This is a genomic window from Caballeronia novacaledonica (genome assembly GCF_900258035.1).
GTDB classification, from domain to species: domain Bacteria; phylum Pseudomonadota; class Gammaproteobacteria; order Burkholderiales; family Burkholderiaceae; genus Caballeronia; species Caballeronia novacaledonica.
In genome coordinates this window covers 55530-112607 of record NZ_OGTP01000020.1, presented here as the reverse complement: position 1 = coordinate 112607, position 57078 = coordinate 55530, and the positions used below count along the sequence as shown (strand labels likewise).

Here is a 57078-nt window from a genome sequence, read left to right as displayed (position 1 = left end):
GGCAACGTGAAGGTCACCGTGCTCGATGAAGACCTCCAGTTGACGGCGGACTACAAGCAACTCGTGTCGACGGCGGATACGTTCAAGGGTTTGATCGGCGAAGGCGCGTTGATCAAGCGCGGCGAGCGGTCGATGGCCGTGACGGACTTCAAGACCGCGATGAAGTGGCTGATCGCGGACGCGGAACGCAATGTTTCGAAGCAGCGCTACAAGGGTCTCGGCGAGATGAACCCCGAGCAGCTTTGGGAAACGACGATGGATCCGAACGTGCGGCGTCTGTTGCGCGTGCAGATCGAAGACGCGATTGCCGCCGATGGCATCTTCACCACGCTCATGGGCGATGATGTCGAACCGCGTAGGGCGTTTATCGAGAGTAATGCGTTGCGGGCGGGGAATATTGATGTTTGAGGTCTGACCCGGCCCGGCTTCTTACAAGCCCGCGATAATCGGCGCTAGACGCGCTGGTCATCGCGGGCTTTTTCTTACCCATCCGCTTCGTCGTTCGCATGACGTCTTCCGACATTCTTCACCGATTCGCCAATCTCAAAGTCTGGCAAAGCGGCGATCTACGCGCGCCACACAAGCCGTTGCTCGTCCTGCTCGCGCTTGGGCTGTACAGTCGCGGCATTCGCGTCGTCTCGTTCAGCGATTACGAAGCGAAACTGTCCGAGTTGTTGCGCGAATTCGCTCCGCAGCGTCGAACGCTTTATCCGGAAATGCCTTTCGTGCGCCTGCGCAACGACAATGTGTGGCAACTTTCTACGAATGCAGGCGATGCCCCGGACATCAGAAACGATTCGACAAAAACAGAATTGAGAAAACGGGGCGCGACAGGACAATTCTCGGATGAAGTCCGGAATCTCTTCGAACGCGACCCGAACTCGTTAAGCGAAGTCGCACGGCTTTTGTTATCGGCGCACTTTCCCGAGAGCATCCACGGCGACATTCTCGATGCCGTCGGCCTCGCTCTCGACGACAGCGCGCAACGGACCGGCCGCCGTCGCGATCCGAACTTCCGTAGCGAAGTGCTCATGGCGTATCAATACCGATGCGCCCTATGCAATCTCGATCTGCGCATTGCCAACATGACGATCGGGCTGGAGGCGGCGCATATCAAATGGCATCAATTCGAAGGCCCGGATGTAGTCGCGAATGGCGTGGCATTGTGCTGCATGCATCACAAGCTGTTCGATATCGGCGCGTTCACGCTGAGTGATGATCGACGTGTGCTCGTGTCGGACAAAGCGCACGGCACGCAGCAGTTCGAAGAAATCCTGCTTCGGCATCACGGAGGACAGATGAATTCGCCGGTGCGAACGGAGCACCATCCCGCACGGGATTTCGTCGCCTGGCATCGCGCGGAAGTGTTCAAGGGCCACGCGCGACCGGTCTAGAGCCAGAGCCCCTTCCGGAAACACGCGCGATGTGGATTCGCGCAGCGCATTACCTCAATTTCAGACACATCTGCTGGCGCACATCGATCGCCCCTCGTTTAATTCGCTCTCTTAAACATCGCTGTGCGCGTTCTTCGCAGGCGAATCCTTGAGGCGTCGATGAAAAAACTAAGTATTGAGATTGGCTTCGCGTGGGTCGTTGCCATGTGTTTGAGCGGCTGTGCCTCCACGGCATCCGATGGGCCGGCTAAAGTCACGGCGCCGGTCCGCGCGCAGGCGCCGTCGTTTTACCCGCCTGCGCCCGTTCCCGCCGCCATCATGCCACCACCCATGGTGAGCCAGAAGCTGGTGCTGCCAGAGGAAAGCCCTCAATATCGACATTACGGCGACAATCCCGTTCAGCAAGTGTCCGCGCATCCACTCACTACGTTCAGTCTGGACATGGATACGGGCAGCTACGCCAACGTAAGGCGTTTCTTGAATCGCGGCGAGTTGCCGCCTGTGGACGGCATTCGTGTCGAGGAGCTGATCAACTATTTTCCGTCCGACGAGACACCGGAAAAACGGCTTGGGCGCTCTCCTTTCGCCGTTGACTACGAGCTTGCGCCTAGTCCGTGGAATCACGACAAAACGCTGCTCCGCGTGAACGTACAGGCGATGAACGAGACAAAAACCTCCATGCCGCCATCGAATCTGGTGTTTCTCGTCGATGTCTCAGGTTCGATGGATCCGCCCGAGCGACTTCCACTCATCAAGTCGTCGTTGAAATTGTTGACTCAACAACTACGCCCGCAAGACGCGGTTTCGCTCGTCACCTACGCGAGCGGCACGGAAGTCGTCCTGCCGCCTACGTCCGCCGCGAATAGAGACATCATCGACGCCGCGATCGACCGGCTGGTGGCGGGAGGGACGACAGCGGGTGCATCGGGTCTGCAACTCGCGTACAAGATGGCGCGACAAGGGTTCATCGCGAATGGCGTCAACCGGGTATTGCTGGCCACGGATGGCGACTTCAACGTCGGCGTGACGAGCACTCAGGCGCTCGTCGACATGATCAAGCACGAACGCGATTCTGGCGTAACGCTTTCGACGCTGGGCGTGGGCGATAGCGACTACAAAGACGCCATGATGGTTCAGATCGCCGATGCCGGTAACGGAAACTACAGCTATATCGACACGTTGTCAGAAGCGGATAAGGTGCTTCGGGACGAAATGCGGTCGACGCTGGTCACTGTCGCGAAGGATGTGAAGGCGCAGATCGAATTCAACCCTTCTGAGGTGCTCGAATATCGGCAGATCGGTTATGAGAAGCGGCAACTGAACAACGAAGATTTCAACAACGATCAGGTCGATGCCGGCGATATCGGTGCGGGCAAGCGAGTCACCGTGCTCTATGAATTGACACTCAAGGGACAGAAGCCAAGCGTCGATCAGTCGCGGTATCAAGCGGTCAAGGAGGATTCCAACCCAACTTCGATTCCGAAGTTTTCGGAGCTTGCTTTCATCAAGCTTCGTTGGAAGGCGCCGGGAGGCAAGATTAGCGAATTGGCGTCCACGCCCATCGGCAAGTCCGCTCTCCGTTCGTCGTTCGACAGCGCTTCCAGCGAGACACGCTTTCTTGCGGCAGTGGCTGCGTACGGTCAGAAGCTGCGCGGCAATCCTGCACTCGCGTCCACCACGTGGCCTGCCATCGCCGCATGGGCCAATGATGCCAAAGGACGTGACAACTTCGGTTATCGCGCGGAATTCGTGCGCCTGGTGCGGCTTGCCGGATCGCTTTCGAAGGACGAGCAAGCGGCACGATGACCACGCGATTCAAGTCATGAGCGGCGCGTAGCGAATCGACGTGAATCGCCCGAGCGTCCCAACAAGTTCAACGCTCGGGCGAGCCGGCCGCCTTCAACGGCAACCAAATCTCCGTCACCAGATCCGCTGGCGCCGTTTCCCTCGGATCATTGACGTAAATCTCGAACACCGGCGACTCGCCCGTTTCCCGACCGGAAGCAGGCAGCCATTCGCCGTACAACCACTGATACGCAAAACAAAGCTGCGCATACGGCCCGACATGCGTCAGCACGGCAAACTCGCCGCCCGCGACTTCCACGCGCGAAACCGGCGCTTCGAACTTCACGGCGTCCGGTTCGAACAACTCGCAGCACGCCATCGAACGCAAATCGTCTTCTGCGACGGCGGCGGGATCGTCGAAATAAATGCCGAGCGAGCGCGCGCGAGGATCCACCAACTCGCGCACCGCGAGCCAATGAAACAGCATTTCGAACGCCCGCCCGATGTTCATATACGACCCGCGATGCTCCATCGCGGCGACCGTGAAACCATTCTGGGTGCGAATATCGACTTGATGCATCGCCGTATCTCCTGATCGAACTTCATCGAAAGGAACAAACATCGAAGCGCCGCCTTCGTTGCGAAACTGCCCCGGCGCCATCCGGTAACTCGCCTGAAACGCCCTCGAAAATGCCTGCACGCTGCCATATCCGGCGCGCTCGGCGATGGAATCGATGGGTACCGCGCCATGCACGAGCTCATTCGCCGCCCGATGCAGCCGCAAGCGCCGCACGGTCGCCGCCGCCGTTTCCCCATAAAACGCGTGATAAATCCGGTGCCAGTGATACGGCGACAAACAAGCCACCTCCGCAAGCCGATTCAGATCGAGCGCATCGTCGAGATGATCGTGGATATACGCGACCACGCGCGCGAGCCGCGTTTCATAAGGCTTCTCGCTCATCGCCAGCTCCGGAAGGAAAGAAAACTCGATGAAATAAAAGTAGCACGACCCGCTTTAGCATTTCTTGCGGACTTGCGCGGACCGCGTCGACACGAGACACGCGTACACTTTCGCCTTTGAGCGCACGAACGCGCCACGAACCAGAGAAATACGAACATGTTCACCTGTCGAAACCAGTCCTGCGGCGCAGAGTGGGAATTATCGGATGTCGTCATCAAAAATGAAGGCCAAGGCCTGCTGTTCCGCTGTCCGATGTGCGGCGCGCGCAACTACGTGAAGCGCACCGACGCCGACGACGGCACGGCCACCTACGACCAGATCACGGAAATCCCGCCGCCCGGAACACGCTGAAATCATGACCACCGAAACTTCATTCAGCAGCCTGCCGCTCTCGCCGGCGATGCAGTCGAATCTGCAGCAACTCGGCTATCTGTCGATGACGCCGATCCAGGCCGCGAGCCTGCCGCCCGCGCTCGCGGGCCACGATCTCATCGCGCAGGCGAAAACGGGCAGCGGCAAGACCGCCGCGTTCACGCTCCCGCTGCTCGACCGGCTCGACGCGAAACAGTTCGCGGTGCAGGCGCTCGTTCTCTGCCCGACGCGCGAACTCGCGGATCAGGTCACGCAGGAAATCCGCCGCCTCGCGCGCGCGGAAGAGAACGTGAAAGTGCTGACGCTGTGCGGCGGCACGCCGATGCGCCCGCAGATCGCGAGCCTGGAACACGGCGCGCATATCGTCGTGGGAACGCCTGGCCGCATCATGGATCATCTCGACCGCGCCACGCTCTCGCTCGACGCCGTGCGCACGCTCGTCCTCGACGAAGCCGACCGCATGCTCGACATGGGCTTCTTCGACGACATCGCGTCAGTCGCGCGCAAGTGTCCGAAGGATCGGCAGACCTTGCTGTTCTCGGCGACTTATCCCGAGGGCATCGCGAAACTGAGCCAGCAATTTCTGCGCAATCCGCGCGAGATCAAGCTCACCGAGCAGCATAGCAACGCGAAAATCAAGCAGCGCTTCTATCAGGTCGAGGATCACGAGCGGCTGCACGCGGTCGGCCTGCTGCTCGATCACTATCGGCCGGTGAGCACGCTCGCGTTCTGCAACACGAAGCAGCAATGCCGCGATCTGCTCGACGTGCTGCTCGCACAAGGCTTCGAAGCGCTGACGCTGCACGGCGAGCTGGAGCAACGCGAACGCGATCAGGTGCTCGTGCAGTTCGCCAATCGCAGTTGCTCGGTGCTCGTCGCAACCGATGTCGCCGCGCGCGGTCTCGACATCGCGCAACTGGAAGCGGTCATCAACGTCGATGTGACGCCGGATCCGGAAGTGCATGTGCATCGCATCGGCCGCACGGGACGCGGCGAGGAGGAAGGCTGGGCGCTGTCGCTCGCGAGCATGGACGAGATGGGGCGCGTCGGCTCGATCGAACAGGCGCAGCGCGCGGAAGTGGAATGGCATCCGCTGGACGAGCTGACTTCGGCGGAACCGGGTCATCTGAAGCCGCCGATGGCGACGCTGCAAATTCTCGGCGGCCGCAAGGACAAGATCCGTCCCGGCGACGTGCTCGGCGCGCTCACCGGCGAAGCGGGCTTCGACGGCAAGCAGATCGGCAAGATCAACGTGATGGACATGGTCACGTACGTGGCCGTCGAGCGAAACGTCGCGGACGACGCGGTGCGCAAGCTCGGCGCGGGAAAGCTCAAGGGCCGCAAGGTGAAAGTGCGGCGGATGTGAGCGCGCTCACGCCTCGCGCGACGGCCCTCCGACCACCCGCTCGGACGACGGCTTGCGCGTCACCAGCCGCAATCCGCTCGCGATACTGCCCGCGCCCGCGAACGCCGCGCCCAGCGACAACGCGAGCGCCGGGCCATGCTTTCCGGCGATGCTGAAACACAACGCGACGAGCGCCGCGCCCGTCGCCTGTCCGATCAAGCGCGACGTCGCGATCACGCCGCTCGCGCCACCGCTCCGTTCGCGCGGGGCGCTCGACATGAACGCCTTCAGATTCGGCGACTGAAAGAAGCCGAAGCCCGCGCCGCAGATCGCCATGCGGATGCAGATTTCCAGCGCATGGGGCTGCGCCGGCAGCATCGCAAGCGAGACCATCCCGACGCATAGAATCGCCAGCCCGACGCCGCCCAGAAGGCCGGGCGCGTGACGATCGGAGAGGCGTCCGGCGATCGGCGCCATCAACGCGACGAGCGCGGACCACGGCGTCATCAGAAATCCCGTTTCGACCTGGCTGCGGCCCAGCACGCTTTCGAAGAAAAATGGCAGCGATACGAACGCGAGTCCTTGCGCGGCGAACGAGCAGATGGCGGTCATCGTCGAGAGCGCGAACATCGGACGGCGAAAGAGATCGACGGGCAGCATCGGCGCGGGATGGCCGCGTTCGCGTCGCAGCAGAAGAACGCCGGCGACGAGCGTGACGCCGAACGCCGTCAGCACCGTATGAGCCGGAGCGCGCTGGGCGGCTTCGCCGAGCGCGAAGATCAGCGACGCGAAGGTGACGACGTTGAGCAGGGCCGCGACGCGATCGAAGCCGTGTTCGGCGCGCTTTGTCTGCGGCAGCGACGGCCACGCGATCATCAGCGCGAACACGCCGACGGGCAGGTTGACCGCGAAGAGCCACGGCCAGGTGCCGAGCGAGAGCACGATCGACGCGACCGTCGGCCCGACTGCGAATGCAATGCCGACGACGAGCGCATTCAGCCCGACGCCGCGGCCCAGCCGGTGCGGCGGAAAGATCGCGCTGATGAGCGCCGCGTTGACGCTCATGATCGCGCTCGCGCCGAGCCCTTGCAGCAGACGCGCGGCGACGAGCGTCGGCAACGACCACGAGAAGGCGCACACCGCCGACGCGACGAGAAACACGACGAGCCCGCCGAGATACACGCGCCGATGCCCGAGAATGCCGCCGAGCGCGGCCAGGGGAAGCAGCGTCGCGACCATCGCGAGCTGATAGGCGTTGATGATCCAGACGGAAGCGGCGGGCGTGGTATGCAGATCGGCGGCGATGGCGGGCAGCGCGGTGTTGGCGATCGCGGTATCGAGCGTCGCGAGCGCGACCGAGAGCAGGATCGCGGCCATGCCGCGGCGCTCGAGCGGGGTCATCGGGGCGTCGGGGTCGCGCGGTGCGTTCTGGGGGCGTTCTTCGGTAGGCACGGCGGAGATTCGGATGTAAGCGGACGGAGAATAATCCGAAACGATACGGGAAGATGACGGATTTCGCTGCGAGGACGCGCGGGAGCTTTCAAAGTGTTGTCGGCGGTTATGCTTTTGTGGACAAGGAGAAAGTTGATGGCGATTCGAATCGTGAGACTTGGCACCCCGCGCGCGGAAAACGAGGGATTGCGCATCGGCACGGTGCGACGGCCGCCGCGCGGGGTGCCGAAGGCTGATTTCGCGAAGCGCGATTTTTATGACGTGTGGTATCCGGTGCTTTCGCCGACGCAGGATTTGGTCGCGGAAGCGCTTCACGCCGAGGACGACAAGGCGTGGCGCGCGTTCGTGAAGAAATTCAAGGCGCAGATGGCGCAGCCGGATGCGAGCAAGACGCTTGACCTGCTCGCGGCGCTATCGCATCGGACGAATATGTCGGTGGGGTGTTATTGCGAGGATGAAGCGCGGTGTCATCGCTCGGTGCTGCGGGAGTTGCTGGCGGCGCGGGGGGCGGAGGTGATTTGACGCGGAAATGAAAAAGGGCTGCGCGGTTGCGCAGCCCTTTGAATCTGGTGGTGGGGCGTGAGTGACTCGAACACTCGACCTACGGATTAAGAGTCCGCTGCTCTACCAACTGAGCTAACGCCCCAACAGAAGCGAAATTATAGCGGGTTCTTTTGCAGAAGCACAAGCCCCCGCGCGAAAAAATTCGTAGATTTCCGACGAATCCTTCCAGTCGGCGCATCCGCGCGTCACTTCCGGCCCGGTATCATGACGCATCCCCAGGAAACGCAACCATGGACGAAACCGCCATCAGCGCCTTGCTCGACAGCATCCTCGCCCCGTGGGTCAAGGAGTTGCGACTCGTGCCCGAAACGATCGCCGAGAATGCCGTCACGCTGCGTTTGCCGTATTCGGATCACTTGCGTCACGCGGGCGGCGTCATCTGTGGGCAGGTTTTCATGGCCGCCGCCGATACCGCGATGGTCGTCGCCGTCTCGCACGTCATGGGCGGCTTCTCGCCGATGACCACCGTGTCGCTCAACACGACCTTCATGCGCCCCGTAAAAACCGGCGACGTGCTGATCACCGCCTGCATCCAGCGTCGCGGCCGCAACCTCGTCTTCGGCGAAATCGACATGCACGACGACCAGGGCGAACTCGCCGCTCACGCGACAACCACCTACGCGCTCATCAACAAGTAAATGTTCGACCAAGTCGTATTCGCTGGCGGCGGCAACCGATGTTGGTGGCAAGCCGGTTTCTGGGACGTCATCCGGCCGGAACTGAATCTCACGCCGCGCATCATCACGGGGATATCGGCGGGGGCGGCCACCGCCTGCATGCTCTACACGAACGAGTCGCGCTGGGTCATGGACTACTACGCCCACGCGCTGCGCGACAACACGCGAAACGCCTACTGGGGCAACCTGCTGCGCGGACAATCCGTGTTTCCGCATTACCGCATCTATCGGCGAGCGCTGCTCGACATCTTCGCGGATCGTTTCCACGAACTTACGAAGGCGCCCGAAATTCGCATCGGCGTGTCGCATCTGCCGCGCTGGCTCGGCGCGCGCAGCGCGGTCGCGGCGGGGCTGATCGCGTACAACATCGAGAAATATGTCCGCAAGACGCTGCATCCGACGCTCGGGCAGGCGCTCGGTTTTCATCCCGAGTTCGTGAAAGCGCAGGAATGCGCGACGGTCGAAGATCTCGCCGATCTCATTCTGCAATCGTCGAGCACGCCGCCGTTCACGCCGATCCTGCGACGCAACGGCCGTCCCGTCCTCGACGGCGGCATGGTCGACAACGTCCCGGTCGCCGCGCTCGATGCCTCGCCGGGTCTCGTCCTCGTGATGGTCACGCGTCTCTACCCGCGCGAGCGCATGTTCGTCGTGCCGCACGGCGAGCAGAGGCGCATCTATATCCAGCCATCGCGCAAGGTGCCGATTTCGAGCTGGGACTATACGAGCCCGTCCCAGATGCAACATGCTTATGATCTGGGCCGCGCGGACGGCGAGGATTTTCTCGAACGCCTTCCGCGTCTGATGGAAACCGCTTCGCATCCCGCTTGAGGAGCAGACCGTGACGAAGAAGCACACATACGAACTGACCGTCGACTGGACGGGCAATCTCGGTTCCGGCACTTCGGCTTACGACGCGTACTCGCGAGATCATCTCGTGCGCATCGGCGCGAAGACCGCGATCGAGGCGTCGAGCGATCCGGCATTTCGTGGCGATCCGGCGCGCCACAATCCGGAGGAGTTGTTCGTGGCGTCGGTGTCGTCGTGCCACATGCTCTGGTATTTGCACCTGTGCGCGACGAACGAGGTCGTCGTGACGGGTTATGTCGATGAAGCCATCGGCACGATGCAGGAAGAGTCGAAGGGCGACGGGCGCTTCGTCGATGTGCTGCTGCGCCCGCGCGTGACTATCGGCGCGGGCGGCGACGCCGATCTCGCCGCGCGTCTGCACGAGGACGCGCACCGTTTCTGTTTCATCGCCAACTCGGTGAATTTTCCGGTGCGCTGCGAGCCATCGATCGAGATATCGACCGTCTGAATCTGGCGCCGAAGCTCAACGCCGGCGCACGTGCTGAAGCGCTTCTTTATTGAAAACGCTCGACGTGTCGCCCGCATTGAACGCGAGGATGTTCCTGAACGCCGCGCCGAAATACAGTTCGTAGCTCTCGCGCTCCACATAGCCGATGTGCGGCGTGCAGATCACGTTCTCGAGACGCAGCAGGCCGTAGCCTTGCAGAATCGGCTCGCTCTCGAAGACATCGACGGCAACCATGCCCGGCCGGTTGTGATGCAGCGAATTGAGCAGCGCGTTCTCTTCGAGCAGTTCTGCGCGGCTCGTGTTGACGAAAAGCGCGGTCGGCTTCATGCGCATCAGATCGTCCTGTTTGACGATGCCGAGCGTTTCATCGGTCAGACGCAGATGCAGCGTCAGCACGTCGCTTTGCTCGAACAGTGCCTCGCGGCTTTCGGCGACAGCGAAGCCATCTTCGCGCGCCGCGCTTTGCGAATGCTCGCGGCCGTAGACGAGCACGTTCATGCCGAACGCCTTGCCGTAACCTGCCACCAGTTTGCCGATCTTGCCGTAGCCCCAGATGCCGAGCGTTTGTCCGCGCAGCACCTGACCGAGACCGAAATTCGGCGGCAGCGCGGACGTCTTCAGCCCCGACTGCTGCCACGCGCCTTGCTTCAGGTTCGCGACGTATTGCGGAATGCGCCGCTGCGCCGACATGATGAGCGCCCACGTCAGTTCCGCAGGCGCGACCGGCGAGCCCGTGCCCTCCAGCACCGCAATGCCGCGTTCCGTACAGGCATCGACATCGATATGACCGCCGCCTGCGCGCCCTGTCTGGCTGATCATGCGCAGTTTCGGGCATTTATCGAGCAATTGAGAGCTGATGCGCGTGCGTTCGCGAATCAGCACGAGCGCATCCACCTCCGCCAGCCTGCTGGCCAACTGCCCGAGACCACGCACCGTGTTGTTGAAGACCTTGACCTCATGGTCATCGAGCAAATGGAAACAATCGAGCTTCCGTACGGCATCCTGGTAGTCGTCGAGAATGGCGATTTTCATGGGCATTGATTGGCTTTTGTTAGGCATCAAACGTGCTGCTTTTTTTTGGAGGGCGAGAATGGAGTACTTAAATTCGGGTAAATACCGATAAATTGCGCTCTATTCCGCTTTATCGCGCCGCATCACATCGTTCACGCACGGCGGTGTTATGCTTGACTCCCCATTTTTCGGGAGCATCATACGTCCGCGCCAATAAAGAAGGATATTCAGCGCAAGTAGCGGAAAACACGATGATCCGCGAAGAGACAGGCCACTTAGTATCTCTTTTTAACAGTTTGTTCCTTTGTGACGCAAGCCGCGAACGTTATGGTTTGCATGTAAAGAATTCAGGCCCGTTGACGTCGCATTGGCTCGCGAACCGCATTTCGTGCGATGAAAGCGCGTTAAAGAAGCGCACGAAAGCGCCCGGCGGTTCGAGTCGCAAACGCCTCTCGCATGCAGCGTCAGTTGGGCGACCGGTTTTCATTGCAAGAACGGAGACAGCTCGATGAACCAGCCCGCAGTAGTCGAAGACAACAATAAAAGTGCCGTCGATATCGAAGCGCCGGCCTATGTCCGGCACCGAAGACTCGTCGAATGGGTTCAGCAGGTCGCGGCCCTGACAAAGCCGGATCGCATCGAATGGTGCGACGGTTCGCAGGAAGAATACGACCGGCTCTGCCAGCAGATGGTCGAAGCCGGCACGATGAAGAAGCTCAACCCCGAGAAGCGCCCGAATTCCTTCCTCGCATGCTCCGATCCCTCGGACGTGGCGCGCGTCGAAGACCGCACGTTCATCTGCTCGCAGCGCCGCGAGGATGCCGGCCCGACGAACAACTGGATCGATCCGCAGGATATGCGCGTCACGCTCGACGGCCTCTTCGACGGCTCGATGCGCGGCCGCACGATGTACGTCGTGCCGTTTTCGATGGGTCCGCTCGGCTCGCCGATCGCGCATATCGGCGTCGAATTGTCGGACAGCCCGTACGTCGTGACGAACATGCGCATCATGACGCGCATGGGCCGCGCCGTGTACGACGTGCTCGGCACGGACGGCGAGTTCGTGCCGTGCGTGCATTCGGTCGGCGCGCCGCTCGCCGATGGCCGCAAGGACGTGCCCTGGCCGTGCAACGACACGAAGTACATCGTTCATTTTCCGGAATCGCGTGAAATCTGGAGCTTCGGCTCCGGCTATGGCGGCAACGCGCTGCTCGGCAAGAAGTGTTTCGCGCTGCGCATCGCGTCGACCATGGGCCGCGACGAAGGCTGGCTCGCCGAGCACATGCTGATTCTCGGCGTGACATCGCCGCAAGGGCGCAAATATCACGTCGCGGCGGCGTTTCCGTCGGCGTGCGGCAAGACCAATTTCGCGATGCTGATCCCGCCGAGCGATCTCGACGGCTGGAAAGTGACGACGATCGGCGACGACATCGCGTGGATCAAACCGGGCCACGACGGCCGTCTCTACGCGATCAATCCGGAAGCTGGTTATTTCGGCGTGGCGCCCGGCACCAGCGAAAAGACCAACTTCAATGCCATGGCGACGCTGAAGGAGAACGTGATTTTCACCAACGTCGCACTGACCGACGACGGCGATGTCTGGTGGGAAGGCATGAGCGACGCGCCGCCCGCGCATCTGATCGACTGGCAGGGCCGCGACTGGACGCCGGAAATCGCGAAGGAGACGGGCGCGAAAGCCGCGCATCCGAACGCGCGCTTCACGGCGCCGGCGTCGCAGTGTCCGTCGATCGATCCGGACTGGGAAAACCCGGCCGGCGTGCCGATCGACGCGTTCATCTTCGGCGGACGCCGCTCGAACACCGTGCCGCTCGTCACCGAAGCGCGCGACTGGAACGAAGGCGTCTACATGGCCGCCACCATGGGCTCCGAAACCACGGCCGCCGCCGCGGGGCAGCAGGGCGTCGTGCGCCGCGACCCGTTTGCGATGTTGCCGTTCTGCGGCTACAACATGGCCGATTATTTCGGCCATTGGCTGAAAATGGGCGAGCGTCTCGAAGCGATGGACGCGACCGTGCCGAAGTTCTTCTGCGTCAACTGGTTCCGCAAGGGCGACGACGGCAAGTTCGTGTGGCCGGGCTTCGGCGAGAACATGCGCGTGCTGAACTGGATGATCGGCCGCATCGAGGGCACGGCGAAGGGCGAAGAGCACGCGTTCGGCATTTCGCCGGGTTACGAGGACATCGACTGGGGCGCGCTCGGTTTCACGCGGGAGCAGTTCGAGCAGGTCATATCGGTCAACGACGCCGCCTGGCGCGACGAACTCGCCCTGCACGACGAGCTTTTCACGAAACTCAAGCACGGTTTGCCGGAAGCGCTGACCAAAGCCAAGGCCGGAATGGAGAAACGCCTGGCTGCATGAGCGAGTCGCCCGCGACATTCCGCGCGGGCTTTGTCTCATAAACTGAATCAATCCCCAAATTTCGGGCCCGCATCGTCGGGCCCGATTTTTTGATCGCCTACGCCGTCAAAATTAGCGTGGCCAGTATTTTCAGTGTTCCGTGAATCGGAATTTTCCTGATTGCCTGTTGTGCGAATGGCAACAGTCGGCGATCTTTCATCCGCGTAACGCGTCTAACTACCAGATTTTTTTCGACTTTTTCGTGCTTCCCGGCAACTTCTGCACAAAAGCGCTGGTCCTAGGATAATCCTGAATTGCTTTGCAGCAGAATTCGAGCCGTCCTAGCGGCAGGAGTTGTCTTTATGGATCATTTGCAGTCGATGAGGGTGTTCGTCCGCGTCGCCGATCTCGGGAGTTTCGCCCGGGCCGCGAGCGCGATGGACATCTCCAATGCGGTGGCTACGCGCCACGTCGCGGACCTGGAAGGCCGCCTCGGCACGCGCCTGCTCAACCGCACGACGCGCAGCCTCTCGCTCACCGAGTCCGGCCAGGTTTATCTGGAGCGGGCGCGGCAAATTCTCGACGAGCTGGAAGATGTCGAACAGATGGTGGTGGCGCGCAATCACGAACCGCTCGGTTCGCTCAGGATCGTCGCGCCCGTCGTGTTCGGTCTGCATAATCTCGCGCCCGTGTTACAGACGTATGCACAGCGCTATCCGAAGGTCGTGCCGGACGTGACGCTCGTGGACCGTCAGGTCGATCTGGTCGAGGAAGGTTTCGATGTCGGCATCGTCATCGCGCGGCAGGTGAAGAGCGCGAGTGTCGTCACGCGGCGGCTGACGACCGGCTGCATGACCGTCTGCGCGACGCCTGCGTATCTGGAAACGCACGGCACGCCGACGCGTCCCGAGCATCTGCTCGAGCATCCGTGTTTGAGCCTGCCGTCGGAATACTGGGGCGACGAGCGCGTGTTCACCGGTCCGGAAGGCGAAGTACGCGTGCGGCCGCAGAACGTGATCATCGCGAACAACACCGAAATGCTGCGGCAGTTCGCGCTGCTCGGCATGGGCATCGCGATTTTGCCGAGCTATCTGATCGGCAACGACACGACGCGCGGCCAGCTCGTGCGCCTGCTCGGCGATTATCAATTGCCGCAGGTCGAGATCAACGTCGCGTATCCGAGCCGACGTCATTTGCCGGCGAAGGTGCGCACGTTCATCGATCATCTCGTCGAGCATTTCAGCCAGACGCCGAATCATCAGCTCGGCGAGCAATGGATTCGCGATGGCCGCGGCAGACCGGGCGCGCATCAGCACTACGATCACGCCGACGAAGCCGCGACGCCCGCGCCGCGCGCGCGCCCGATCGACGGTGAACTGGCGCCGAAGCTGTCGAAGCCTTCGCGGTCGCGCGGGCGCCTGCCGGCGGCTTCGCCCTTCTGAAAGGCTCGCGCGAAGCGCAAATGAAAAACCCCGCGAAGCGATTCGCGGGGTTTTTCTCTTCAGCGGCCAGGAAGCGCGATCAGCTCGCTTTCTTCGCCGCGGTCTTCTTCGCGGCCGCTTTCTTCGCGGGCGCTTTCTTCGCCGCAGTCTTCGCGGACGTGGTCTTGGCGGCTACGGCGACATCGCTATCGCCGCTTTCATCGCCGCTGTCGGCCTGGGCTTCCGCCGCCGCGCCGCGTTTCGCCGCCGTCTTCGCCGCCGGCTTGCCTTCCTTCTTCTCGAACTCGAAGCCGATTTTCCCGTCCGGCTGCTTCACGAGATACGCCTTGAAGTTGCGTCCGGTGCGCGACGACTTGAAGTTCGTCAGCAGATCCGTGCGGCCTTCGTTCAGCAGCTTTTCCATCTGCTCGCGGCCGATTTCCTGCTGGAGAATCACCTTGCCGGAGCGGAAGTCGCACGTCTTCGGGTTCGACACCGAGTTCTCGCACACGTAGCTCATGCCGTGCTCGAACACGCGCGACTGGCACTTCGGACATGCGCCGACCGGCGTTTGCTCGGAGAAATCGGGCGGTTCGCCGTCTTCGCCGCCGGAATCCTGACCGAAGTCGAATTCGAGCTTGTAATTCTTGATTTCGTCGTCGAGCGAGAGTTTGAGAATGGCCGAGAACGGACGGCCCATCTTGCTGCGAAAGCCCGACAGCGGTCCGATGGTTTTCTCGCGCAGCAATTCCTCGACTTCCGGGATTTCGAACTGCCGGCCGCCGGGAATCTTCGAGATCGAGAACTCGCACTTCGTGCACGCGAAACGGCGATAGTTTTCCTTCACTTGCGCGCCGCAGTTCGGGCACGGCGTTTCGAGCGTCGCGTAATCGCCGGGGATCGTGTCGGAGTCGTACTCCTTCGCCCGCTTGACGATGGTTTGCGTCATGCGCGCGATTTCCTGCATGAACGCGTCGCGATGCAGGTTGCCGCGCTCCATCTGCGACAGCTTGTGTTCCCACTGACCGGTCAATTCCGGCGCGGTGAGTTCCTCGACGCCGAGTCCGCGCAGCAACGTCATCAACTGGAACGCCTTGGCTGTCGGAATGAGTTCGCGGCCTTCGCGCACCATGTACTTCTCGCCGAGCAGACCTTCGATGATCGCCGCGCGCGTGGCCGGCGTGCCGAGGCCCTTCGCGGCCATCGCGTCGCGCAGTTCTTCGTCTTCGACGAGCTTGCCCGCGCCTTCCATCGCCGAAAGCAGTGACGCTTCGTTGTAGCGCGCGGGCGGCTTGGTCACGAGGCCATGCGCCTGGACCTTTTCGACATCGACCTTTTCGTCCTTCTGCACCGGCACGAGATTGCCGTCTTCGCCCGCGGCTTCGCGGCCGTAGATCTGCAGCCAGCCCGGCTCGACGAGCACCTTGCCTTCCGTCTTGAAGTGATGCCCCGAGACTTCGGTGATGCGCGTGGTCACGAGATATTCCGCCGCCGGGAAGAACACCGACAGGAAACGCTTCACGACGAGGTCGTACAGCTTCTGCTCGGGCTCCGACAGCGATTTCGGCGCCTGCAGCGTCGGGATGATGGCGAAGTGATCGCTGATCTTCGAATTATCGAAGATGCGCTTGTTCGGTTTCACCCAGCCCTTGTCGAGCACCTGCTTTGCGAACGGCAGATAGTTGTTGCTCTCCTTGAGCATGGTCATCGTGTCCTTGACCGTGCTCATGTAGTCCTCGGGGAGCGCGCGCGAATCGGTACGCGGATAAGTCAGGACCTTGTGCTTTTCGTACAGCGCTTGCGCGAGGCCGAGCGTGTTCTTCGCCGAAAAGCCGAAGCGGCCGTTGGCTTCGCGCTGCAAGCTGGTCAGATCGAAGAGCAGCGGCGACATTTGCGTCGACGGCTTCGATTCCTCCGTCACGATGCCCGTCTTGCCGCGGCACGCCGCGACGACGGTTTCCGCCGCCGCGAGACTCCACAGGCGCGAGTCGCGCTGTTCGGGATCGTTTTCGACGCGCTTGAACTTCGGGTCGAACCAGCGGCCTTCGTACAGACCCTTCGCGGCGATGAATTCGGCGCGCACTTCCCAGTAGTCGCGCGGAACGAATCGGCGGATTTTCTCCTCACGTTCGACGACGATAGACAACGTTGGTGTCTGAACGCGGCCGACGGTCGTCAGGAAGAAGCCGCCGCCCTTGCTGTTGAACGCGGTCATCGCGCGCGTGCCGTTGATGCCGACGAGCCAGTCCGCTTCCGAACGGCAGCGGGCCGCGTCGGCGAGCGGCTGCATGTCGGCGTCGCTGCGCAGGTTCGCGAAGCCTTCGCGGATCGCGGCGGGCGTCATCGATTGCAGCCACAGCCGTTGCACCGGCTGTTTCGCTTTCGCGTGCTGCGCGATCAGGCGGAAAATCAGCTCGCCTTCGCGCCCCGCGTCGCATGCGTTGATGAGGCGCTCGATATCCTTGCGCTTCATCAGCTTCGTCAGCACCTTCAGGCGCGACTCGCTCTTCGCGATCGGATTCAGGTCGAAATGCGGCGGAATGACCGGCAGATTGGCGAAGCTCCATTTGCCGCGCTTGACGTCGTACTCTTCCGGTGCGGCGATCTCGAGCAGGTGGCCGACCGCGGACGAGAGCACGTAGTCGTCGCTCTCGTAGTACTCGTCATGCTTGGTGAAGCCGCCCAGCGCACGCGCGATGTCGTTCGCGACGGAGGGCTTCTCAGCGATGATCAGGGCTTTGGACATGACAAAAAGTGGGTAACTGGCAGCAGCCCGGTTTGGACTGCTTTAACGACCGCTTTATAGCACACGCTTTGCGCGGCGGGCGTCGAAGCTGGAAACGGGGCGATTCAATATCCGGTTCGCGGAGCGCACGGCGAGAAGCGCAAGATGCGCGTTTCGCGTGCGTCGCAATCAGGCCGTAGCAAGTGCCGGGCGCAGTTTCGGTGCGCCGACCATGCCCGGCAGCGCGGTCAGATCAGTCAGCATCCGCTCGACGATCGACACCTGCGGCAGCACCGTGCCGAAGAAACGCGTCGTCACCGAGTCCTCGATCAGGATGGTAGGAAAATTTTCCACGTCGAGGTCGTCGAAGCGGTCGGCGTGGTTCTCGATATCGATCCAGGCGAAGCAGATATCCGGATGCGCGGCCGCCAGCTTGTCGAATCCTTCGCGATATTCGCGACACGTTCCGCACCATTCCGCGCACAGGCAGGCGACGAATAGCGTGCCGGGAACGGCGACGCGCTCCGCGATGCGATCGGCATCGGTATCGAGATTCAGCGCGGACATGGCGGGTGCGAAATCCTTATTGGTATCGACTGCGGGATTGCTCATTTTTCCGCGAATGTAGCACGACGCGGCGTCACGAGCGCTCCACCGCCGTGTAGCGGCCGCCCGCAAGCGCGGCCACGCGGCCCGACAGTTCGAGCTGCAGCAGCGCGCTCTGGAGCACCGCGCCATCCAGATCAGTGCGCATCGCGAGGATTTCAAGCGTCGCGGGCGCGTGGCCGAGCGCGCCGAGAACGCGCTCGGCGTCGCCGTTCATCGCGAATTCGGCTTCGGAAAGCCGCGCCGACGCCCACGACGCGCTGACCGGACGCGACCTGGCGCGTTGCGCCGCCGCGCTTGCCGTCGCTGTCGGGATGCCGAACTCTTCGAGCACGTCTTCCGGCGTCTCGACGAGCTTCGCCCCCTGCTTGATCAGCCGATGACAACCTTGCGAAAGCGGCGCGTGAATCGAGCCGGGAATCGCGAAGACATCGCGCCCCATTTCGTTGGCGAGCCGGGCGGTGATGAGCGAGCCGGAACGCATCGCAGCCTCGACGATCAGCACGCCGCCCGACATGCCCGCGATCAGTCTGTTTCGCTGCGGGAAATTGGCGGAGCGCGCGGGCGTGCCGAGCGGCCATTCGGAAAGAATCGCGCCGTCGCGGGCAAGTTCATGCGCAAGCGTGTGATGCGCCGCCGGATAGACCAGATCCGCGCCCGTGCCGATCACCGAAACCGTGCCCGTGGCGCCTTCCAGCGCACCGCGATGCGCGGAGGCATCGATGCCGAGCGCCAGACCGGAGACCACAGCAAGCCCCGCATCCGACAGCGCGCGAGCAAAGCGGCGCGCGTCTTCGAGTCCTTGCGGCGAGGCGTTCCGGCTTCCGACGATCGCCACCGCGCGCGCCTGAAGCAGATCGAGCCGGCCTTTCGCATAGAGCAGCGGCGGCGGGTCCGGCATCGTGAGCAGCGCCTGCGGATAGGTCGCGTCCGCGAGCGTCAGAATGTGGTTGCACGGTTCGGACGCCCACGCCAGAACCGCTTCAATATAGTCGTCGAAGGGAACGCCTTCGACATCTTCCGGCGGCGCGAGCGCGGCTTCGGCGGCGCGGGCGTCGGCGGTTTCGGCGAGCGACGCAAAGCTCTCCGACAAAACTTCGCGCGGACCGCCGAAAGCGGCGAGCAACGCGCGCAGCGCGAGCGGCCGCAATCCCTTCGCGTGCGCGAGGCGCAGCCACGCGCGCAGTTCGTCGGCATCGAGTGTCGGGGCGGCTTCCCCGGTCGGCAGGTCGGCGGTCGTCATGTTAAGATTTTTGATCCGGAACAGAAAAGAAAGGTCGCGCAGGCGAGGTCCACAGCCCGACGCGACGCCCATTGGCCGCTTGCCGGCGGCGTTGAATCAACGAGATTCACCCGCATATCTTTCGGCATGCCGCCACTCACCCGCAACCTGGCCGAATGGCCGATTTACACGCGTCGCGGCGCGCGTAGACAATCCGAATCATGGCTCTGCTCAAGATACTCAACTACCCGGACAAGCGGCTGAACAAGGTGGCGAAGCCCGTCGCCGTGGTCGACAACCGCATCCGCAAGCTCGTCGCCGACATGGCCGAAACCATGTACGCCGCGCCCGGCGTCGGCCTCGCCGCGACGCAGGTGGACGTGCACGAGCGCGTGATCGTGATCGATGTCTCAGACGCGCACGATCAGCTCATGGTGTTCATCAACCCGGAACTCGTCTGGACGAGCAACGAGAAGAAGGAATGGGAAGAGGGCTGCCTCTCGGTCCCCGGCATTTACGATTTCGTCGAACGTCCGGACAAAGTGCGCGTGAAGGCGCTGAACGAGAAGGGCGAAACCTTCGAGCTCGATTGCGACGGCTTGCTCGCGGTCTGCATCCAGCACGAGATGGATCACCTGGCCGGGCATGTGTTCGTCGAGTATCTGTCGCAGCTCAAGCAGACGCGCATCCGCGGCAAGATGAAGAAGCTGGAAAAGGCGCTGTAACCGATGACTCAATCGTTGCGCGTGGTTTTCGCCGGTACGCCGGAATTCGCCGCCGCCGCGCTCGCGGCCATTCACGCGGCGGGATTTTCGGTGCCGCTCGTGCTCACGCAGCCCGACCGGCCCGCCGGACGCGGCATGAAGCTGACGGCGAGCCCGGTCAAGCGCTTCGCTGTCGAACATGGTCTGAAGGTCGCGCAACCCGCTTCGTTGCGGCGCGCGGGCAAATATCCGCAAGAGGCGGCCGAAGCCATCGACCTGTTGCGCGCAACGCCGCACGACGTGATGGTCGTCGCCGCTTACGGGCTCATCCTGCCGCAGGAAGTGCTGGATGTTCCGCCGCGCGGCGCGATCAACATCCACGCTTCGCTGTTGCCGCGCTGGCGTGGCGCCGCGCCGATCCATCGCGCGATCGAAGCGGGCGACGCCGAAACCGGCATCACGCTGATGCAGATGGACGCCGGCCTCGATACCGGCGCGATGATCCGCGAAGCCCGCACGCCCATTCTCCCCGACGACACCACCGCCACGCTGCACGATCGCCTCGCGCACATGGGCGCCGAGCTGATCGTCGCGGGATTGCGTGATCTCGAACGCGACGGCTCGCTGCCGTCCACGCCGCAGCCCGACGACGGCACGACCTACGCCGAAAAGATCGCCAAGAACGAGGCCGCGCTCGACTGGCGGCGTCCGGCGGAAGAACTCGCCCGTCAGATTCGCGCGTTCGATCCGTTTCCCGGCGCGTTCGGCACGCTCGACGACACCGCGATCAAGATCTGGGCCGCGCAGCCGGTCGAGGTTTCATCGGGCGCGGAAGCGGGCACGATCGCCGAGGTTTCATCGGACGGCATCGTCGTGATTTGCGGCGGAGGCGGCGCGTTGAAGCTCACGCAATTGCAGAAACCCGGCGGCAAACGCCTGCCGGCGCGCGAATTTCTCGCGGGCGCGCCGCTCGCGAAAGGCCAGCGTTTCGCGCTGCGTTGAGGGACGCCAGACCGGGGACGCCAGACCGGACGCGGCGCTAAAATAAACGGCTGTCAACGCGCCCGCCCGTCTGGAGTCTTCGATGCTCGGCATCACCGGTTTTGCCTTCTTCCTCGTCGCCGTATTTCTTCTCAATGTCACGCCCGGTCCCGATACGGCGTACATCGTCGGGCGCAGTGTCGCGCAAGGGCGCGGCGCGGGCATCGTGTCGGCGCTCGGCATTTCGGCCGGCTGCATCGTTCATACGCTCGCCTGCGCGTTCGGTTTGACGGCGATTCTCGCCGCCTCCGCGACGGCGTTCACCGTCATCAAAATCGCCGGCGCGATTTATCTGATTTATCTCGGCGTGCGCCTCATTTTCGCGAAGCACGACGATGCGGACAGCCCGCGCCAGGCGCAAGCCGACGAAAAAGCCGCGCCGAAATCCTTGCTCCAGCTTTTCGCGCAAGGCTTCGTCACGAATGTGCTGAACCCGAAAGTCGTGCTGTTCTTCGTGTCGTTCTTTCCGCAGTTCGTCGCTGCGGACAGCCAGCATAAGACGCTGGCGTTTCTCGCGCTCGGCGTTGTTTTCATCGCGATGAGCACCGTTTGGAACAGTTTTGTCGCGTGGATCGCGGGCAGCGTCACCGAGCGCTTCGCGGGCAAATCGGGCGTGAAGAAGTGGCTGGATCGCGGCGTCGGCAGTGCGTTCGTCGGCTTGGGCATCAAGCTCGCGACCTCGCATCGATAAATCGCGCAGCGGCGGATTGAATTATTGACGGACGTCCCTATCTAACATTTTGCTTACAAACGTCGCTCCGGTCGTGTCGGCCGGGGCAACCGCGCACTTCGCGCAGCGTATTCAGGGAGAGGAGCTTCGGAAATGTTCAACTGGGTCAAAACCGCGATGCTGATGGCTGCGATCACGGCCCTCTTTGTCGTGATTGGCGGTGTGATCGGCGGATCGAAGGGCATGATGCTCGCGCTGATCATCGCGCTCGGCATGAATTTCTTTTCGTACTGGTTCTCGGACAAGATGGTCCTGCGCATGTACAACGCGCAGGAAGTCGATGAAACCACCGCGCCGCAGTTTTATCGCATGGTGCGCGAGCTCGCCACCCGCGCGCAATTGCCGATGCCGCGCGTCTACCTGATCAACGAAGACGCGCCGAACGCGTTCGCCACGGGCCGCAACCCCGAGCACGCGGCGGTCGCGGCGACCACAGGCATCCTGCGCGTGCTGTCCGAGCGCGAAATGCGCGGCGTGATGGCGCACGAACTGGCGCACGTGAAGCACCGCGACATCCTGATCTCGACGATCTCCGCGACGATGGCCGGCGCGATCTCCGCGCTCGCGAACTTCGCGATGTTCTTCGGCGGACGTGACGACGAAGGCCGTCCGTCGAATCCGATCGCGAGCATTCTGGTGGCGATTCTCGCGCCGATCGCGGGCGCGCTGATCCAGATGGCGATTTCCCGTGCTCGCGAGTTCGAAGCCGACCGCGGCGGCGCGGAGATTTCGGGCGACCCGCAAGCACTCGCGAGCGCGCTGGAGAAGATTCACGCCTACGCGACCGGCGTGCCGTTCCCGACGGCGGAAGCGCATCCGGCGACCGCGCAGATGATGATCATGAATCCGCTCTCGGGCGGCGGCATCGCGAATCTGTTCTCGACGCACCCGGCGACGGAAGAGCGCGTCGCGCGTCTGATGGAAATGGCGCGCACGGGCCGTATCTGACGCACTTGCTGTCTTGACGAAGGCCGTTCCGGTTACGCCGGAGCGGCCTTTTTGTTGCGCCGCCGCCGCGCGTCCGGGCGCGCAATTCCCACACGTTACAATCCTCGTTCACGCAAGCCGTCCGCTTGCCGCTCGACCGTTCCCGTTTCGCCATGACCGACAAGCCTTCCCGCCGGCCCGCCGCCGTGCATTCCCGACTGAGCGCGCTCCATCTCGCGCCCGATTCGCTCGCGTTCGCGCTCGATTGCGCGGCACAGGCCGTGGGCGCGGTGCGCGCGGGCTCGGCGCTGCCGGCCGCGTTGCAGACGGTCATCGCGTCGGCGAAGCACGCGGAGGCGCGCGGAGCGGTGCAGGACATCGCGTATCGCGCGATGCGCCGTCTCGCCCTCGCCGATGCGCTCCTGCACAAGCTCGTGAAGAAGGCGCCGCCGCCACACGTGGCGAACGTGCTGGTCTGCGCGTTCACGCTGCTGACCGACGACGAAGCGCACGCGGCCTACGCGCCGTTCACCGTCGTCGATCAGGCGGTGAACGCGATCGCGGCGCGGCGCGAATTCTCGTTCGCGAAGGGTCTGGTCAACGCGGTGCTGCGCAACTTCCTGCGCGAGCGCGCCACACTGATCGACGAAGCACGCGAAAACGAAGTCGCGCGCTGGAATTATCCGCAATGGTGGATCGACGCCGTGAAGCGCGGACAGCCCGAAGCGTGGGAGCGCATTCTTGAAGCGGGCAACGCGCAGGGGCCGCTCACATTGCGTGTGAATGCGCGTCACGCGACCGTCGATCAATATCTCGCGCGCCTTAAAGAAGCGCATATCGAAGCCGAAGCCGCGGGCCTTCACGCGGTGCGCCTGAAAACGCCGATGCCCGTCGATCGCATTCCGGGATTCGACGAAGGCGTCGTGTCGGTGCAGGACGCGGGCGCGCAACGCGCGGCGCAACTGCTCGGCGCGACAGACGGCATGCGCGTGCTCGACGCGTGCGCCGCGCCGGGCGGCAAGACGGGGCATATCCTCGAACTCGCGAACGTCGATCTGATCGCGCTCGAAAGCGATGCCGAGCGCTCGGGCCGCATCGAACAGAATCTGAGGCGCCTGAAACTCGACGCGCAAATCAAAGTGGGCGACGCGGGCGATCCCGCGCAATGGTTCGACGGCGCGCCGTTCGACCGCATTCTCGCGGACGTGCCGTGCTCGGCGTCGGGCATCGTGCGTCGTCATCCGGATATCCGCTGGTTGCGGCGGCCGTCGGACATCGAGGCGCTCGTCGCCGAACAGCGGCGCATCGTGAGCGCGCTGTGGCCGCTCGTCGCGAAGGGCGGCGAACTGCTTTACGTGACATGTTCCATCTTTCCCGAGGAGGGCGAAGAGCAGGCCCGCTGGTTTGGAACCGAACATGAAGATGCGGTACGATTGGACGCGCCGGGGCAATTGTTACCGACAGCGGCGTGCGCAAGCGCGGGCGCGGTACGAGGCTCACCGGACGGTACAAATCTCGCGGACCACGACGGATTCTTCTACGCGCGCTTTCAGAAACGGTGACGATCAAACGCTTTTTTCCGCTTCGGCTCGCGGCCGTCATCTGGACTGCGCTGGCGTTCTGGCTGACTTTCGCTGCAGCCGAGCCGGCGTTTGCGGAGACGATCGCCGTGCAGCGCGCGTCGCTGCAAGCGGACAACGCCGGCTGGAGTCTCGACGCGCATTTCGACTTCGACCTGAACAACAGCCTCGAAGATGCCGTGAACCGCAGCGTTCCGCTTTATTTCACGATCGATTTCAATCTGTCGCGGCCACGCTGGTACTGGTTCGACGAAGAGCCGGTCAACGTGTCGCAGAGCATCCGCCTGTCGTTTCAGCCGCTCACGAACGAATATCGTGTATCGACGGGCGGCCTGCAGTTGCGTTTCGCATCGCTCAACGAGGCGCTCGCGGTCATCCGGCATGTGACCTCGTGGCACGTGATCGACCGGAACCAGGTGCGTGCCGGCGAAACCTATACCGCATCGGTGCGCATGCAGCTCGACATCGCACTCATGCCCAAGCCGTTCCAGATCGACGCGGTGAACAATCGCGACTGGAACCTTTCCTCGGACTGGAAGCGTTTTACATTTACGGCGGCAGAACGTGCGAAATAGATTTCGACGCGGCCGCACGGACATGAAGAGTCTCGTCGTCCGTTTGCTGGTCTCCACGGTGGCGCTCACGGCGGTTCTGCTGCTCGTGATGCTCGCGCTCGCGAGTGCGAACACCGAATTCTTCGATCGCTACTACGGCTGGCTCTACGCGGCGAACGTCGCGGTGGCGGTCGTGTTCATGCTGATCGTCGTCGCGCTGTTCATCATCATCGTGTCGCGGGTGAGGCAAGGACGGTTCGGCACGCGCCTGCTCGCGAAGCTCGCGCTGATCTTCGCGCTCGTCGGCGTCGTGCCGGGCGTCATCATCTACGTCGTGTCGTATCAGTTCGTGTCGCGCAGTATCGAATCGTGGTTCGACGTGAACGTCGAGACAGCGCTCTCGTCGGGCCTGACGCTCGGCCGCGGCATGCTCGAAACCTCGCTCGCTGATTTCAAGAACCGCGGCCGGCAGATGAGCGATCAGCTCGCCAGCGCCGATCCATCGAGTCTCACGCTGTCGCTCTTGCGCCTGCGCGATCAATACGGCGTGCAGGACGCGGTCGTGTTCGAGCGGCCGCGCGATCAATACAACCGCGAGGATCTCTCGTCGAACAACAGTTCGTTGCGGGTGCCGGGGCTGCGCACGGTCGCGCAGGCGTCGGGCAATTACTACGCGCTCCTGCCGGCCAACGAGCCGACCGGCTCGATGCTGCGGGCGGCGCAGGATCATCCGTACGGCGCGATCGAAGGCGAGATCGACGGCGATCCGAAATCGAACGGGCCGAAGGGCGCGCTGCGTCTGCGCGTGGTCACGAAGATTCCCGATCCGACCACCACGACCGAATTTCAGCACGTCGATCGTTACCTGCAGATCGAGCAGCCCGTGAGTCAGGAGCTCGCGCGCAATGCCGACGCCGTGCAGCGCGCCTATCGCGAGTATCAGGAGAAGCGGCTCGGGCGCACGGGCTTGCGCAAGATGTATATCGGCACGCTGACGCTCGCGCTCTTCCTCGCAACCTTTATCGCGATGATGCTCGCGCTCGCGCTCGGCAATCAGCTCGCGCGGCCACTGTTCCTGCTCGCGCAAGGCACGAAAGAAGTGGCCGAAGGCGACTACACGCCCAAACGAGAGATCAATTCGCGCGACGAACTGGGCTTCCTCACGCAATCCTTCAACGCGATGACGCGCCAGCTTTCCGAGGCGCGCGCGGCGGTCGAGAACAACCGCATCGCGCTGGAGCATTCGAAGGCGTATCTGGAAAGCATCCTCGCGAATCTGACGGCGGGCGTGTTCGTATTCGACCGGCAGTTCCGCTTGACCACCGCGAATCGCGGCGCGGAGCGCATCTTCCGCCAGCCGTTCAACGCGCTGCTCAATCAGCCGCTCGATCAGATCGGCGTGCTCGCCGAGTTCGGCGCGCTGGTGAAGAAGGCCTTCGCCGAGCGCGACGCGGCCGAGGTCGGCAGCGGGCATCCGGTCGGCGATCGCGGGCACTGGCAGCAGCAGGTCGCGGTGACGGTGCCCGGCGAGAACGATCCGCTCACGCTCCTCGTGCGCGGAACGCAGTTGCTGAGCGTGACCGAAAGCGAGACCGATGACGCCGAAACCACGGGCTACGTCGTCGTGTTCGACGACATCTCCGACGTCATCTCGGCGCAACGTTCGGTCGCGTGGGGCGAAGTCGCGCGCCGTCTCGCGCACGAGATCAAGAATCCGCTCACGCCGATTCAACTTTCCGCCGAACGCCTGCAAATGAAGCTCGCGGACAAACTCGCGCCGCCCGACGCGGACGTGCTCAAGCGAGCGTCGACGACCATCGTCAATCAGGTGCAGGCGATGAAGCAGATGGTCGACGACTTCCGCGAATACGCGCGCACGCCGCCCGCGGTGCTCGGCAATCTGCAACTGAACGATCTCGTCGCGGAAGTGCTGACGTTGTACGGCATCGAAGATGGCAAGACGCCGATCAAGGTGGACCTCGCGAAGCTGCCCGTGATCCGCGGCGACGCGACGCAGATCCGCCAGGTGATCCACAACCTGCTGCAAAACGCGCAGGACGCGGTGGCGGACCTCGCGGAGCCGCGCGTGCTGCTCGAAACGAGGACAGTAGAATATGGCGAGCCCGATGCTTCGGGTCATGCGCGTGTCGCGGTTCGTCTCACGGTTTCGGATAACGGCGCGGGCTTTCCGGCGCGTATCCTTTCGCGTGCTTTCGAGCCTTACGTGACGACGAAAGCGAAAGGCACGGGCCTGGGACTTGCAACCGTGAAGAAGATCGTCGACGAGCACGGCGCGCGCATCGACATACGCAACCGCTCGAAGTCCGCGGATGTGATCGAAGGCGCGCAGATATCGATTTTGTTTCTACAACTCGCGGACGATACCGCGGCGCCCGGCGCAACGCCTTCGGGCCCCGGCGCGGCGGCGAATCAGGGAACGACAAAAGCAACAGTGCAGACAAGGGCAGCGTAAATGGCAACCATCCTGGTGGTAGACGATGAAATGGGGATCCGGGAACTGCTCTCCGAGATCCTGAGCGACGAAGGCCATGTTGTCGACGTAGCGGAAAACGCGCAGCATGCGCGCGACTATCGCGTGCAGCAAACGCCCGATCTCGTTTTGCTCGACATCTGGATGCCCGACACCGACGGCGTCACCTTGCTCAAGGAATGGGCCGCGCAAGGCAAGCTCACGATGCCGGTGATCATGATGTCGGGTCACGCGACCATCGACACGGCTGTCGAGGCGACGAAGATCGGCGCGCTCAACTTCCTTGAAAAGCCGATCGCGCTGCAGAAGCTGTTGAAGGCGGTCGAACAGGGACTCGCGCACGGCACGGCGGCGGCGCCCGTCGCGACGGTACCGAAGCCTCCGGCGAGCGGGATGGCGTCGGGTGTGCCGATGGCGGCCGCACTGCCGACGGCATCGGCGCTGAACGCTTCGAGCGAAGCAGCCGCGAGTGGCGCGACGCAGAATCAGACGGGGCAGACGGCGTCCATCTCGTTCGATATCCCCTTGCGCGATGCACGCGATGCGTTCGAACGCGCGTACTTCGAGTATCACCTCGCGCGCGAGAACGGCAGCATGACGCGCGTCGCCGAGAAGACGGGGCTGGAGCGCACGCATCTGTATCGCAAGCTCAAGCAGTTGGGCGTCGATCTCGGAAAGAACAAGAACGAGATCTGAGCGCCGCTCGGGAACATTTTTGGAAAAATGCGCCGGGGGGCTTGAGCGGCGCAATTGAGTCTGCTATAGTTTCACCTCTTCGTTGGCCCGGTAGCTCAGTTGGTAGAGCAGCGGATTGAAAATCCGCGTGTCGATGGTTCGATTCCGTCCCAGGCCACCAGAATGCAAGAAGCCCGAGAGTGTTATCGCTCTCGGGCTTTTTCATTTTCTACCTATAGAATTCTTACCCCGGAATTCTTACCTCGGAATCCTCACTTCGGATTCGCCGCAACGAAATTCTTGAATGCGGTGTACGCCGCCTTTTGCGTCTTGCCGTCGTTCTTCAGGAGACCGTACGCGCCTTCGCCGCCCGAGGGATCGTCATACAGCTCGTACGTCTGGATCGCCTGGATGTTGTACTTCGACGCCACCGCCACGAACTCCGCCATCATCTTGTTGCCGACAAGGTAAGCCGCGATCTGCTGATCGCTGCCGAGCCACGGGCGCACGCCGAACTCGTTGATCCAGATCGGCTTGCTCATCTGCTGCAGCGCTGCGAGCACGTCGTGGCAACCCGTGCCGCCGCACGCGTTCGTGATGTCGCCCATATCCGAGTACCAGTGCCACGCGGTGATGTCCCAGTTCACGACCGGATGACCTGTCGTGCCGTCGGGTTGCGTGCCGTTGGCGAGCATCTGATCGAGACCGTAATGCAGCCACGTGCCGCCGCCCATGATGATCTTGCCGTTCGGATCGACGGACTTCACGCCGGCGATCATCCCGCGAATCACGCCGCGCGCGATCTGGAATTTGGCGTTGTCGAATTGCTGCGGATAGACGCCGTCTACGTTGCCGGTGAGCGCGCTGGCGTCGAGTTCGTTCGACACTTCGTAGTACGGGTACGAGTATGCGGTCGCCGTCCACGCACCGAGTTGATAACCCGCGTTGTAGGCGTCGGTCTCACTGTTGAAGGCGAGGCCCATGAGCATCACCGGATAGACGGTCACGCCGCCTGCAGCCATCGTTTTCGCGATGCCCGCGAGCTTGTTCGCGGTTCCCTGGCTGTACACCTCGTTCCGATAAAGCTTCACGCCGAGATCCTGCAGCTGCGCGAGTTGCAGCGCCGGGCTGGAGATGTCGTAGGCGCCGCCTTCGTTGTTGTGGCCGTTCGCGCCGTAAAAGATGCTGCTGCCGACCGTGTTGCGGTTCGCAACGGCCGCCGCGGCGGTTGAGGCTGCGTCGAGCGCGTCGTTGCCACCGCCGCCGCACGCGCCGAGCAGCATGCTGGCGGCGGCCGCGACGGCGATCAGCGTCGCCTTGGGTGCTGAGAGAGCGCCGATACTGCGGTCGGCACGGATGTTGGTCTGAATGTAATTTTTCATTGTTTGTAGTACTGATTGGCTAGTGGTGCATCAGTGAAATCGGTGCGATATCCGGAGCGCCGCGAGCGAAGGGCGGATCGGAAACGGACCTGCGGCCCCGCGTAACCCTGCGGGAGGGTTTGGAACTCGATATTCCATTCGTTATGCGAACGAATGTTCCCCGTGCATGACCGATCAAACGATGGCGCGAGCGCGCGGACTTAGCTGTGCAGCCGGATTCGTTTTGGTCGTGCGTTCATTTGTCTGTATAACGACCGGACGCGGGAGTGAATTGAGCCGATTTTCCATAAATTACCGCCTCCGACATCTCGATGCCGGCAATTTATTCCGGCTTGCGGGAGCAACGCACGCCGAGCTCGGCGAACATCCGTGCTCCGTGCTAAAATTCCCGCCGAATTAAGGACTTGCCTCGTCCTCGGACCCGCAAGTCCTTTTCTTTTCGACGCTCCGAATCGCTCGTGCGACGCGCCGGAACCGTTCATCCGGCGCTCGATCATCCGTCTCGAATTCCGCTATCGGCGGCATAAAGGGCGTGCGCGTCCGGGCGAAGGTCGCTGGCCTATACTGGACTCGCGGGCGTCGCGCCCGCGCCGCTCGAAGGCGAAGTCCGGTCATCCCGACTGCCTGTGCGGCGTGCGACGCCAATCTCATTCACGGAGTACGGAGTTTTCACGGTGACTCGGATAGACGCTAAAGACAGCGCGCTCGTGCTGTTCTCCGGCGGCCAGGACTCGGCCACTTGCCTCGCCTGGGCGCTCGAACGCTACAAAACGGTGGAAACGCTCGGCTTCGATTACGGACAGCGCCATCGTGTGGAACTCGAATGCCGCGAAGGCTTTCGCGCCGCCGTCGTGCGCGAGTTCCCGCACTGGGCCGCGCGCCTGGGCGAAGATCACATGATCGACTTGTCCGTGCTCGGCGCGATCAGCGACACCGCGATGACGCGCGAGATCGAGATCCAGGCGAACGCGAGCGGCCTGCCGAACACGTTCGTGCCGGGGCGCAATCTGCTGTTCATGACGATTGCCGCAGCGGTGGCGTATCGGCGCGGATTGAAGGTGCTGGTCGGTGGCATGTGCGAGACGGACTTTTCCGGCTATCCGGATTGCCGCGACGACACGATGAAGGCGCTGCAAGTCGCGCTCAATCTCGGCATGGAAACGCGTTACGCGCTGGAAACGCCGCTGATGTGGCTCGACAAGGCCGACACCTGGCGGCTCGCGGAAACGCTCGGCGGCGAATCGCTCGTCGAATTGATTCGCATCGAAACGCACACGTGTTATGTCGGCGAGCGCGCCGAACTGCACGACTGGGGCTTCGGCTGCGGTCAGTGCCCGGCATGCAGACTGCGCAAGCGCGGCTATGAGGCGTATCGCGCGGGCGAACAGGTCGACGTCGCGCCAGTTTAATTTTTTCGAGGTTCACGAAGCAGTCATGACGTACGCGGTAAAGGAAATCTTCTACACGTTGCAGGGCGAGGGCGCCAATGCCGGGCGCCCGGCCGTGTTCTGCCGTTTCGCGGGCTGCAATCTGTGGTCGGGGCGCGAGGAAGATCGCGCGGACGCCGTCTGCCAGTTTTGCGACACCGATTTCGTCGGCACCGATGGCGAGAACGGCGGCAAGTACAAGACGCCGGCGGAACTCGTCGCGAAAATCGCATCGCTGTGGCCGGAAGGCGCGGCGCACAGGTTCGTGGTGTGCACGGGCGGCGAGCCGATGCTCCAGATCGACCAGCCTTTCGTCAACGCGCTGCATGAAGCCGGCTTCGAAATGGCCATCGAGACGAATGGCTCGCTGCCCGTGCTCGAGAGCATCGACTGGATTTGCGTGAGCCCGAAAGCCGACGCGCCGCTCGTCGTCACGAAGGGCAACGAACTGAAAGTCGTGGTGCCGCAGGACAACCAGCGTCTTGCGGAATACGAGAAGCTCGACTTCGAATACTTTCTCGTGCAACCGATGGACGGCCCGTCACGCGACATCAACACGAAGCTGGCGATCGACTGGTGCAAGCGTCATCCGAAGTGGCGCCTGTCGATGCAGACGCACAAATATCTGAACATCCCCTGAACCGCCGTGCAGACGATTACCCGAAAACTCGAATTCGACGCGGGCCACCGCATTCCCGATCACCGCAGCCAGTGCCGCAATTTGCACGGCCATCGCTACGTGCTCGAAATCACGCTGCAAGGCGATCTCGTCGACGTGGAAGGCGCGCCCGACCGCGGCATGGTGATGGATTTCGCCGACGTGAAGTCGCTCGCGATGGAGCATCTCGTCAACAAGTGGGATCACGCGTTCATCGTTTATGAAGGCGATGTCAAAGTGCGCGAATTCCTGCAAACGCTGGCGGATCACAAGACCGTCGTGCTGGATCGCATTCCGACCGTCGAGAACCTGGCGGCGGTTGCCTTCAACATTCTCGCCGAGGTCTACGACGCGCACTACGGCGTCAATCTCAAGCTCAAGCGCGTGCGTCTCTTCGAAACGCCGAACTGCTGGGCCGACGTCGAGCGCGGCTGATTTTCCACGCGCGGGCCGACGCAAGCACGTCCGGCGCGCGCGCGTTCGTCACGGTATGATCGTCCGATGAGTCGCCCATCGCCCCGGGCGACGAGACACGGAGCGCACGCATGCCGTCACTTCTTCCGTCATTTTCATCATTGCGTCAGCGCGCGGTTTCCGTTGGAGCCGCGCGATGAGCACATTCACCAATCCCCTCAAGCAGCACCTTTCCGAACCGGGCACGTTGTTCGGCCTGTGGCTGTCGCTCGGCAGCGCCGATGCCGCCGAAGCGCTTGCGCACGCGGGCTTCGACTGGCTGTGCATCGACATGGAGCACTCGCCGAACGATAGCGCCGACGTCGTCGCTCAACTGCGCGCGATCGCCGCCGCGCATCTGCCGAGCGAGCCGATCGTGCGTGTGCCCGCCAACGAAGGCTGGCTCGTCAAACGCGCGCTCGACGCGGGCGCGCGCACGCTGATGTTCCCGAACGTGCAATCGGCCGAAGAGGCGGCGCGCATCGTGCGGCTCACGCAATATCCGACCGAAGCGGCGCTGCAGGGCTTGCGCGGCGTCGCGGGCGCGGTGCGCGCGGCGGCGTACGGCATGCGCCGCGATTACATGACGGGCGCGAATGCGCAGATCGCGACGATCGTGCAGATCGAATCGGTGGCGGCGCTCGAAGCCGTCGATGAAATCGCCGCGACGCCGGGCGTCGATTGCCTCTTCATCGGGCCGGCGGATCTGGCGGCGAGCCTCGGTCATCTCGGCGACGGCAAGCATCCGGATGTGCAGGCGGCGATCACGAAAATCGTCGATGCGGCGAATCGCGCGGGCATCGCGAGCGGCATCTTCGCGCTCGATGCGGCAAGCGCGAAGCAATACGCGCAAGCGGGCATCAAGCTCGTCGCGATCGGCGCGGATGTGATGTGGCTGTTGAAGGCGACGCGTCAGGCGTTGCAGGAGGCGCGATCGTGAAAACCGCCATGACATCGCTCGTCGCCGCGCTGAGTGTGTCGATATCGATTGCCGCGGCGCACGCCGACAACGCGCCCAAGCCGACCGATATCGCCACGCAAAACGCCGTCGCTGACTACAACGCGGGCAATCTCGTCGCGGCGCGCTCGGAGTTCCGGCGCGCGGCGCAAAAGGGCAGCCGCCTCGCCGAATTCAACTACGCGATGATGCTGCTCAACGGCGAGGGCGGCCCGGCCGATGTGCCGGAAGGCAAGAAATGGTTGCGCCGCGCCGCCGACGCCAATATGACCCACGCGCAATACGTGTACGGCAAGATGTACGACGACGGACAGTTCGTCGAGAAAGATCCGGTGGAGGCGCATCGCTGGTTCCTGCTCGCGGCGAATCAGGGACACGTGCAGGCCGAACTCGCGCTCGCCAATCAGTTTCTCGACGGACGCGGCACCACGCGCGACAACACGCAGGCGTTCACCTGGTACAAGAAGGCGGCGGAAGGCGGCGACATGACGGCGCAATATGTCGCGGGCTCGTTCTATGAGCGCGGCGGCGATGGCGTCGAGCGCAATCTGAATGTCGCGCGTGCGTATTACGCTGCGGCGGCGGCGCAGGGCGATCCGGCCGCCAAGCTGAAATATCTGCAGTTGAGCACGGAACTGGAACAGCAAAAGCCGCAGTAACGCGGCTTTTCGGTTCGATGCGAAAGAGCGGCGCGCCGCCTAACTCTGCATCAACCGCTTTTGACGAGCGACGCTCATGATGAGCCCGACCGCGACGCCGAGCGTCGTCAACGCGGTTCCGCCGTAACTCATGAACGGAAGCGGCACGCCGACCACGGGCAGAATGCCGCTCACCATGCCGATATTGACGAACGCGTACGTGAAGAACGCGAGCGTGAGCGATCCGGCCAATAATCGCCCGAAGAAGGTCGCGCCGTTCGCCGCGATGAACAGCCCGCGCGCGATCAGCGCCATATAAAGGAACAGCAGCACGAGCCCGCCCACGAGCCCGAACTCCTCGGAGAACACGGCGAAGATGAAGTCCGTGTGCTTCTCGGGGATGAATTCGAGGTGTGCCTGCGTGCCCTTCAACCAGCCTTTGCCGAGCGTGCCGCCCGAGCCGATCGCGATCACCGCCTGAATCGTGTGGAAGCCTTTGCCGAGCGGATCGGACGTCGGGTCGAGCAGCGTGCAGATGCGGTGCTTTTGATAGTCGTGCATCATCGGCCAGACCACATCCGGCTGACAGATCTTGTCCTGAAACACCGCGATGCTCGCCACCGCGATCACCGCCGCGATCAGCACCGGAAGGATCAGCTTGAAACTCAATCCTGCGAAATAAATGACGAACATGCCCGCCGCGAACACGAGCACGGCCGTGCCCAAATCCGGCTGCTTCGCGATCAGGCCGACCGGCAGCAACAGAATCACAAAGCCGACGACGTAATCCCACCAGCGGATATTGCTTTCACGCTTCTGGTAATACCACGCGAGCATCAGCGGCATCGCGATCTTCATGATTTCGGATGGCTGGATCACCACGCCGACATTCAGCCAGCGTTTCGCGCCCTTGCGCGTCAGCCCGAACGCGGCGACCGCGACCAGCAACGCGACGCCGACCGTATAGAGCGGCACGGCGAAGCGCATCAGCATTTGCGGCGGGATATTGGCGAGCATCCACATCAGGCCGAAGGTCAGCATGATGTTGCGCAGTTGATCTTCGACACGACCCGGCATGTCGAGACTGGCGCTGTACAGCGTCACGATGCCGACGCCGAGCAGCAGGAACACGATGAGCGCAAGCGGCTTGTCGAAGCCCGCGAACATGCGCTTGGCGCGGTCCAGCAGCTCGCGCTTGTCGAATTGCATGTGCAGTTGCATGGCGGTTTCCTTTACTCGTCGATGCCGCCGGATGGCGCGAGAACGCGCACGCCGTCGTTTTCATTGCCGCGCACCATCGAGGGCGTCGGCTCGGCGGGGCGTTTTTTCGGCGCGGGCGTGCGGCCGGGCGTCGATGCCGGCAGCGCGGCCGCCGGCGCTGCGGGCGTTGCCGATGCGGCGCGCGGATTCGAGATTTTCGGCGCGGAAGCCGCCTTCGCGACATCGGGATTCGACGCGGCCTGAGGCGAAAACGCCGGCGACGAATTCGCGACGGACGCAGGCAGCGCCTCGACGGCGGGCGGTTGCGTGCCGCCGATCATCGGCAGGCCGGCGTCGGTCGTGGCCGAGGCCGCCGCCGCGACGGCCGCCGCTTCCGCGCCCGGCTTCATACGGTCGACCAGATAATAATCGAGCACTTTGCGCGCGATCGGACCTGCGGATTCGGCGCCCCAGCCGCCATTTTCGACGATCAGCGCAAGCGCGATCTTCGGCTGCTCGGCCGGCGCGAACGCGATGAACAGCGCGTGGTCGCGCAGATGTTCCGCGAGCGCGTGCCCCTTGTAGTTCGCGCCCTGCAGCGAGTAGACCTGCGCCGTGCCGGTCTTGCCCGCCGCCAGATACGGCGCGCCCGTGAACACCTTCGCCGCCGTGCCGCTCGTGACGACGCCTTCCATCGCGCGCTTGATGAAATCGACATCCTTCTGTTGCACGGGAATCTTGTCGCTCGGATCGCGCACGACGGGACGCGTCGCCTTCGTGATCGGGTTTTCGATATCGCGCACGAGGTGCGGCTTCATCACGACGCCGTTGTTCGCGAGCGTCGCGGTGGCGTGGGCGAGTTGCAGGATCGTGAACGAGTTGTAGCCTTGACCGATGCCCAGACTGATCGTTTCGCCTTCGTACCAGCGCTGCTGCTCGGGCTTGCGGTAAGCCTTGCGCTTCCATTCCGTCGACGGAAGAATGCCGCGCGCCTCGCCCGCGATATCGATGCCGGTAATCTGCCCGAAGCCCCACGGCTTCATGAAACCGGCCATCGCGTTGACGCCGAGATCGCGCGCGAGCATGTAGAAGTACGTGTCGTTCGACACGACGATCGCGCGATTCATGTCCACCCAGCCCTGGCCCGAACGCACGTCGTTGCGGAACGTGTGGCCGCCGAACGTGAAGTACCCCGGATCCTGGAAACCCCAGCCCGGCGTGCGCTTGTGCAGCGTCAGCGCGGCGAGCGCCATGAACGGCTTGTAGGTCGAGCCCGGCGGATACGTGCCGTGCAACGGACGGTTCAGCAGCGGGTGATCCGGCGAGCTGTTGAGCGCGTCCCAGGTTTGCTGGTCGATGCCGTCGACGAACGAATTCGGATCGAAGCTCGGCGCCGACACGAACGCGAGCACGTCGCCCGTGGAGGGTTCGATCGCGACGAGCGCGCCGCGCTTGCCCGCGAACGCCTGCTCGGCAACCTGCTGCAAGCCGATATCCAGCGACAATTGCAGATTGTTCCCCGGCGTTGCCTGCGTGCGCGACATGGTGCGCACCGGGCGTCCGCCCGCGGTCACTTCCACTTCCTCGAAACCGGTCAGGCCGTGCAGCTCGGTTTCGTAACTCTGCTCGACGCCGATCTTGCCGACGTAATCCGTGCCCTTGTAGTTATTGGCGTCGATACGCGGATCGTAGTGATCCGAGCTTTCGTCGTTGGCGTCGCTGGCGTCGTCGATGCGTTCCTGATCGCGCTGCGAAATGCGCCCGATGTAGCCGATCACGTGCGCCGCAGTCGTGCCCAGCGGATATTGGCGGAACAGCCGCGCGCGCACTTCGACGCCGGGGAATCGAAAGCGCTGCGCCGTGAACTTCGCGACTTCCTCGTCGGTGAGACGCGTGCGGATCGGCAGGCTTTCGAAATTCTTCGAGTCTTCGAGCAGTTTCTTGAAACGGCGGCGGTCGCGTGCGTCGATCGGAATGACTTGCGAGAGCTCGTCGATCGTTTCGTCGAGCGTGCCGTTGATCTTCGAGCGCGTGATTTCCAGCGTGTACGCGGAGTAGTTCTTCGCCAGCACGACGCCGTTGCGGTCGGTGATGATGCCGCGGTTCGGCACGATCGGCGCGACAGAAATGCGGTTCTCGTTCGCCTGCAACGAGTATTTGCTGAAATGCCAGACCTGTAGATAGAGAAAACGCAGCCCGATCAGCCCGAAACAGACGAACACGAACAGTCCCGCCGCCGCGACGCGCAGGCGGAACTTCGACAACTGTTGCTCGGTGTTCTTTATTTCGGTCATGCAGCTTTCGCGGTTTGCTCGCGATTCAAGTGTAGTCCGCGCGCGGCGGTTTATTCGGTTGCGGCGCCGCGCGGCAAGGCTCAGATTGGACGCGTGTCGTCCGGGTCGGCGGCGCGGCGCTGCGGCATCAGCAAGAAGAAACTCGCGATCGGCCACAGCAGCGCCTCGACGAATCCATTGACCAGATAACTCCAGCCGGGAAACGCCGCGCCCGTCATCAGGCGGATGATGAAAGGCACGAGATGCGCGCCCACGAGGAGCGGCGCGACGACGAACATCTGCACGGGCAGCGTCATCCACAGCACGCGGCGGTGAATGGTGATCGCCCCGTACGAAAGAAGCGTGTAAGCCAGCGCGTGCTCACCGAGCAGATTCGCGTTGTGCACGTCCATCAGAATGCCGAGCATGAACGCGATGCCCATGCCGACCTTGCGCGGCTGATGCACGTTCCAGAACAGCAGCACGAGCGCGACGAAATCCGGCACGCCGATGAGCCGTCCCCACGGCATCAGGTTCAGCAGAAACGCGGCAGCGAGACTGAACGTGATGAAGTACGGATTGACCGGCTGGAGGATGTATTGCGGGCGGTTCATCGCGCGGCTCCCGAGGATGCGGGTTTCGGCGCATGCGCCTTCTTCGACGGCCTCGCCGCCGCGCCCGATGCCGCCTTGGGCGCCGCGGCCTTCGCCGGCGGAGCCTCAGCCGGCTTGGCCGGCGCCGGCGCGGGTGCCGCCGGAGCGGACGCGGCCGCGGGCGCCGATGCGCCGCTCGCGCCCGCCGCCGCTGCCGCCTTCGGCGCGGCTTTCTTCTTGCCCTTGTTTTCCTTCGCTTCCTTGGCGGCCGCGGCCGCTTCGACTTCGATCGGATTCGGCGGCACGTTGACGTTGTAGTGCAATACGAGCAGTTGACGCGCACCGCGCACCGCCGCGATCGGCACGCAGACGACGCGCGCGAACGCCGTGTCCGCCTGCTTGTCGACGCGCAGCACTTTCGCGACCGGCAATCCCGGCGGATAGATGCCGTCGAGGCCGCTGGTGACGAGTTCGTCGCCGGCTTGCACGTCGGCGCTGATCGGCACGAAGCGAAGATCGAGCGTGTCGCCCTTCGGTGTGCCGTAGATCACGCTGCGCAATCCGGTGCGCGCGATTTGCACGGGCACGGCCTGATCCTTGTCGGTCAGAAGCGTGACTTCCGATTGCAGCGGAAACACGCGCGTGACCTGGCCGATCACGCCGTCTTCGGTGACGACCGGCGCGCCATCCTGGATATTCTGCTGCGAACCTTTGCCGATCACGACTTTCTGCGTGAACGGGTCGCGCGTGTCGTACTGAATTTCGGCGGGCGTTTCATCGGTGGTGGCGCGCGATTGCAGATTGAGCAGTGCGCGCAGATGTGCGTTCTCGATCGCGAGTTGCGCGGCATCGCCGGCCTTCACGGACAATTCCAGATTCTTGTCGGTGAGTTTCGCGTTCTGGCTGCGCAAGCTCGCGCTCGTCACGGCGAGATCGGCCGCGCCCATGAAGATGTCGCGCGGCACCAGCGCCGCGCGCTGCAACGGGTAAAGTCCCGCGCCGAGCATTCCGCGAACGATTTCCAGCGTGCTGTAGCGAGCATCCGAAATGAGCAGCGCGATGGCGAGCACCACGAAGAAGATCAGGCGCGCGAGCGCGGAGGGGCCTTGCTTGAATAGGGGCGGCGGACTGTATTCCATGGTCGGCGCCGAGGGCGTGAACGGATGGATCGATGCTGCAGGTTTTCTCGCCGGCGGCGAACCTGCCCTACGCTGTTTCGACAACGGCCCGGACAGATGCCGGGCCGTGCGCCCGCCGCGTTACGCGGGCGTGTTGGGTTGTCGCCTCGAAGACCATTCCGCTCAAGGGAAGAAGAGCGAAAGCCTTCAGCAGGGCGATCACTCGTACGAGAAGATGCTGCCGAGCTTGTCCATGCGTTCGAGCGCCATGCCCGAGCCACGCACCACGCAGGTCAGCGGATCTTCGGCGACGAGCACCGGAAGGCCGGTTTCTTCCGCAAGCAGGCGGTCGAGGTCGCGCAGGAGCGCGCCGCCGCCCGTCAGCATCATGCCGCGCTCGGCGATGTCCGCGCCGAGTTCCGGCGGCGTCTGTTCCAGCGCGATCTTCACCGACGACACGATCTGGTTCAGCGGGTCAGTCAGCGCTTCGAGAATTTCGTTGCTGGAAATGGTGAAGCTGCGCGGAATGCCTTCGGACAGGTTGCGGCCCTTGACTTCCATTTCCTTCACTTCGGAGCCGGGGAAGGCCGAACCGATTTCCTTCTTGATGGCTTCGGCGGTTTGCTCGCCGATCAGCATGCCGTAGTTGCGGCGGATGTAGTTGACGATGGCCTCGTCGAACTTGTCGCCGCCGACGCGTACCGAGCCCTTGTACACGATGCCGCCGAGCGAGATGACGCCGACTTCAGTCGTGCCGCCGCCGATGTCCACGACCATCGAGCCCGTGGCTTCCGAGACCGGCAGGCCCGCGCCGATTGCTGCGGCCATCGGCTCTTCGATCAGATAGACCTGCGATGCGCCCGCGCCGTGCGCCGCTTCCTTGATCGCGCGGCGCTCGACCTGCGTCGAGCCGCACGGCACGCAGATGATGATGCGCGGCGACGGCGAGAACATGCGCGATTCGTGAGCGGTCTTGATGAACTGCTTGATCATCTGCTCGGTGACGGTGAAGTCGGCGATCACGCCGTCCTTCATCGGGCGGATGGCCTCGATGTTGCCCGGCACCTTGCCGAGCATCTGCTTGGCTTCCTTGCCCACCGCCTGAATGGTCTTCTTGCCGTTGGGGCCGCCTTCCTGGCGAATGGAAACGACCGAGGGTTCGTCGAGGACGATGCCCTTGCCGCGCATGTAGATCAGCGTGTTGGCGGTGCCGAGGTCAATCGCCAGGTCGTTGGAGAAATAGCTGCGCAAAAAACCGAACATTCAAAAATCCTGTCTCGCTGGGTGGCCGTTCGTCGCGAGGAGCGCCGGGGACGGCAGCGGAAAAAATAACGGTTGACCCGGGCGGCGAACGCTCGCCATGAAGTGCAAATCCGGGAAGAAATCTACCGCAGAATGGAACGATGCACGCAAACGTTTCTCGCAATTCATTGATACAGGGAGAAAGCCGCTGACAAGCCGTTCCAGAGGTAAGTCGAACGTGTAATGATACCTTATAATTTGTGGGTATCTATAGGAATAGGATGGCACTTTTTGCCATCGCAAGACCTGTTTCCAAGGGCTCCTTTCAAGATCGTAACCGGCTCCCATAGCGAAGGTTTTCGAGATTGAGGTTGTCCACGCTTTCTCCGGTGATTCCATGTCTCTGACCCTGACCGACGTAAAACGCATCGCACACCTCGCGCGGCTCGAATTGCCCGACCACGAAGCCGAACCCACGCTCGCGCGGCTCAACGATTTTTTCGGTCTCGTCGAGCAGATGCAGGCCGTCGATACGACCGGCATCGAACCGCTCGCGCATCCGATCGAGCAGATCGAGGAAGTCGCGCTGCGTCTGCGTGACGACGCTGTCTCAGAGCGTGTCGAGCGCGAAGAGTTCCAGCGTTCCGCGCCCGCCGTGCAGGACGGACTCTATCTCGTGCCGAAAGTCATCGAATAAATCAGCGCCGCGAATATCAGGGAACTGCAATGCATCAGAAAAGTTTGACCGAATTGCGCGCCGCGCTCGACGCGAAGGAAGTGTCCGCCGTCGAGCTGGCGCAGTCGTATTTGAAGCGCATCGAAGCCGCGAAGAATCTGAACGCGTTCATCGGCGTCGATTCCGAGCTCACGCTCGAACAGGCGAAAGCCGCCGACGCGCTTATCGCGCAAGGCAATGCCGGCGCGCTCACGGGCCTGCCGATCGCGCACAAGGACGTTTTCGTCACGCGCGGCTGGGCGTCGACGGCCGGCTCGCACATGCTCGAAAACTACGCGAGCCCGTTCGACGCGACCGTCGTCGATCGTCTGAAGCACGCCGGCATGGTGTGCCTCGGCAAGACCAATATGGACGAGTTCGCGATGGGCTCGTCCAACGAGAATTCGTACTTCGGCGCGGTGAAGAATCCGTGGGACTTGAAGGCGGTGCCGGGCGGTTCGTCGGGTGGCTCGGCCGCCGTCGTGGCGGCGCGTCTCGCGCCCGCCGCGACCGGCACCGACACCGGCGGCTCGATCCGCCAGCCCGCGTCGTTCACCGGCATCACGGGCATCAAGCCGACTTACGGCCGCGTTTCGCGTTACGGGATGATCGCGTTCGCGTCGTCGCTGGATCAGGGCGGCCCGATGGCGCAGACCGCGCACGACTGCGCGCTCTTGCTCAACGCAATGGGCGGCTTCGACGAGCGCGACTCGACGAGCCTGCAACGCGAGAAGGAAGACTACACGCGCTATCTCGGCAAGACGTGGAACGGCGGCGATGCGGGCAAGCCGCTCGCGGGCCTGCGCATCGGCATGCCGAAGGAGTACTTCGGCGCCGGTCTCGCCGACGACGTCCGCGCTTCCATCGACGCAGCGCTGAAGCAGTACGAAGCGCTCGGCGCGACGCTCGTCGAGGTATCGCTGCCGCAGACCGAGCTCTCGATTCCCGTGTACTACATCATCGCGCCGGCGGAGGCTTCGTCGAATCTGTCGCGCTTCGATGGCGTGCGTTACGGGCATCGCGCGGCGCAGTACAAAGACCTGCTCGACATGTACAAGAAGTCGCGCGCGGAAGGCTTCGGGCCGGAAGTGAAGCGGCGGATTCTCGTCGGCGCGTACGTGTTGTCGCACGGCTATTACGACGCGTACTACCTGCAGGCGCAGAAGATCCGCCGCATCATCGCGCGGGATTTTCAGGAAGCGTTCAAGCAGTGCGACGTCATCATGGGACCGGTCGCGCCGTCCGTCGCGTGGAATCTCGGCGAGAAGACCGACGATCCCGTGCAAATGTATCTCGCCGATATCTACACGCTGTCCGTGAGCCTCGCGGGCCTGCCCGGCATGAGCGTGCCGTGCGGTTTCGGCGCGGGCGCGAACGCGAATCGCCCGGTCGGTTTGCAGATCATCGGCAATTATTTCAACGAAGCCCGGATGCTCCAGGTCGCCGACGCCTTCCAGCGCGCGACCGACTGGCACCGCAAGGCACCATCGGCATCGGTATCGGGAGTCTGATATGCAGTGGGAAGTCGTCATCGGTCTGGAAACGCACGCGCAGCTTTCCACCGTCTCCAAGATTTTCTCGGGCGCGCCCACGCAATTCGGCGCGAGCCCGAACTCGCAGGCAAGTCCCGTCGATCTCGCGTTGCCCGGCGTGCTGCCCGTGATGAACAGGGGCGCCGTGGAGCGCGCGATCCGCTTCGGTCTCTCGATCGGCGCGCACATCGCGCCGCGCAGCATCTTCGCGCGCAAGAACTATTTCTATCCGGATCTTCCGAAGGGCTATCAGATCAGCCAGTACGAGATTCCGGTCGTGCAGGGCGGCCAGATCACGATTCAGGTTCCGGCCAACGAAAAGGCGGGCAAGGAAGCGTATTCGAAGACCGTCAACCTGACGCGCGCGCATCTCGAAGAAGATGCGGGCAAGTCGCTGCACGAAGACTTCGCGGGCATGACGGGCATCGACCTCAACCGTGCGGGCACGCCGCTGCTCGAAATCGTCACGGAGCCGGAAATGCGCAGCGCGGCGGAAGCGGTTGCGTATGCGAAGGCGCTGCATGGCCTCGTCATGTGGCTCGGCATTTGCGACGGCAACATGCAGGAAGGCTCGTTCCGTTGCGACGCGAACGTTTCGGTGCGTCCGGTCGGCCAGAAGGAATTCGGCACGCGCGCGGAGATCAAGAACCTGAACTCGTTCCGCTTTCTCGAAGAGGCCATTCAGTACGAAGTGCGCCGTCAGATCGAGCTGATCGAAGACGGCGGCACGGTGGTTCAGGAAACGCGTCTTTACGATCCGGACAAGCGCGAAACGCGCTCGATGCGCAGCAAGGAAGACGCGCACGATTACCGCTATTTTCCCGACCCGGACCTGATGCCGCTCGTGATCGAGTCGTCGTGGATCGAGCGCGTGAAAGGCGAAATGCCCGAGCTTCCGGCGGACATGCAGCAGCGTTTCGTCGATACCTACGGCCTCACGCCGTATGACGCGGGCGTGCTGACGTCGTCGAAGGCGATGGCGTCGTACTTCGAGGCGCTCGTGCAGAAGGCCGGCGCGGAGCAGGCGAAGATCGCCGCGAACTGGATGATGGGCGACGTCTCCGCGCAACTGAACCGCGAGTCGCTCGACATCGGCGAATCGCCGGTTTCGAGCGCGCAACTCGCGCTGATCCTTCAACGCATCGCCGACGGCACCATCTCCAACAAGATCGCGAAGGACATCTTCCAGACGATCTGGGACGAAAAGGCGACGGACGAAGCGGCCGCGGATCGCATCATCGACGCGAAGGGCCTGAAGCAGATTTCCGACACCGGCGCGCTCGAAGCGATCATCGACGAAGTGCTCGCGGCGAACCAGAAATCGGTCGATGAATTCCGCGCGGGCAAGGAGAAGGCGTTCAACGCGCTGATCGGTCAGGCGATGAAGGCGACCAAGGGCAAGGCGAATCCGCAGCAGGTCAACGAACTGCTGAAGAAGAAGTTATCCTGATCGCTCGTCCCGACGCGGGATGAATGGGCTGCTGCCGGTTGAGCCCGGCAGCAGCCCGTTTTTCATTGGCGAACCAAGAACAAGAAACAGGATATGGCAAAGAAACCCGGACTCGACGACTATCGCGTGCCTTTTTTCGACGCCGGCAAGAAGCTGAAGCCGTTCGACCTGAGCGCGATCGATCCCTCCGCGAAACCATTTTCAGGCGACACGAAAGACGAAGACCGCGAACGCCTCACGGCGATCGGCGCGCAACTCGACGACCTTCAGGAGAAGCTTCACGCGCAGCGCCGCCAGCGCGTGCTGCTGGTGCTGCAAGGCATGGACACGAGCGGCAAGGACGGCACCGTGCGCGCGGTGTTCCACGACGTCGATCCGCTCGGCTTGCGCATCGTGCCGTTTCGCGCGCCTTCGGAGCGCGAGGCCGCGCACGATTTTCTCTGGCGTGTGCACGCGCAGGCGCCGCAGGCGGGCGAGTTCGCGATCTTCAATCGCAGCCACTACGAAGACGTGCTCGTGCCGCGCGTGCTGAAGCAGATCGATGCCGACGAATGCGAGCGGCGCTATCGACATATCCGGGACTTCGAGTCGCTGCTCGCGGATAGCGGCACGACCATCGTCAAATGCTTCCTGCATATTTCGAAGGACGAGCAGCGCGGGCGCCTGCAGGCACGCATCGACGATCCGACGAAGCACTGGAAGTTCGACGTCTCCGATCTCGACGCGCGCAAGGACTGGGACGACTATCAGGCGGCGTATGCGGACGCGCTCGCCGCGACATCGACCGAATACGCGCCGTGGTACGTCGTTCCGGGCAATTCGAAGACGCATCGCAACGTGATGGTCGCCGAACTGCTGTTGCGCACGATGCAGGACATGAAGCTCGAATTTCCGCCCGCGAAGGAATCGCTGAAGGGCGTGAAGGTCCAGTAAAACGAACTCAAAAGGAAGCGTATGTTTCGCGTGATTACCGCCAATCTGAACGGCATTCGATCGGCCGCCAAGAAAGGTTTCTTCGACTGGTTCGGCGAGCAGAAATCCGACGTCGTGTGCGTGCAGGAAATCAAATGCTCGCAAGACGACCTGACGCCGGAATTTCTCGCGCCGCACGGTTTTCAGGGCTATTTCCAGCACGCGGTGAAGAAGGGCTACAGCGGCGCGGGTCTTTACACGCGCCACGAGCCGGACGACGTGATCATCGGTTTCGGCTCGGAAGAGTTCGATCCGGAAGGGCGCTACGTGGAAGCGCGTTTCGGCAAGCTGTCGGTGGTGTCGGTGTACGTGCCGTCGGGGTCCAGCGGCGACGAACGTCAGCAGGCCAAATATCGTTTCATGGACGAGTTCATGCCGCATCTCGACGCGCTTTCGAAAGAGCGCGAAGTGATTCTGTGCGGCGACGTGAACATCGTGCACAAGGAAATCGACATCAAGAACTGGAAGAGCAACCAGAAGAATTCGGGTTGCCTGCCGGAAGAGCGCGCGTGGCTCACGAAGCTCTTCGACGACGTCGGTTATGTCGATGTATTCCGCACGCTGGATCAGCGCCCCGAGCAATACACGTGGTGGAGCAATCGCGGCCAGGCGTATGCGAAGAACGTCGGGTGGCGGATCGACTATCAGATCGCGACGCCGGAAGTCGCCGCGACCGCGAAGAAGACATCGATTTTCCGGGACATCAAGTTCAGCGACCACGCGCCGCTGACCATCGACTACGACTGGAAGATGGCGAAAGCGAAGAAGTAAGCTAGCGGCCGGACTTCTTGAACCGCCCCATGCCCGCGTAATTCGACAACTGGTCGATGGTCTTGCCGACCGCCTTCGCATAGAGCGGCATCATGTCCGGCATGCGTTTGAGCAGGTCCTGCCGGCGATCCGGCCCGTACGGATGCAGCCAGATGAAGCCGACATCCGCGCGCCGGGTTGCCGTATCGATCTTGTTCCACAACGTGACAGCCGCGCGCGGATCGTAGCCCGCGCGCGACGCGATCTCGCTGCCGATCACATCGGCTTCGGTTTCATCGGCGGGGGAATAGCGCATGCTCAGCAATTCGTCGCCGATATCCGACTGTTGCGACGGATAGTTCGAAAAGCCGAACAACTGCGGCATGCCGCCGGCGGAAAGCTGCGCCGCCTGCTGCCGGCCCAGCCGCTCGCGCGCGTGCTCGCGCAACGCGTGCGCGATCTCGTGGCCGATCATCATGCCGATCTCGTTGTCGTTCAGATGCAGCTTCTCGATGAGGCCGCTATACACGACGATCTTCCCGCCCGGCAGACACACCATGCGCTCTTCGGGCGACTTGATGACGTTGATCTCCCACTTCCAGCTCTTCGCGCGATCGTTCCACTTGAGCGCGAACGGAATCTCGTGATTCGCGATGTCGCGCACGCGCTTCACGAGCGGGTTGGTGTCGGGAAGCAAGGTCTTGGCGCGCTCGGCATCGAGGATGACCTGCGCGTATTCTTCGGCGGACTGCGCTTCGAGCGTCGCGGGCGGAATCAGATTGCGAAAGAGCGCCGTATTGCCGAAGCGGATCTGGTTGTTCGGTGCGGAGTACGGCGGCGGCGTCTTCTGTTCGTCCTGAGCATGCGCGGAGAAAGGCGCGAGCGACGCCCATGTCCATGCGCAAACCAAGGCGCGAAGCTTGAACGAAACCGTCATCGTTGAGTTCTCCAGGGCGCGATCTTGGGCAACAGTAACATGCCCGGAATGGACAGCACGACGCAGATCATGAAGTACGGAAACCATCCCGTTTCGTTCACGATGTAGCCGCTGCCCGCCGCGGCGAACGTGCGCGGAACCGCCGCGAGGCTCGTGAAGAGCGCGAACTGCGTCGCGGTGTAGCGCGGGTCCGTGGTGCTCGCGATATACGCGGTGAAGGTCGCGAGCGTGAGACCCGTCGCGAAGGTTTCGAAGCCGTACAGCACGGCAAGCGCCGCCGGCGACGGCCCGATTTTCGCGAGCCACGCGAAGCCCAGCGTCGCGATGATCTGCAGGAAGCCGAAGATCCACAATCCGCGCGCAATGCCGATCTTCACCAGCGCGATGCCGCCGAGCAATCCGCCCGCGATGCTCGCCCAGAACGCGACCGCCTTCGCGATCACGCCGATCTGCGCGAGCGAAAATCCGACGTCGATGAAGAACTTCGTGGCGAGCGCCGTCGCCATCGTGTCGCCGAGCTTGTACAGGAAGATGAAGCCGAGCACGAGCAGCGCCGCGCGCCAGCCATCGCGCGTGACGAACTCGTGAAACGGCTCGACGATCGCTTCGCGCAGATTCTTCGGCGGCGCGCCGTGAATCTCCGGCTCCTTGACGACGAGCGTCATGATGAGACCCGGCAGCATGAACGCGGCGGTGATCAGAAACACGGTCTTCCACGGCAGGAGCGTCGCGAGAATCAGCGAGAGCGAACCGGGCACGAGGCCCGCGACCTTGTACGCATTGACGTGAACCGCGTTGCCGAGCCCTTGCTCGGTATCGGCGAGCAGTTCGCGGCGATAGGCATCGATGACGATATCCTGACTCGCGCTGAAGAACGCGACGAGCGCGGCGACCGCCGCGACGGCCCACAGATTCCGCTCAGGCGAGAAGAATCCGAACGAGCCGATCGCCACCATCACGAGCACTTGCGTGACGAACATCCAGCCGCGCCGTCTGCCGGGACTCCAGCCGGGAAAGCGCGGAATATAGCGGTCCATCAGCGGCGACCAGACGAACTTCCACGTGTACGGAAGGCCGATCAGCGCGAAGAGGCCGATCTCCTTGACGTTGATGTGCGCGGTCGTCAGCCACGCCTGCAGCAGACTGTAGAGCGTGAAGAGCGGCAATCCGGACGTGAAGCCGAGAAAGACGCAAATGAGGATGCGCTTGTTGAGAAACGCGCGCCATCCGGGATGATCTTCGTGAGCAGTTAGAGCGGGCGCCTCGTGTGGCGTATCGGGCATGTCGTATAACGGGCAGTTGTCGATGCGCGAGCGCGCCGGTCGTCGTTACCGGCGCTTCACGCGATAGACCGCAAGACTACCACGCCAGTTCGCGCCCCAACGGACTGGCTGGCCGTCGTGCAGCACCACGCGGTCCAGAATTTCGACGCCCACTTCCGGCGCGAGCGCTTCGAAATCCTTGATCGTGAGCACGCGCACGTTCGGCGTGTTGTGCCATTGAAAAGGCAGCGACTTCGACACCGGCATGCGCCCCTGAATCACCGACAACCGATGTTGCCAGTATCCGAAATTCGGAAACGACACGATGCATTGCCGCCCGACGCGCACCGTCTCGCGAAGAATGGCGGCGGTTTGATGGATGGTCTGCAGCGTCTGCGACAGGACCGCGAAATCGAAGCTGTCGTCTTCGAAAAGACGCAGGCCGTCTTCGAGATTCTGCTGGATCACGTTCACGCCTTTTTGCGCGCACGCGAGCACGCCGGCGTCGTTGATCTCGATGCCGTAGCCCTTCACTTCGAGTTCTTCGCCGAGGAGCGAAAGCAGCGAACCGTCGCCGCAGCCGAGATCGAGCACCGTCGCGCGCGGTTCGACCCAGCGGGCGATCGCGCGGAAGTCCGAACGCAGCGCGAGCGAGTCGAGAGTGTGCTGGTTCATGCGCCGATCTCCGTGGCAATGCGTTCGTAATAGGCGCGCATCAGGTTGTGATAGCGCGCGTCGTCGAGCAGGAAGGCGTCGTGGCCGTGCGGCGCGTCGATTTCCGCGTAGCTCACCGTGCGCTTGTTGTCGAGCAGCGCCTTCACGATTTCACGCGAGCGCGCGGGCGCGAAACGCCAGTCCGTCGTGAAGCTGGTGATGAGATATTTCGCCTGCGTATTGGCGAGTGCTTTTGTGAGATCGCCGTCGAAGGCTTTGGCGGGATCGAAATAATCGAGCGCGCGCGTGATGAGCAGATACGTGTTCGCGTCGAAGTATTCGGCGAACTTGTCGGCCTGATAGCGCAGATACGACTCGACTTCGAACTCGACATCGAAGTTGAAGTTGTATGCGTCGAGCGCGCCCTCGGCACGCCGCAGCGCGCGGCCGAATTTCACGGCCATGTCGTCGTCCGACAGATACGTGATGTGTCCGATCATGCGCGCGACGCGCAAACCGCGACGCGGCTTCACACCGTGCGCGTAGTAGTCGCCGCCGTGAAAATCGGGATCGGAGAGAATCGCGGAGCGCGCTGTTTCGTTGAAGGCGATGTTCTGCGCGGACAGCTTCGGCGTCGACGCCACGACGATGCAATGCGCGAGCCGTTCCGGATACATCATGCTCCACGCGAGCGCCTGCATGCCGCCGAGGCTGCCGCCCATCACGGCCGCGAAGCGCTCGATGCCGAAGCGGTCCGCGAGACGCGCCTGCGCGTTCACCCAGTCTTCGACCGTGACGACAGGAAAGCTCGCGCCGTACGGTTTGCCCGTCGCGCCGTCGATGCTCATCGGACCGGTCGAGCCGAAGCACGAGCCGAGATTGTTCACGCCGATCACGAAGAAGCGATTCGTGTCGAGCGGCTTGCCGGGACCGACCATGTTGTCCCACCAGCCGACGTCCTTCGGGTTGTCCGCGTAAATGCCCGCGACGTGATGCGACGCGTTCAACGCGTGGCACACGAGCACGGCATTCGAGCGCGCGGCATTGAGTTCGCCGTACGTTTCGACGACGAGCTCGTAGTCGCCGAGCAGCGAGCCGTTCTGCATCTTGAGCGGCTCGGCGAAGCGCAGTGTTTGGGGAGTGACGATGCCGATCGATTCCATTCATTCCGCCTTTGACCAAGCGGCTAAACGGTGTCGGCGAGGCGCGGAGAAACAGCGATGGCGCGGCTGACGACCTCTTTAGCCGCATTTATAGTGAACGCCCGTGAATCATCACTGAGGTTCGCGCGCCCGCAATCGAGTCAGCAAATCGGCGCGTCGTTGATGTTCGAGAAATTCTCGTAGCGGTGAAGTATATCGGAAAACGTCATAAAGCCGCCATTTGCACGGGCTTGGACGCGGTCGTCCATCAGGTCGATGGCGACACCCGCGATTTCGGATGTATCAGAGCGCGCCGCCGCGCATGCCGAGCGTGAGCGCGCGCAACGACCGCACCGTGCGGTCGACGTAATGCGGCCTGCCGGCGCCCGGCATGCGCACCGACAACCCGCCGCTCGACGTCTTCGCCACCGGCAGATGCCCGACGATCCACACCGTGCGAATCCCCAGCCGCCGATAGCTTTTCAGATGCCCGCGCGTATCCTCGACGAGAATCGCGTCTTCGAGACGCACGTGCGCGCGTCGCATTGCACGGCGCAGCATCGGCGCGTCGGGCTTCGCGCGCCAGTGATGCCCCTCGCGCATGTCCTCGATCGCGATCACGCGCTCGAACAGCTTCGCGATGCCGAGTTCCGCGAGCACGGTACGCGCGTAGAGCGTCGGCGCGTTGGTGAGGACGATCTTGCGTCCGGGCAGCGCGCGCAGTATCCGCGTGAGACCGCGTTCGGCGCGCAGCATCGACGGCAGGTCGGGGAAGGTGTGAACCTCGCGCAGAAAGTCGGCCGGATCGACGCCGTGATGCCTGACGAGCCCGAGCAGCGTCGCGCCGTAACGCACCGTGTAGCCGACGCGCAGCCGGTTCGCCTCGTCGACATCGACGTTCAGGCGATCCACGATGTATTGCGTCATCCCGCGATTGATCGCCGGGAAAATCGCGTGCGACGCGTGATGCAGCGTGTTGTCGAGATCGAAGAGCCAGACGGGCCCGCGCGTTTTCACGCGGCGTCGGCGGGAAATGCGTTGCGCTGTCATCGTGAAAACGCCCGCGCGAAGGCGGGCGTCTTTAGCAAGGGAAAAAAGCTCAATGCGAGCGGATCATCGTGCCGAACGGCTGCTCGGTCAGAATTTCGAGCAGCACCGAATGCTCGATCCGGCCATCGATGATGTGCACCGAGCGCACGCCGCTCTTCGCCGCATCCAGCGCGGAGGAAATCTTCGGCAACATGCCGCCGGAGATGGTGCCGTCCGCGAAAAGGGCGTCGATCTCGCGCGCGGAAAGGTCGGTCAGCAGATTGCCTTCCTTGTCCATCACGCCGGGAATGTTCGTCATCATGACGAGCTTCTCCGCGTTCAGCACGACCGCGAGCTTGCCCGCGACGAGATCCGCGTTGATGTTGTACGAGAGGCCGTCTTCACCGAAGCCGATGGGCGAAATGACCGGAATGAACGCGTCGTCCTGCAGCGCTTTCACGACCGCCGGGTTGATCGCCTCGACTTCGCCGACCTGACCGATGTCGATGAACTGGCCCGGATTGTCGCGGTCCGGCATCAGCAGCTTGCGCGCGTGGATCAGGCCGCCGTCCTTGCCCGTCAGTCCGACTGCATGGCCGCCGAAGTGATTGATCAGCGTGACGATGTCCTGCTGCACCTCGCCGCCGAGCACCCATTCGACGACTTCCATGGTTTCTTCGTCGGTGACGCGCATGCCCTGGATGAAGGTGCCCTGCTTGCCGATCTTTTTCAGCGCCTGATCGATCTGCGGGCCGCCGCCGTGCACGATCACCGGATTGATGCCGACGAGCTTCAGCAAGATGACGTCGCGCGCGAAGCCTTGCTTCAGGCGCTCTTCGGTCATGGCATTGCCGCCGTATTTGATCACGACCGTCTTGCCGTGATATTGACGAATATAAGGCAGCGCCTCGGCCAGAATTTCAGCCTTCAGCGTAGGCGCGATTTGCGTGAGGTCGGGTAGCTCGGACATGGCGGCAAATGGGCGAGGAGCGTTTAAACACGCCGAATTGTACAGGACCGACGCATGGCGGCAGGACGAATTGCCGCGGCCGCGCCACGTTTTCCGGCGAACGGCCCGGCATGCGATCATCGTTCGTGCAGATTGATGACAAGATGATGAACGAATCCCCTGAAACGAACGAACGGGAAGCGCCGGGCTCGCAGGTTTGCGTCCGCTGCGGCGCGACGTTTCGCTGCGGCATGATCGCCGGCGACCCGGCGTGCTGGTGCGCGGCACTCCCGGCGCTGCCGGCCGATCGTCTGCGGCCCGGCGTGAGTTGCCTGTGTCCGTCGTGTCTCGCGGCGGAAACCGGCGTTCCGCGCTCCAAGGTGCGGCAAATCGCGCCAGATGCGACGCGCGGCCCGACGCAAGCGGGATAATGTCGCGGGAAGCGTAACCACGCCGTCAAACACTCACCAGATGCATCGCATAACCAATACCGGTCGCGTCAATCTCGGTCACCTCTTCTGGCTTCGCTCGCTCGCGATCATCGGCCAGTTGACGACCATCGCCGTCGTGCAGATTTTCCTCGGCGCGAAGCTCCCGCTGCCCGCGATGCTGCTCGTCATCGCACTGGAGATGATGTTCAACGGCCTCACGTGGCTGCGCGTCGCGCGGGCGCGGCCGGAGACCAATCTCGAATTGTTCGGCCAGATGCTGGTCGATCTCGGTGCGCTCTCGGCGCTGCTGTTCCTTTCCGGCGGCGCGACCAATCCGTTCGTCACGCTGTATCTGCCGTCGCTCGCGATCGCCGCCGCCGTGCTGCCGTGGACGATGATGACCTGCCTCGCGCTCTTCGCCGTCACGTGTTACGCGCTGCTCAGTTATAACTACGTGCCGCTCAATATCGAGAATCCGGCCAATCTCTTCGATTATTTCCGCACGGGCCTGTGGGTCAACTTCATGGTGAGCGTGGGGCTGATCGGCTGGTTCGTCGCGCGCATGTCGCGGGCGCTGCGCGTGCGCGACGCCGCGCTCGCGGATGCCCAGCAGCGCCATCTTCGCGATGAGCGCGCGGTCGCGCTCGGCGTGCAGGCGGCGACCGTCGCGCACGAAATGGGCACGCCGCTTTCGACCATCGCGATGCTCTCCGAGGAACTGCGCGACTCCGCCGCGCACGACAAGAACCTCGCGCCCTACGCGGCCGATTTCGAACTGCTCGAGCAGCAGATGGCGCTCTGCACGTCCGCGCTCGCGCGCCTGCGCAGCCGCGCGACGGGCCCGTCGATCCGCCAGTCGCTCGACGAGTGGCTGTCGAGTTTCATCGACCAGTGGCGTTTGCGGCATCCGCAGGTGAAATTCGCGCAGACCGGCCGGACGCCCGCGGAGGCGTCGATCGACGATGCGGTCGCTGCCGGTCAGATCCTCACGATCCTGCTCGATAACGCCGCGCGCGCGAGCAGCGAATCGGTGACGCTGCAGGCGTCGGTCGAGACCATCGACGAAATGGATTACGTGCGCTTCGACGTGTGCGATCGCGGCCCGGGCATTCCGCCCGCGCTGCGCGCCACGCTGGGCGCGGCCCCGGTCGACAGCACGCAGGGCGGGCACGGCGTCGGGCTTTATCTGGCGTTCGCGGCGGCGGCGCGGCTGTCCGGATCGATCGAACTGATCGCCGGCAAGCCGCGCGGCACGTGCGCGGTATTGCGCCTGCCGAACCGCGGCGCGGTCGCGGCGCCGGCGCACGCGGCAGGAACTGAACGAAGCGGCGCGGCCTGAACTCGAACCCAGGCGCGCCGATCAGCATTACGGAGAAAAACCATGACCGATACCAACTTCCTGATCATCGACGACGACGAAGTCTTTTCCGGCATTCTCGCCCGCGGCCTCACGCGGCGCGGCTACACGCCCCATCAGGCGCACGACGCCGACGAAGCGCTCAAGCTCGCCAACCAGCACAAGTTCGGGCAGATCACGGTCGATCTTCACCTCGGCAACGATTCCGGGCTGCGGCTCGTCGCGCCGCTGCGCGATCTGCAACCGGATGCGCGCATTCTGGTGCTGACGGGCTACGCGAGCATCGCGACGGCCGTGCAGGCGGTGAAGGACGGCGCGGACAACTATCTCGCCAAGCCGGCGAACGTCGAATCGATTCTCTCCGCGCTCCATGAGCAGGCGAGCGAGCAGACCGCCGAGGAAGCGATCGAGAACCCGACGCTGCTGTCGGTCGCGCGGCTCGAATGGGAACACATTCAGCGCGCGCTCGCCGAGAACAACGGCAATATTTCGGCCACGGCGCGCGCGCTGAACATGCATCGGCGCACGCTGCAGCGCAAGCTGGCGAAGAAGCCTGTGCGGCAATAAAGCGAAACGACGCCCGGTTGGCACTCGGGCGGCAATTCAAAATTCGCTGGAAGCGGGCGCGATCGATCAAAACCGAGCGCCCAAAAAAGAACCGCCCAAGCCGGGTGCCAAGGGCGGAAATCGGAGAGTTGCAACGACATGCATGTACATGGCACACGCATGGAGAAAGCATACGTTGCAGCGTTGAGCGGCAAAATAAGATAACTCCCAATTAAGAATTCGCTTACTTTGTCTGCTAGCTGGCAGCGACTTGCCGATTTCTTTCAGCCTTCCTTTCTAACGCCTTTCATCGATATTTCCGCGCTCATCCTCAAGGCGTTATGCCCTCCATACGCGCTCAAGAAAATCGAAACGAGCGCCGTAAAGCCACTCTGTGCGCGAACCGAAGTTTGCGCCACGCCGTCCGCGGGCGTCGTCCGCGGGGCGTGACAGAGGAGACATCGATGAAATGGTTTGACCGCCTGTCCGTGCTCAGCAAATTGTTGCTGTCTTTCGCGGTCGTGATCCTGTTTTGCGCATGCGTGGGCGCCACCGGCGCGGTTTCGCTCGCGAAGATGAACGGCCTGATCGAGGAAATCGGCCAGCGTCATATGGACGGCCTCTATTGGGTCGAGGAAGTCAACAAGCACAAGCTCAACACCGATCTCGCCGCCGCCAACCTCACCTTCGCCGACGACACCGGCAAGGCCAAGCTCAAGGAAGGCATGTCGGCGTCGCTCGACAGCATGCACCGCGCGTTCGACCTCATGCGCCCGACGATCCGTTCCGCCGAAGGCATCGCGCACTACGATGCGGCGAGCAAGTCCGTCGCGGAGTGGGAAGACATCGTGCTGATGCAGATGGGCAAAAAGCCGATGCCGATCGACGTCGATCAGATGGGCCTCATCGCGCGCGCGATCGCCGCGAGCGAAAAGGCGCGCGATTCGCTGGAACGTCTCGCCGACTTCAAGCGCAAGCGCGCCACCGACGCCCGCCGCGACGCGGCATCGGAATACGAAACGATGCGCGTCGTCATGCTCGCGCTCGTGTTCGGCGCGATGGTCGCGGGCGCGCTGCTCGCGGTGCTGATCGGCCGGCGTCTTTCCGCGCAGCTCGGCGGCGAGCCGGCGTACGCGGCCGATATCGCAGACCGCATCGCGCGCGGCGATCTGTCGACGCGCGTCGCCACGCGCGCCGGCGACGACCACAGCATGCTCGCGAGCCTCGGCAACATGAGCGCGAAGCTCGCGGACATCGTCGGCGGGATTCGGCATTCGAGCGATTCGATTCTGCACGCGTCGCGCGAAATCGCGCAGGGCAACACCGATCTGTCGCAGCGCACCGAAGAGCAGGCGGCGTCGCTGGAAGAAACCGCGTCGAGCATGGAACAGCTCACGCAGACCGTGAAGCAGAACGCGAGCAACGCGGACGAGGCGAGCGGCCTCGCACGCGGCGCGTCGGACGTGTCGGCGCGGGGCAGCGGACTCGTCGGCGAAGTCGTGGACAACATGCGCGAACTGGCGTCGGGCTCCAAGCGGATGACCGACATCATCGCGGTGATCGAGGGCATCGCCTTCCAGACCAACATCCTCGCGCTGAACGCCGCCGTGGAAGCGGCGCGCGCGGGCGAGGAAGGGCGCGGCTTCGCGGTGGTCGCGGGCGAAGTGCGTTCGCTCGCGCAGCGCAGCGCGATGTCGGCGAAGGAAATCAAGGAGTTGATCGAGGCATCGACGGCACGCGTGGACAGCGGCGCGGCGCTCGCCGAGCGCGCCGGCGCGACGATGGCCGAAGTCACGCAGGCCGTGCAGCGCGTGACGGACATCATGGCGCAGATTTCGTCGGCGTCGCACGAGCAGAGCGCGGGCATCGAGCAGGTGAATCGCGCCGTCGCGCAGATGGACGAGGTGACGCAGCAGAACGCGGCGCTCGTCGAGCAGGCCGCCGCCGCCGCGGGCGCGATGGCCGATCAGGCGGAGCAACTGAAGAGCGCGGTCGCGGTTTTCGAGCTGGAGCGCGGCGCCTGACGCGGGAAAGAGACGTGACACGTCGCGGACATGCGACGGCCAAACGGTCGTAATATCGGCTCGCTTGCCACCCGAGAGCCCGCTCCGTACACTCGCGCCTGTTTTTCATATACAGCGCGCCGCCCGGACGGCGCCTCACCGCCGAAGGAGCCCGCCGATGTCCGATTCCTATTTCCCGCGCTGGCCGGTCCAGCCGGACGCTCAGGAGGGGCGCATCGTCGCGCCCGACGAGCGGCTGGCCTGGCCGCAGATGATCGCGATGGGCATTCAGCACGTCGTCGCGATGTTCGGCTCGACCGTGCTCGCGCCGCTCCTGATGGGCTTCGATCCCAATCTGTGCATCTTCATGTCGGGCATCGGCACGCTGCTGTTTTTCGTGCTGGTCGGCGGGCGTGTGCCGAGTTATCTCGGTTCGAGCTTCGCGTTCATCGGGCTCGTGATCGCGGTGACGGGCTACGGCGGTCATGGCGCGAACATGAACATTCCGGTGGCGCTCGGCGGGATCATCGCGTGCGGCGTGGCGTACACGGTCATCGGGTTGATTGTCGCGGCGGTCGGCACGAAGTGGATCGAAGCGCTGATGCCGCCTGTCGTCACGGGCGCGATCGTCTGCGTGATCGGGCTGAATCTCGCGCCGATCGCCGTGAAAGGCGTGATGGGCAGCAGCTTCGAATCGTGGATGGCGCTCGTCACCGTGCTGTGCGTGGGCGCCGTCGCGGTGTTTGCGCGCGGCATGGCGCAACGCCTTCTGATTTTGATCGGCCTCGCGATCGCGTACGCCATCTACGCGGTGCTGACCAACGGCATGAGCATGGGCAAGCCGATCGATTTTTCGATCGTCGCGAACGCCGCGTGGTTCGGCATGCCGCACTTCACCGCGCCCGTGTTCGAAGCCCCGGCGATGACGCTGATCGCGCCGGTCGCGATCATTCTCGTCGCGGAAAATCTCGGGCACATCAAGGCCGTCGGCGCGATGACGGGCAAGAGCCTCGACAAGTACATCGGCCGCGCGTTCATCGGCGACGGACTCGCGACGATCGTCTCCGGTTTCGCCGGCGGCACCGGTGTGACGACGTACGCCGAAAATATCGGCGTGATGGCCGTCACGAAGATCTATTCGACACTCGTGTTCGTGATTGCGGCGCTGTTCGCGATCGTGCTCGGGTTTTCGCCGAAGTTCGGCGCGCTGATTCAGACGATTCCCGGGCCGGTTCTGGGCGGCGTTTCCATTGTCGTGTTCGGGCTGATCGCCGTGACCGGCGCGCGCATCTGGGTCGTCAACAAGGTGAATTTTTCGGACAACCGGAATCTGATCGTCGCGGCTGTCACGCTCGTGCTCGGTACCGGAGATTTCACGCTGAAGCTTGGTGGGTTTGCGCTTGGCGGCATCGGGACGGCTACTTTCGGCGCGATTATTTTTTATGCGCTTCTGCGTCGGCGTGGGGCGGGTGTGGTTTGAGCCGGTTCGCGTT

At 63.2% G+C, this 57078-nt stretch carries 52 protein-coding genes and 2 tRNA genes (1 of these 54 cut by a window edge); 35 read left to right on the top strand and 19 right to left on the bottom strand.

The window, feature by feature from the left end; genetic code table 11:
* The 3 genes from gyrB to NOV72_RS24245 all read left to right on the top strand — a co-directional run.
* Positions 1-408, top strand: partial view of a DNA topoisomerase (ATP-hydrolyzing) subunit B gene (gene gyrB / locus NOV72_RS24255; protein WP_106857092.1) — the final stretch only. The gene continues 2076 nt to the left of window position 1, outside the view; 408 of the gene's 2484 nt are visible here — the last part of the coding sequence; its start codon lies beyond the left edge, outside the window; its stop codon occupies positions 406-408.
* A gap of 98 nt (positions 409-506) precedes the next feature.
* Positions 507-1394 (top strand): phosphorothioated DNA-binding restriction endonuclease, encoded by an 888-nt coding sequence (locus NOV72_RS24250; protein ID WP_106857091.1) that lies wholly within the window; start codon positions 507-509, stop codon positions 1392-1394.
* Positions 1395-1553: 159 nt separating this feature from the next.
* Positions 1554-3200, top strand: coding sequence for a vWA domain-containing protein (locus NOV72_RS24245; RefSeq protein ID WP_106857090.1), 1647 nt, complete (start codon positions 1554-1556; stop codon positions 3198-3200).
* 67 nt (positions 3201-3267) lie between these two features.
* On the opposite strand, the gene NOV72_RS24240 is transcribed toward NOV72_RS24245, so the two are convergent.
* On the bottom strand, positions 3268-4140 hold the full coding sequence (locus NOV72_RS24240; protein ID WP_106857089.1) for an AraC family transcriptional regulator: 873 nt from the start codon (positions 4138-4140) through the stop codon (positions 3268-3270).
* A 156-nt stretch (positions 4141-4296) separates the two neighbouring features.
* Between NOV72_RS24240 and NOV72_RS24235 the strand changes: the two genes are divergently transcribed.
* Positions 4297-4491 (top strand): hypothetical protein, encoded by a 195-nt coding sequence (locus NOV72_RS24235; RefSeq protein WP_106857088.1) that lies wholly within the window; start codon positions 4297-4299, stop codon positions 4489-4491.
* Positions 4492-4495: 4 nt separating this feature from the next.
* A complete protein-coding gene (dbpA, locus tag NOV72_RS24230; protein WP_106857087.1) occupies positions 4496-5878 on the top strand; it encodes an ATP-dependent RNA helicase DbpA in 1383 nt (460 codons plus the stop codon).
* 6 nt (positions 5879-5884) lie between these two features.
* Here dbpA and NOV72_RS24225 read toward each other — a convergent pair whose 3' ends face one another.
* Complete coding sequence (locus NOV72_RS24225) at positions 5885-7258, bottom strand: MFS transporter (protein WP_106857086.1); 1374 nt, start codon at positions 7256-7258, stop codon at positions 5885-5887.
* A 186-nt stretch (positions 7259-7444) separates the two neighbouring features.
* On the opposite strand from NOV72_RS24225, the gene NOV72_RS24220 reads away from it, so the two are divergent.
* Positions 7445-7831 (top strand): DUF488 domain-containing protein, encoded by a 387-nt coding sequence (locus NOV72_RS24220; RefSeq protein WP_106857085.1) that lies wholly within the window; start codon positions 7445-7447, stop codon positions 7829-7831.
* A gap of 48 nt (positions 7832-7879) precedes the next feature.
* Here the strand turns inward: NOV72_RS24220 and NOV72_RS24215 are convergent.
* Positions 7880-7955 (bottom strand) — tRNA-Lys (locus NOV72_RS24215).
* Between the two features lie 148 nt (positions 7956-8103).
* Between NOV72_RS24215 and NOV72_RS24210 the strand changes: the two genes are divergently transcribed.
* From NOV72_RS24210 to NOV72_RS24200, 3 genes are read left to right on the top strand one after another with little or no spacing between them, the layout of a single operon-like run.
* Positions 8104-8511, top strand: a complete 408-nt coding sequence (locus NOV72_RS24210; protein WP_106857084.1) for a PaaI family thioesterase — start codon at positions 8104-8106, stop codon at positions 8509-8511.
* Positions 8512-9381, top strand: coding sequence for a patatin-like phospholipase family protein (locus tag NOV72_RS24205; protein ID WP_106857083.1), 870 nt, complete (start codon positions 8512-8514; stop codon positions 9379-9381). It begins immediately after the preceding gene.
* Positions 9382-9391: 10 nt separating this feature from the next.
* Positions 9392-9868: an OsmC family protein gene (locus NOV72_RS24200; protein ID WP_106857082.1), complete on the top strand. Its 477-nt coding sequence runs from the start codon at positions 9392-9394 to the stop codon at positions 9866-9868.
* 15 nt (positions 9869-9883) lie between these two features.
* Here the strand turns inward: NOV72_RS24200 and NOV72_RS24195 are convergent, their stop codons facing one another.
* Entirely contained in the window at positions 9884-10900 is a 1017-nt protein-coding gene (locus NOV72_RS24195; protein WP_106857081.1) for a D-2-hydroxyacid dehydrogenase family protein, read from the bottom strand.
* A gap of 487 nt (positions 10901-11387) precedes the next feature.
* Between NOV72_RS24195 and NOV72_RS24190 the strand changes: the two genes are divergently transcribed.
* A complete protein-coding gene (locus NOV72_RS24190) occupies positions 11388-13259 on the top strand; it encodes a phosphoenolpyruvate carboxykinase (GTP) (protein ID WP_106857080.1) in 1872 nt (623 codons plus the stop codon).
* A 341-nt stretch (positions 13260-13600) separates the two neighbouring features.
* Entirely contained in the window at positions 13601-14680 is a 1080-nt protein-coding gene (locus NOV72_RS24185; RefSeq protein ID WP_106857079.1) for a LysR family transcriptional regulator, read from the top strand.
* A 79-nt stretch (positions 14681-14759) separates the two neighbouring features.
* Here the strand turns inward: NOV72_RS24185 and NOV72_RS24180 are convergent, their stop codons facing one another.
* From NOV72_RS24180 to dprA, 3 genes are all read right to left on the bottom strand, one after another.
* Positions 14760-17405 (bottom strand): DNA topoisomerase III, encoded by a 2646-nt coding sequence (locus NOV72_RS24180; RefSeq protein WP_106857078.1) that lies wholly within the window; start codon positions 17403-17405, stop codon positions 14760-14762.
* 168 nt (positions 17406-17573) lie between these two features.
* A complete protein-coding gene (locus NOV72_RS24175) occupies positions 17574-17951 on the bottom strand; it encodes a thioredoxin family protein (protein WP_106857106.1) in 378 nt (125 codons plus the stop codon).
* Between the two features lie 73 nt (positions 17952-18024).
* Positions 18025-19233, bottom strand: coding sequence for a DNA-processing protein DprA (dprA, locus tag NOV72_RS24170; RefSeq protein WP_106857105.1), 1209 nt, complete (start codon positions 19231-19233; stop codon positions 18025-18027).
* A gap of 200 nt (positions 19234-19433) precedes the next feature.
* Here dprA and def point away from each other — a divergent pair, with 200 nt between their 5' ends.
* The 9 genes from def to NOV72_RS24125 all read left to right on the top strand — a co-directional run bounded on the left by def (position 19434) and on the right by NOV72_RS24125 (position 28095).
* Positions 19434-19937 carry a peptide deformylase gene (gene def, locus NOV72_RS24165; RefSeq protein WP_106857077.1) on the top strand — a complete coding sequence of 168 codons (504 nt, stop codon included), beginning with the start codon at positions 19434-19436 and terminating at the stop codon, positions 19935-19937.
* Positions 19938-19940: 3 nt separating this feature from the next.
* A complete protein-coding gene (gene fmt / locus NOV72_RS24160; protein WP_106857076.1) occupies positions 19941-20918 on the top strand; it encodes a methionyl-tRNA formyltransferase in 978 nt (325 codons plus the stop codon).
* Between the two features lie 82 nt (positions 20919-21000).
* Complete coding sequence (locus NOV72_RS24155) at positions 21001-21648, top strand: LysE family translocator (protein ID WP_106857075.1); 648 nt, start codon at positions 21001-21003, stop codon at positions 21646-21648.
* Positions 21649-21780: 132 nt separating this feature from the next.
* Positions 21781-22635: a zinc metalloprotease HtpX gene (htpX, locus tag NOV72_RS24150; RefSeq protein WP_106857074.1), complete on the top strand. Its 855-nt coding sequence runs from the start codon at positions 21781-21783 to the stop codon at positions 22633-22635.
* Between the two features lie 152 nt (positions 22636-22787).
* Positions 22788-24176: a 16S rRNA (cytosine(967)-C(5))-methyltransferase RsmB gene (gene rsmB, locus NOV72_RS24145; protein ID WP_106857073.1), complete on the top strand. Its 1389-nt coding sequence runs from the start codon at positions 22788-22790 to the stop codon at positions 24174-24176.
* The gene (locus tag NOV72_RS24140; RefSeq protein WP_106857072.1) at positions 24173-24769 is read left to right on the top strand and encodes a DUF4390 domain-containing protein; all 597 of its coding nucleotides are present in this window, start codon (positions 24173-24175) and stop codon (positions 24767-24769) included. Before rsmB ends, NOV72_RS24140 begins: the two co-directional genes overlap by 4 nt.
* Positions 24770-24791: 22 nt before the next feature.
* Entirely contained in the window at positions 24792-27221 is a 2430-nt protein-coding gene (locus NOV72_RS24135) for a sensor histidine kinase (protein WP_106857071.1), read from the top strand.
* Positions 27222-27935: a response regulator transcription factor EsaR gene (gene esaR, locus NOV72_RS24130; RefSeq protein WP_106857070.1), complete on the top strand. Its 714-nt coding sequence runs from the start codon at positions 27222-27224 to the stop codon at positions 27933-27935. It begins immediately after the preceding gene.
* Between the two features lie 84 nt (positions 27936-28019).
* Positions 28020-28095 (top strand) — tRNA-Phe (locus NOV72_RS24125).
* Between the two features lie 91 nt (positions 28096-28186).
* On the opposite strand, the gene NOV72_RS24120 is transcribed toward NOV72_RS24125, so the two are convergent.
* Positions 28187-29296, bottom strand: coding sequence for a lipopolysaccharide biosynthesis protein (locus NOV72_RS24120; protein ID WP_342753429.1), 1110 nt, complete (start codon positions 29294-29296; stop codon positions 28187-28189).
* 674 nt (positions 29297-29970) lie between these two features.
* On the opposite strand from NOV72_RS24120, the gene queC reads away from it, so the two are divergent.
* The 5 genes from queC (at position 29971) to NOV72_RS24095 (ending at position 33451) form a co-directional block, all read left to right on the top strand.
* Positions 29971-30705 (top strand): 7-cyano-7-deazaguanine synthase QueC, encoded by a 735-nt coding sequence (gene queC, locus NOV72_RS24115; RefSeq protein WP_106857069.1) that lies wholly within the window; start codon positions 29971-29973, stop codon positions 30703-30705.
* A gap of 25 nt (positions 30706-30730) precedes the next feature.
* Entirely contained in the window at positions 30731-31363 is a 633-nt protein-coding gene (gene queE, locus NOV72_RS24110) for a 7-carboxy-7-deazaguanine synthase (RefSeq protein ID WP_106857068.1), read from the top strand.
* 6 nt (positions 31364-31369) lie between these two features.
* Positions 31370-31816 (top strand): 6-carboxytetrahydropterin synthase QueD, encoded by a 447-nt coding sequence (queD, locus tag NOV72_RS24105; RefSeq protein WP_106857067.1) that lies wholly within the window; start codon positions 31370-31372, stop codon positions 31814-31816.
* A 175-nt stretch (positions 31817-31991) separates the two neighbouring features.
* Positions 31992-32774 (top strand): HpcH/HpaI aldolase family protein, encoded by a 783-nt coding sequence (locus NOV72_RS24100; RefSeq protein ID WP_106857066.1) that lies wholly within the window; start codon positions 31992-31994, stop codon positions 32772-32774.
* An 8-nt stretch (positions 32775-32782) separates the two neighbouring features.
* Positions 32783-33451 (top strand): tetratricopeptide repeat protein, encoded by a 669-nt coding sequence (locus tag NOV72_RS24095; protein ID WP_106857065.1) that lies wholly within the window; start codon positions 32783-32785, stop codon positions 33449-33451.
* Positions 33452-33490: 39 nt separating this feature from the next.
* Here NOV72_RS24095 and rodA read toward each other — a convergent pair whose 3' ends face one another.
* The 5 genes from rodA to NOV72_RS24070 all read right to left on the bottom strand — a co-directional run bounded on the left by rodA (position 33491) and on the right by NOV72_RS24070 (position 39877).
* On the bottom strand, positions 33491-34639 hold the full coding sequence (gene rodA / locus NOV72_RS24090) for a rod shape-determining protein RodA (protein WP_106857103.1): 1149 nt from the start codon (positions 34637-34639) through the stop codon (positions 33491-33493).
* Positions 34640-34662: 23 nt separating this feature from the next.
* Positions 34663-36924 (bottom strand): penicillin-binding protein 2, encoded by a 2262-nt coding sequence (mrdA, locus tag NOV72_RS24085; protein WP_106857064.1) that lies wholly within the window; start codon positions 36922-36924, stop codon positions 34663-34665.
* A gap of 80 nt (positions 36925-37004) precedes the next feature.
* The gene (mreD, locus tag NOV72_RS24080; RefSeq protein ID WP_106857063.1) at positions 37005-37517 is read right to left on the bottom strand and encodes a rod shape-determining protein MreD; all 513 of its coding nucleotides are present in this window, start codon (positions 37515-37517) and stop codon (positions 37005-37007) included.
* Positions 37514-38635: a rod shape-determining protein MreC gene (gene mreC / locus NOV72_RS24075; RefSeq protein ID WP_106857062.1), complete on the bottom strand. Its 1122-nt coding sequence runs from the start codon at positions 38633-38635 to the stop codon at positions 37514-37516. Before mreC ends, mreD begins: the two co-directional genes overlap by 4 nt.
* A 198-nt stretch (positions 38636-38833) precedes the next feature.
* On the bottom strand, positions 38834-39877 hold the full coding sequence (locus NOV72_RS24070) for a rod shape-determining protein (RefSeq protein ID WP_004189550.1): 1044 nt from the start codon (positions 39875-39877) through the stop codon (positions 38834-38836).
* Between the two features lie 376 nt (positions 39878-40253).
* Between NOV72_RS24070 and gatC the strand changes: the two genes are divergently transcribed.
* From gatC to NOV72_RS24045, 5 genes are all read left to right on the top strand, one after another.
* The gene (gene gatC, locus NOV72_RS24065; RefSeq protein WP_035509719.1) at positions 40254-40553 is read left to right on the top strand and encodes an Asp-tRNA(Asn)/Glu-tRNA(Gln) amidotransferase subunit GatC; all 300 of its coding nucleotides are present in this window, start codon (positions 40254-40256) and stop codon (positions 40551-40553) included.
* Positions 40554-40582: 29 nt separating this feature from the next.
* On the top strand, positions 40583-42082 hold the full coding sequence (gene gatA / locus NOV72_RS24060) for an Asp-tRNA(Asn)/Glu-tRNA(Gln) amidotransferase subunit GatA (RefSeq protein ID WP_106857061.1): 1500 nt from the start codon (positions 40583-40585) through the stop codon (positions 42080-42082).
* 1 nt (position 42083) lies between these two features.
* Positions 42084-43553, top strand: coding sequence for an Asp-tRNA(Asn)/Glu-tRNA(Gln) amidotransferase subunit GatB (gene gatB, locus NOV72_RS24055; protein ID WP_106857060.1), 1470 nt, complete (start codon positions 42084-42086; stop codon positions 43551-43553).
* Between the two features lie 93 nt (positions 43554-43646).
* Positions 43647-44486 (top strand): PPK2 family polyphosphate kinase, encoded by an 840-nt coding sequence (locus NOV72_RS24050; RefSeq protein ID WP_106857059.1) that lies wholly within the window; start codon positions 43647-43649, stop codon positions 44484-44486.
* A gap of 21 nt (positions 44487-44507) precedes the next feature.
* A complete protein-coding gene (locus NOV72_RS24045) occupies positions 44508-45296 on the top strand; it encodes an exodeoxyribonuclease III (RefSeq protein ID WP_106857058.1) in 789 nt (262 codons plus the stop codon).
* Between the two features lies 1 nt (position 45297).
* On the opposite strand, the gene NOV72_RS24040 is transcribed toward NOV72_RS24045, so the two are convergent.
* From NOV72_RS24040 to argB, 6 genes are all read right to left on the bottom strand, one after another.
* Positions 45298-46212, bottom strand: coding sequence for a M48 family metallopeptidase (locus NOV72_RS24040; RefSeq protein ID WP_106857057.1), 915 nt, complete (start codon positions 46210-46212; stop codon positions 45298-45300).
* The gene (locus tag NOV72_RS24035) at positions 46209-47495 is read right to left on the bottom strand and encodes an AmpG family muropeptide MFS transporter (RefSeq protein ID WP_106857056.1); all 1287 of its coding nucleotides are present in this window, start codon (positions 47493-47495) and stop codon (positions 46209-46211) included. Before NOV72_RS24035 ends, NOV72_RS24040 begins: the two co-directional genes overlap by 4 nt.
* Positions 47496-47540: 45 nt before the next feature.
* Entirely contained in the window at positions 47541-48149 is a 609-nt protein-coding gene (gene metW / locus NOV72_RS24030; protein ID WP_106857055.1) for a methionine biosynthesis protein MetW, read from the bottom strand.
* Positions 48146-49291, bottom strand: coding sequence for a homoserine O-succinyltransferase MetX (gene metX, locus NOV72_RS24025; RefSeq protein WP_106857054.1), 1146 nt, complete (start codon positions 49289-49291; stop codon positions 48146-48148). Before metX ends, metW begins: the two co-directional genes overlap by 4 nt.
* Before the next feature lie 282 nt (positions 49292-49573).
* Entirely contained in the window at positions 49574-50320 is a 747-nt protein-coding gene (locus NOV72_RS24020) for a pyrimidine 5'-nucleotidase (RefSeq protein ID WP_106857053.1), read from the bottom strand.
* A gap of 49 nt (positions 50321-50369) precedes the next feature.
* Positions 50370-51269 (bottom strand): acetylglutamate kinase, encoded by a 900-nt coding sequence (argB, locus tag NOV72_RS24015; protein WP_014190130.1) that lies wholly within the window; start codon positions 51267-51269, stop codon positions 50370-50372.
* 8 nt (positions 51270-51277) lie between these two features.
* Here argB and NOV72_RS24010 point away from each other — a divergent pair, with 8 nt between their 5' ends.
* From NOV72_RS24010 to NOV72_RS23990, 5 genes are all read left to right on the top strand, one after another.
* Entirely contained in the window at positions 51278-51679 is a 402-nt protein-coding gene (locus NOV72_RS24010) for a cysteine-rich CWC family protein (RefSeq protein WP_342753428.1), read from the top strand.
* A gap of 40 nt (positions 51680-51719) precedes the next feature.
* Positions 51720-53018 (top strand): ATP-binding protein, encoded by a 1299-nt coding sequence (locus NOV72_RS24005; protein WP_106857052.1) that lies wholly within the window; start codon positions 51720-51722, stop codon positions 53016-53018.
* A gap of 42 nt (positions 53019-53060) precedes the next feature.
* Positions 53061-53603 (top strand): response regulator transcription factor, encoded by a 543-nt coding sequence (locus NOV72_RS24000; protein WP_106857051.1) that lies wholly within the window; start codon positions 53061-53063, stop codon positions 53601-53603.
* Between the two features lie 443 nt (positions 53604-54046).
* Positions 54047-55606: a methyl-accepting chemotaxis protein gene (locus NOV72_RS23995; protein WP_106857050.1), complete on the top strand. Its 1560-nt coding sequence runs from the start codon at positions 54047-54049 to the stop codon at positions 55604-55606.
* Between the two features lie 157 nt (positions 55607-55763).
* Entirely contained in the window at positions 55764-57065 is a 1302-nt protein-coding gene (locus NOV72_RS23990) for a solute carrier family 23 protein (RefSeq protein ID WP_106857049.1), read from the top strand.
* Positions 57066-57078 lie beyond the last annotated feature (13 nt).

Bases quoted from the DNA above. Each gene is read 5' to 3' on its own strand.
- NOV72_RS24190 (WP_106857080.1), top strand. From the start codon at position 11,388: ATGAACCAGCCCGCAGTAGTCGAAGACAACAATAAAAGTGCCGTCGAT.
- NOV72_RS24010 (WP_342753428.1), top strand. From the start codon at position 51,278: ATGGGCGAGGAGCGTTTAAACACGCCGAATTGTACAGGACCGACGCAT.
- NOV72_RS24245 (WP_106857090.1), top strand. From the start codon at position 1,554: ATGAAAAAACTAAGTATTGAGATTGGCTTCGCGTGGGTCGTTGCCATG.
- NOV72_RS24100 (WP_106857066.1), top strand. From the start codon at position 31,992: ATGAGCACATTCACCAATCCCCTCAAGCAGCACCTTTCCGAACCGGGC.
- esaR (WP_106857070.1), top strand. From the start codon at position 27,222: ATGGCAACCATCCTGGTGGTAGACGATGAAATGGGGATCCGGGAACTG.
- rodA (WP_106857103.1), bottom strand. From the start codon at position 34,639: ATGCAATTCGACAAGCGCGAGCTGCTGGACCGCGCCAAGCGCATGTTC.
- dprA (WP_106857105.1), bottom strand. From the start codon at position 19,233: ATGACGACCGCCGACCTGCCGACCGGGGAAGCCGCCCCGACACTCGAT.
- NOV72_RS24040 (WP_106857057.1), bottom strand. From the start codon at position 46,212: ATGACGGTTTCGTTCAAGCTTCGCGCCTTGGTTTGCGCATGGACATGG.
- NOV72_RS24045 (WP_106857058.1), top strand. From the start codon at position 44,508: ATGTTTCGCGTGATTACCGCCAATCTGAACGGCATTCGATCGGCCGCC.
- NOV72_RS24005 (WP_106857052.1), top strand. From the start codon at position 51,720: ATGCATCGCATAACCAATACCGGTCGCGTCAATCTCGGTCACCTCTTC.
- NOV72_RS24235 (WP_106857088.1), top strand. From the start codon at position 4,297: ATGTTCACCTGTCGAAACCAGTCCTGCGGCGCAGAGTGGGAATTATCG.
- NOV72_RS24225 (WP_106857086.1), bottom strand. From the start codon at position 7,258: ATGACCCCGCTCGAGCGCCGCGGCATGGCCGCGATCCTGCTCTCGGTC.
- NOV72_RS24240 (WP_106857089.1), bottom strand. From the start codon at position 4,140: ATGAGCGAGAAGCCTTATGAAACGCGGCTCGCGCGCGTGGTCGCGTAT.
- NOV72_RS24195 (WP_106857081.1), bottom strand. From the start codon at position 10,900: ATGAAAATCGCCATTCTCGACGACTACCAGGATGCCGTACGGAAGCTC.
- metX (WP_106857054.1), bottom strand. From the start codon at position 49,291: ATGGAATCGATCGGCATCGTCACTCCCCAAACACTGCGCTTCGCCGAG.
- NOV72_RS24185 (WP_106857079.1), top strand. From the start codon at position 13,601: ATGGATCATTTGCAGTCGATGAGGGTGTTCGTCCGCGTCGCCGATCTC.
- NOV72_RS24135 (WP_106857071.1), top strand. From the start codon at position 24,792: ATGAAGAGTCTCGTCGTCCGTTTGCTGGTCTCCACGGTGGCGCTCACG.
- NOV72_RS23995 (WP_106857050.1), top strand. From the start codon at position 54,047: ATGAAATGGTTTGACCGCCTGTCCGTGCTCAGCAAATTGTTGCTGTCT.
- NOV72_RS24095 (WP_106857065.1), top strand. From the start codon at position 32,783: ATGACATCGCTCGTCGCCGCGCTGAGTGTGTCGATATCGATTGCCGCG.
- NOV72_RS23990 (WP_106857049.1), top strand. From the start codon at position 55,764: ATGTCCGATTCCTATTTCCCGCGCTGGCCGGTCCAGCCGGACGCTCAG.
- def (WP_106857077.1), top strand. From the start codon at position 19,434: ATGGCTCTGCTCAAGATACTCAACTACCCGGACAAGCGGCTGAACAAG.
- NOV72_RS24180 (WP_106857078.1), bottom strand. From the start codon at position 17,405: ATGTCCAAAGCCCTGATCATCGCTGAGAAGCCCTCCGTCGCGAACGAC.
- NOV72_RS24000 (WP_106857051.1), top strand. From the start codon at position 53,061: ATGACCGATACCAACTTCCTGATCATCGACGACGACGAAGTCTTTTCC.
- NOV72_RS24175 (WP_106857106.1), bottom strand. From the start codon at position 17,951: ATGTCCGCGCTGAATCTCGATACCGATGCCGATCGCATCGCGGAGCGC.
- gatC (WP_035509719.1), top strand. From the start codon at position 40,254: ATGTCTCTGACCCTGACCGACGTAAAACGCATCGCACACCTCGCGCGG.
- argB (WP_014190130.1), bottom strand. From the start codon at position 51,269: ATGTCCGAGCTACCCGACCTCACGCAAATCGCGCCTACGCTGAAGGCT.
- NOV72_RS24020 (WP_106857053.1), bottom strand. From the start codon at position 50,320: ATGACAGCGCAACGCATTTCCCGCCGACGCCGCGTGAAAACGCGCGGG.
- mreC (WP_106857062.1), bottom strand. From the start codon at position 38,635: ATGGAATACAGTCCGCCGCCCCTATTCAAGCAAGGCCCCTCCGCGCTC.
- mrdA (WP_106857064.1), bottom strand. From the start codon at position 36,924: ATGACCGAAATAAAGAACACCGAGCAACAGTTGTCGAAGTTCCGCCTG.
- NOV72_RS24155 (WP_106857075.1), top strand. From the start codon at position 21,001: ATGCTCGGCATCACCGGTTTTGCCTTCTTCCTCGTCGCCGTATTTCTT.
- NOV72_RS24220 (WP_106857085.1), top strand. From the start codon at position 7,445: ATGGCGATTCGAATCGTGAGACTTGGCACCCCGCGCGCGGAAAACGAG.
- fmt (WP_106857076.1), top strand. From the start codon at position 19,941: ATGACTCAATCGTTGCGCGTGGTTTTCGCCGGTACGCCGGAATTCGCC.
- NOV72_RS24250 (WP_106857091.1), top strand. From the start codon at position 507: ATGACGTCTTCCGACATTCTTCACCGATTCGCCAATCTCAAAGTCTGG.
- rsmB (WP_106857073.1), top strand. From the start codon at position 22,788: ATGACCGACAAGCCTTCCCGCCGGCCCGCCGCCGTGCATTCCCGACTG.
- queE (WP_106857068.1), top strand. From the start codon at position 30,731: ATGACGTACGCGGTAAAGGAAATCTTCTACACGTTGCAGGGCGAGGGC.
- NOV72_RS24120 (WP_342753429.1), bottom strand. From the start codon at position 29,296: ATGAAAAATTACATTCAGACCAACATCCGTGCCGACCGCAGTATCGGC.
- mreD (WP_106857063.1), bottom strand. From the start codon at position 37,517: ATGAACCGCCCGCAATACATCCTCCAGCCGGTCAATCCGTACTTCATC.
- NOV72_RS24205 (WP_106857083.1), top strand. From the start codon at position 8,512: ATGTTCGACCAAGTCGTATTCGCTGGCGGCGGCAACCGATGTTGGTGG.
- metW (WP_106857055.1), bottom strand. From the start codon at position 48,149: ATGAACCAGCACACTCTCGACTCGCTCGCGCTGCGTTCGGACTTCCGC.
- NOV72_RS24050 (WP_106857059.1), top strand. From the start codon at position 43,647: ATGGCAAAGAAACCCGGACTCGACGACTATCGCGTGCCTTTTTTCGAC.
- gatA (WP_106857061.1), top strand. From the start codon at position 40,583: ATGCATCAGAAAAGTTTGACCGAATTGCGCGCCGCGCTCGACGCGAAG.
- NOV72_RS24210 (WP_106857084.1), top strand. From the start codon at position 8,104: ATGGACGAAACCGCCATCAGCGCCTTGCTCGACAGCATCCTCGCCCCG.
- NOV72_RS24035 (WP_106857056.1), bottom strand. From the start codon at position 47,495: ATGCCCGATACGCCACACGAGGCGCCCGCTCTAACTGCTCACGAAGAT.
- dbpA (WP_106857087.1), top strand. From the start codon at position 4,496: ATGACCACCGAAACTTCATTCAGCAGCCTGCCGCTCTCGCCGGCGATG.
- NOV72_RS24070 (WP_004189550.1), bottom strand. From the start codon at position 39,877: ATGTTCGGTTTTTTGCGCAGCTATTTCTCCAACGACCTGGCGATTGAC.
- htpX (WP_106857074.1), top strand. From the start codon at position 21,781: ATGTTCAACTGGGTCAAAACCGCGATGCTGATGGCTGCGATCACGGCC.
- gatB (WP_106857060.1), top strand. From the start codon at position 42,084: ATGCAGTGGGAAGTCGTCATCGGTCTGGAAACGCACGCGCAGCTTTCC.